The organism is Streptomyces sp. NPDC018031 (genome assembly GCF_044327625.1).
Classification (GTDB): Bacteria; Actinomycetota; Actinomycetes; order Streptomycetales; family Streptomycetaceae; genus Streptomyces.
In genome coordinates, this window is sequence record NZ_JBIRFT010000003.1 from 496,645 (window position 1) to 544,151 (window position 47,507).

At 74.9% G+C, this 47,507-nt stretch carries 4 protein-coding genes (1 of these 4 running past the window's edge); all 4 read right to left on the reverse strand.

Going from position 1 to position 47,507, the window contains the following annotated elements; genetic code table 11:
* On the reverse strand, positions 1-15,020 hold the 5' portion of the coding sequence (locus ACH4B3_RS12370) for a type I polyketide synthase (RefSeq protein WP_398462737.1). The gene continues 2,380 nt to the left of window position 1, outside the view; only the first 15,020 of its 17,400 coding nucleotides appear in the window; it begins with the start codon at positions 15,018-15,020; its stop codon lies off the left edge, out of view.
* A 116-nt stretch (positions 15,021-15,136) separates the two neighbouring features.
* Positions 15,137-26,404, reverse strand: coding sequence for an SDR family NAD(P)-dependent oxidoreductase (locus ACH4B3_RS12375; protein ID WP_398462738.1), 11,268 nt, complete (start codon positions 26,402-26,404; stop codon positions 15,137-15,139).
* 24 nt (positions 26,405-26,428) lie between these two features.
* Positions 26,429-46,327 (reverse strand): type I polyketide synthase, encoded by a 19,899-nt coding sequence (locus ACH4B3_RS12380; RefSeq protein WP_398462739.1) that lies wholly within the window; start codon positions 46,325-46,327, stop codon positions 26,429-26,431.
* A gap of 139 nt (positions 46,328-46,466) precedes the next feature.
* Positions 46,467-47,507 (reverse strand): beta-ketoacyl reductase (locus ACH4B3_RS12385; RefSeq protein ID WP_398462740.1); only part of this gene is annotated, 1,041 nt, incomplete at its 5' end.

Consider the following 47,507-nt stretch of genomic DNA (forward strand, 5'->3'; position numbering starts at 1 on the left):
GACTGGATCAGGGCGAGCGCCCGGTGGGCCAGACCGTACGCGGCGGGGATCGGTCCCGGCGCGCCGCCGGTCCCGGGGTCGGTGTCGCAGGCGGCGAACACCAGCTCCGGTGCGGTGCCGTCCGGGCCGATCGCCGCGGCGAGGGCCGCCAGGTCCGGGTAGCTCGCGACGCGCGCGCCGGAGTGCGCGAGCGCTCCCGCCAGACCACCGGTCGCCGCCCCGCCGGTGCCGCCGTCGTCACCGAGCACCGCCCAGTGCGCCGCGGCCCCGGACCGGTCGCCGCCGGTGACCGGCACATCCGCCCAGTCCAGCCGGAACAGCGACTCGTGGAAGGCCCGCGGGGCGCTGCTCAGCTGCTCCCGGGAGACCGCCCGCACCGCGAGCGAGTCCACCGAGACGACCGGCCGGCCCTCGTCGTCGACGGCCAGCACGGACACCGCGTCGTCACCCGCGGACGCCATCCGGATCCGCAGCGCGGACGCGCCGGAGGCGTGCAGGGCGACACCGCTCCAGGAGAACGGCAGCCGGACCTGGCCGGCCGGTGCGCCGTCGCCGCCGGGCCGGCGGACGAAGCTGCCCAGGCCCATGGCGTGCAGGGTGGCGTCGAGCAGCGCGGGGTGGACGCCGAACCGGCCGGCGTCGGCCCGCTGCTCCTCGGGCAGTTCGATCTCGGCGTACACCGCCCCGTCGCTCCGCCAGGCCGCCCGCAGCCCCTGGAACACCGGCCCGTAGCCCAGGCCGCTGCCCGCGAAGCGCTCGTAGAGGCCGCTCACGTCGACCGCCTCGGCGCCCCGCGGCGGCCATTCCCGGAGGGCCTGGACGGCGGGCACCGGGCCGGGGGCGGCGAGGAAGCCGGTGGCGTGCCGCACCCAGGGGGTGCCGGCGGGCTGCCCGGCGCCCGCGCCGGGCTCGTCGTACCGGGAGTACACGCTCACCGTGCGGCGGCCGGTCTCCTCCGGGCCGCCGACGACCACCTGCAGCCGTACCGCACCGCGTTCGGGCAGTACCAGCGGCGCCTCCAGGGTGAGTTCCGCCACCTGGCCGCAGCCCACCGCGTCGCCCGCCTGGACGGCGAGTTCGACGAACGCGGTGCCGGGCAGCAGCGCCATGTCGGCCACCGTGTGGTCGGCGAGCCAGGGGTGGGTGCGCAGCGAGAGCCGGCCGGTGAGGAGGAAGCCGTCGGAGTCCGGCAACGGCAGCGCGGCGCCCAGCAGCGGGTGCCCGGCGGTCTCCAGCCCGGCCGCGGTGACGTCGCCGGGCTCGCCGCCGGTGGACTCCAGCCAGTACCGCTCGCGCTGGAACGCGTAGGTGGGCAGCGCCACCCGGCGGCCCCCGGTGCCGGCGTACGCCTCCGGCCAGTCGACCCGGGCGCCGGCCGCGTGGGCCTCCGCCAGCGAGGTCAGCAGCCGTTCCCGGCCTCCCTCGCCGCGGCGCAGGGTCCCGACGGCGACCGCCCGGGCGTCGACGTCCGCGGCGGTCTCCGCGATCCCGACGGTGAGCACCGGGTGCGGGCTGACCTCGATGAACAGCCCGTGGCCGCGGGCCAGCAGGGTGCGCACCACCGGGTCGAAGCGCACGGTCTGCCGCAGGTTGCGGTACCAGTACCCGGCGTCCAGCGCCGCGGTGTCGACCTCCTCGCCGGTGACGGTGGAGTGGAACGGCACGGTGGCGGGGCGCGGGGTGATGCCCGCCAGGGCGGCGGTCATCTCGTCCCGGACCTGCTCCACCTGCGCGGAGTGCGAGGCGTAGTCGATGGGGATGCGGCGGGCCCGGACCCCGTCGGCCTCGCAGGCCGCCAGCAGTTCCTCCAGGGCCGCCGTCTCGCCGGAGACCGCGACCGAGGAGCCGCCGTTGAGCGCGCCGATCGAGAGCCGGTCGCCCCAGCGCTCCAGGCGGCGCTCGACGTCGGCCGGCGGCAGGGACACGGCGACCATGCCGCCCTGCCCGGAGATCGCCAGCAGCGCCCGCGCCCGCAGGGCGACGACCCGGGCGGCGTCCTCCAGGGACAGCGCGCCCACCACCGTGGCCGCCGCGATCTCGCCCTGCGAGTGGCCGACGACCGCCGCCGGTTCGACGCCGTGGGAGCGCCAGACCTCGGCGAGGGCGACCATCACCGCCCACAGCGCGGGCTGCACCACGTCGACCCGCTCCAGCGAGGCCGCGCCGGGGGCTCCGCGCAGCACGTCGACGAGCGACCAGTCGCCGTACCCGCTGAGCGCGACCGCGCACTCGTGGATCCGCTCGGCGAACACCGGCGAGGAGTCCAGCAGTTCACCGGCCATGCCGAGCCACTGCGAGCCCTGGCCGGGGAAGACGAACACCGGCCGGTCGGCCGCCGAGCCGGGGGCCGCGGTGCCCCGCACCAGACCGGGCGCCTCCCGGCCCTCGGCCAGGGCCCGCAGGCCCTCGGTGAAGCCGGCCCGGTCCCCGGAGATCACGACGGCGCGGCGGTCGAACGCGGCCCGGGTGGTGGCCAGCGAGTGCCCGATGTCGGCGACCGACGCCCCGGGGTGCTCGGCCAGGTGGGCCAGCAGCCGCCGGGCCTGGGCACGCAGCGCCGCCTCGGACTTGGCGGACACCGGCCAGGGCAGCGCGACGGGTCCCTGGGGGACGTCCGTCACGGGCGCTCCGGTCCCGCCGCCGGCCCGCGGCCCGGCCGCGGTCTCCGGGTCCGGGGCGGCAGCCCGCTCCGGGTCCGGGACGGCGGCCGGATGCGGCTCCGGGAGGGCGGCCGGGTCCGGGTGCCGGAGTGCGGCCGGGTCCGGCCCCTGCTCCAGGATGACGTGCGCGTTGGTGCCGCTCAGCCCGAACGACGAGACGCCCGCCCGGCGCGGACGCCCGGTCTCGGGCCAGTCGACCGCCTCGGCCAGCAGCCGCACCGCCCCGGCCGACCACTCCACGTGCGGGGAGGGCGCGTCGACGTGGAGCGACCGCGGCAGCATGCCGTGCTGCATGGCCAGCACCATCTTGATGATGCCGGCGGCGCCGGCGGCGGCCTGGGTGTGCCCGATGTTGGACTTGACGGAGCCCAGCCACAGCGGGCGGTCCTCGGGCCGGTCCTGGCCGTAGGTGGCCAGCAGCGCCTGCGCCTCGATGGGATCGCCCAGCGTGGTGCCGGTGCCGTGCGCCTCCACCGCGTCCACCTCGGACACCGCCAGCCCGGCGCCGGCCAGCGCCTCCCGGATCACCCGCTGCTGCGACGGTCCGTTGGGGGCGGTGAGGCCGTTGCTGGCGCCGTCCTGGTTGACGGCCGAGCCGCGGACCACCGCGAGCACCGGGTGGCCGTTGCGGCGGGCGTCCGACAGCCGCTCCAGCAGCACCATGGCCGCGCCCTCGCCCCAGCCGGTGCCGTCGGCGGCGGCCGCGAACGGCTTGCAGCGGCCGTCCGGGGCCAGCCCGCGCTGCCGGCTGAACTCCACGAACGTCGCGGGGGACGACATCACCGTCACGCCGCCGGCCAGCGCCAGCGAGCACTCCCCCTGGCGCAGCGCCTGCGCCGCGAGGTGGAGCGCCACCAGCGAGGAGGAGCAGGCGGTGTCGATGGTGACGGCCGGGCCCTCCAGGCCGAAGGTGTACGCCACCCGGCCGGACGCGATGCTTCCCGATCCGCCGGTGGCCAGGTAGCCCTCGACGCCGTCCGGGACGCTGCGCAGCCCGGACCCGTAGTCGTGGTACATCAGGCCCGCGAACACGCCGGTGCGGGACCCGCGCAGGCCCGCCGGGTCGACACCGGCCCGCTCGAACGCCTCCCAGGAGGTCTCCAGCAGCAGCCGCTGCTGCGGGTCCATGGCCAGCGCCTCGCGCGGCGAGATCCCGAAGAAGCCCGCGTCGAAGTCGCCGGCCCCGTACAGGAAGCCGCCTTCCCGGGCGTAGCTCTTGCCGACCGCGTCCGGGTCCGGGTCGTACATGCCGTCCACGTCCCAGCCGCGGTCCGCGGGGAACGCGGCGATGGCGTCCTCCCCCGCGGAGACCAGCCGCCACAGCTCCTCGGGCGAGCCCACGCCGCCGGGGAACCGGCAGCTCATGCCGACGATGACCACCGGGTCGTCGTCCGCCGCCGCGCCGGTGGCCGGGGCCGGGGCCCGGACGGCGGCCTCCCCGCCCGCGAACAGTTCCTGGTGCAGGTGCCTGCCCAGGGCCGCCGGGGTCGGGTGGTCGAAGACCAGGGTGGCGGTCAGTCGCAGCCCGGTGGCGGTGTTGATCCGGTTGCGCAGTTCCACCGCGGTGAGCGAGTCGAACCCGAAGTCCTTGAACGCCCGCTCGGCTTCGACCGCTTCGGGTGCGGCGTGCCCGAGCACCACGGCCACCTGCGCCCGCACCAGGTCCAGCAGCGCCCGCTCCCGCTCGGCGGCGGACAACCCCGCCAGCCGCTGCCGGAGCGCGCCGCCGGCGCCCCCGGCGCCCTGCGCCGCCGCCCGCCGTGCCGGAACCGGCACCAGCTCGCGCAGCACCGGCGGCAGCGGCCGGTCGGCCGCCCGGGCGGCGGTGCGGAGTGCGGCGGTGTCCAGGCGGACCGGTACCACGACCGGCTCGTCCCCGGCACACCCCGCGTCGAACAGGGCCAGCCCCTGGGCGGTGGACAGACCGGTGATCCCGGCCCGCCCCATCCGCCGCACATCAGCCTCGGCCAGCCCACCGGTCATCCCACCGGCCTGCTCCCACAACCCCCACGCCAACGACACCGCCGGCAGCCCCGCACCACGCCGGTAGACCGCCAGCGCGTCCAGGAACGCGTTCGCCGCCGCGTAGTTCGCCTGCCCCGCACCCCCCAGCGTCCCCGACACCGACGAGAACAACACGAACGCCGACAACGGCAGACCCGCCGTCAGCTCATGCAGGTTCACCGCCGCGTCCACCTTCGGACGCAGCACCGCATCCAGCCGCTCCGCCGTCAGCGACTCCACCACACCGTCATCCAGCACACCCGCCGCATGCACCACACCCGTCAGCGGATACTCCGCCGGCACCCCCGCGATCACCGCCGCCAGCGCACCCCGGTCCGCCACATCACACGCCGCCCAGGTCACCGACGCACCCAGCGCCTCCAACTCCCCGGACAACTCCACCGCACCCGGCGCACCCGCCCCACGACGACCCACCAGCAACAAACGCCGCACCCCACACTCGGCCACCAGATGCCGCGCCACCACACCACCCAGCGCACCACCCGCACCCGTCACCAGCACCGTCCCCTCCGACCCCCAGGGAGCGGTGCCGTCGGCCGCGGCGGACCCGACCCGGGTCAGCCTGGGCACCAGCAGCTGCCCCGCGCGCACCGCCAGCTGCGGCTCCCGCGACGCCGGCGCCGTCAGCAGCGCTTCCGCCGCGTCCGCCGTCCCGGCGGTGTGCGGCTCGTCGGTGTCCACCAGCACGAACCGGTCCGGGTGCTCGGCCTGCGCGGACCGCAGCAGCCCCCACACCGCCGCGGACGCCAGGTCGCGCACCGGCTCGTCGGCACCGGCCGCCACCGCGCCCCGGGTCAGCACGACCAGCCGGGAGCCGGCGAACCGCTCGTCGGCCAGCCAGGCCCGGACCAGCTCCAGTGCCCGCCGGGTGGCGGCCCGCACGGCGGCGGCGTCCGGCGCACCGGACGCCCGTGTCCCGTCCGGCTCCGGCAGGAACGAGGTGAACACCACGGACGGCACCGGCGTCCCCGCGTCGACCGCCCCGGACAGGGCGGCCACATCCCCGTCCCGGTACGTCCGGGCCTCCACGCCCACGGACTTCAGGGCCACCAGCAGCTCGGGCAGGTCGCCCAGGACTGCGGCACCGGCCCACTGGTCGGCAGCGGCCTCGGCGACCGGCAGCGCACGCCAGCCCAGCCGGTACAGCGAGTCGCCGGCCGAGCCGCGCGCGGCACCGATCTGTCCTGGCGAGACCGGGCGGGTGGCCAGCTCTTCGACCCGGCCGACCGGCGCCCCCGCGGGGTCGGTCAGCTCCAGCGACAGACCGTTCCCGTCCGCGCCGGTGGGGGTGAGCCGCACCCGCAGCGCGGAGGCGCCAGCGGCGTGGAACTCCACTCCCCGCCAGGAGAACGGCAGCCGGAGCTCCGGCTCGTCCGGCCGTTCCGCCCCGGGCCCGGCGTCCGCGACTCCGGCGGCGCCCACCGCGTGCAGCGCCGCGTCCAGCAGCGCCGGGTGCACCCCGAAGCCACGCAGCTCGGGTCCCGCCGGCTCCTCCGGCAGCGCCACCTCGGCGAAGATCTCCCGGCCCCGGCGCCACACCGACTCCAGGCCCTGGAACCACGGCCCGTAGTCCAGACCCGCTTCGGCGACATACGCGTAGAAACCGTCGACCGGCACCGGCTCGGCGTCCGCCGGCGGCCACTCGCCCGCGGCGCCGGAGTCCGGCCCCGGGACCGGGTCCGCGACGGCCGGTGCCACCGTGCCGGTGGCGTGCCGCACCCAGGACGCCGCTTCGTCGTCCAGCCGCGAGAAGACGCCCACCGGCCGACGGCCGGTCGGGTCGGCGTCACCGACCGACACCCGCAGCTGGACCGCGTCCTGCTCGGACAGCAGCAGCGGGGTCTCCAGGGCGAGTTCTTCCAGCCGACCGCAGCCGATCCGCTCCCCCGCGAACAGCGCGAGGTCCACGAACGCCGTCCCCGGCAGCATCGCCGTGCCCAGTACGGCGTGGTCGGCGAGCCAGGGGTGGGTCCGCAGGGACAGCCGCCCGGTGAACAACCAGCCGTCCGACTCCGGCAGCGCCACCGCCGCACCCAGCAACGGATGCCCGGCCGCACCGATCCCCACCGACGCCACATCCCCGGCCACCGGCACCGACTCCAACCAGTACCGCTCCCGCTGGAACGCATACGTCGGCAGATCCACCCGACGCCCCACCACCCCGGACGCGGTCAGCAACCGCGACCAGTCAACCCCCGCACCCCGCACGAAGATCTCCGCCAACGCCTCCGCCAGCGAACCCGCCTCCGCACGGTCCTTCCGCAGTACCGGCGCGAACACCGCCTCCGGCACCGACTCCTGGCCCATCGCCGACAACACACCGTCCGGACCCAGCTCCAGGAACGTCACCACCCCGGCCGCGTCCAACGCCTCCACACCCTGCGCGAACCGCACCGCCTCCCGCACATGCCGCACCCAGTACCCCGGCGAGCACAGCTCCTCCGCCGACGCGACCTGGCCGGTCACGTTGGATACGACCGGGATGGAGGGTTCGGCATACGTCAGGCTCTGGGCGATCTGCTCGAACTCGGCCAGCATCGGCTCCATCAACGGCGAGTGGAACGCATGTGACACCCGCAGCCGACGCGTCTTCACGCCCTGCGCCGACAGCGCCTCCGCGACCTCCACCACAGCCGCCTCGACACCGGAGAGCACCACGGACGCCGGACCGTTGACGGCCGCGATGCCGACCTCATCCTCACGGCCGGCCAGCAGCCCCCGGACCTCTTCCTCCGTGGTGTTCACCGCGATCATCGCGCCACCAGTGGGCAGGGCCTGCATCAGCCGGCCACGCGCCGCGACCAGCGCACACGCGTCATCCAGCGACCACACCCCCGCCACATGCGCCGCGGCCAGCTCACCGATGGAGTGCCCGCCCACGAAGTCCGGCACCACACCGAAGGACTCCACCAACCGGAACAACGCCACCTCGACCGCGAACAGCGCACACTGCGTGAACACCGTCTGATCCAGCAACCCCGCATCCGCAGAACCGGACTCGGCGAAGACCACCTCACGCAACGGCCGGTCCAACACAGCGGCACCATCACCGGCACTGATGGCGTCGAACCGGGCGCACACCGCGTCGAAGGCATCCGCGAACACCGGATAGGCCGCGTACAGCTCCCGGCCCATCCCGGCCCGCTGCGAGCCCTGGCCGGAGAACAGCACCGCGGACTTGCCCGGCACCACCGTGCCCAGCACCACACCCGGCACCGGCTCACCCGACACCACACCCGAAAGCCCCGACACAAACCCCTCGCGGCCATCAGCCAGCACCACGGCCCGGTGCTCCAACACCGACCGCGACGTCACCAGCGAATACGCCACATCCCCCACCGGCACACCCGCACCGGAGACGAACGACCGCAACCGCTCCGCCTGCCCCCGCAGCCCCGCCGCGGACCGCCCGGACACCACCCACGGCACCACCACACCCGCCGCAGGCGCCGCCTCAGCCGACTCGGCCTCCACCGGCACCGGCTCCACCGGCGCCTGCTCCAGCACCACATGCGCATTGGTGCCACTGATCCCGAACGACGACACACCCGCCCGACGCGGACGCTCCACCTCCGGCCATGCCTCGGCCTCGGTCAGCAGCCGCACCGCACCCGCGGACCAGTCCACGTGTCCGCTGGGCTCGTCCACATGCAGGGTCCGCGGCAGCACGCCGTGCCGCATGGCCAGCACCATCTTCATCACACCGGCCACACCGGCCGCGGCCTGCGCGTGCCCGATGTTGGACTTGATCGAGCCCAGCCACAGCGGCTCGTCGCCGGACCGCTCCTGGCCGTAGGTGGCCAGCAGCGCCTGCGCCTCGATCGGGTCACCCAGCGTGGTACCCGTGCCGTGCGCCTCGACGGCGTCCACCTCGGCCGCGGTCAGACCCGCACTCGCCAGCGCCTGCCGGATCACCCGCTGCTGCGACGGACCGTTCGGCGCCGTCAGACCATTGCTCGCGCCGTCCTGGTTGATCGCCGAACCCCGCACCACCGCCAGCACCGGGTGCCCGTTGCGGCGCGCGTCCGACAGCCGCTCTAGCAGCAGCACGCCGACGCCCTCGGAGAATCCGGTACCGTCCGCCGCGTCCGCGAACGCCTTGCAGCGCGCGTCCGGGGACAGCCCGCGCTGCCGGCTGAACTCCACGAACAGACCCGGTGAGGACATCACCGTCACACCGCCGGCCAGCGCCAGGGAGCACTCGCCCTGCCGCAGCGCCTGCGCGGCCAGGTGCAGCGCCACCAGCGACGAGGAGCACGCGGTGTCCACCGTCACCGCCGGCCCCTCGAACCCGAAGGTGTAGGAGACCCGGCCGGAGACGATGCTGCCGGCGCTGGGGTTCCCAGGGCCGCCGTCGGGGCCCTGCTGGAGCCCGTAGTCGTGGTACATGACGCCGGCGAAGACACCGGTCTGGCTGCCGCGCACGCTCTCCGGGTCGATCCCGGCCCGCTCCAGCGCCTCCCAGCTGGTCTCCAGCAGCAGCCGCTGCTGCGGATCCATCGCCACCGCCTCACGCGGCGAGATACCGAAGAACGCCGGGTCGAACTCACCCGCGTCGTAGAGGAAACCACCCTCCCGGGCGTAGCTCTTGCCGGGGACGCCGGGGGTCGGGTCGTACAGTTCGGCCTCGTCCCAGCCGCGGTCCTGGGGGAAGCCGGCGATGGCGTCGCGGCCCTCGCTGAGCAGCTGCCACAGTTCTTCGGGGGTGCGCACGCCGCCGGGGTAGCGGCAGCTCATCGCCACGATGGCGATCGGCTCGTCATGGGCGGCCGAGGTCCGGCCGGTGGCCGGTGCGGCGCCGTCCGCGGTCCGCGCCCCGACCAGGTCCCGCCGCAGCTGGAGGGCGAGCGCCGAGGGCGTCGGGTAGTCGAAGACGAGGGTGGCGGGGAGCCGCAGCCCGGTGGCCGCGTTGAGCCGGTTGCGCAGCTCGACGGCGGTCAGCGAGTCGAAGCCCAGCTCCTTGAAGGCCCGGGTGGCTTCGACGGTCTCGGTCCCGGTGTGCCCGAGGACCTCGGCCACATGGGTGCGGACGAGGTCGAGCAGCAGCTCCTGCTGTCCGGCTTCCGGCAGTCCGGCCAGCCGTCGGTCCAGCTGGGACCCGCCCGCGCCGCCGTCGGCCGCGTCGGCCGCGCGCCGCCCGGGGACGCGGACCAGGCCGCGCAGCAGGGCCGGCACGCCGCCGGACAGGGCGCGGGCGCGCAGGGCAGGGATGTCGAGGCGGACCGGCAGCAGGGTGGCCTGGCCGGCGGTGCCCGCGGCGTCGAACAGCGCCAGTCCCTCGTCGGAGGTGAGGGCGGTGATGCCGCCCTGGCGCATGCGGCGCACGTCCTCGTCGTCGAGGTGGCCGGTCATTCCGCTGCGTTCGGCCCAGAACCCCCAGCCGAGGGAGGTGGCGGGCAGGCCGGCTGCCCGGCGGTGGGCGGCGAGGGCGTCCAGGTAGGCGTTGGCGGCGGCGTAGTTGGCCTGGCCGGAGCCGCCGAAGGTGCCCGCGGCGGAGGAGAACAGCACGAACGCGGTCAGCGGCAGCCCGGCGGTGAGCTGGTGCAGGTTGATCGCCGCGTCGGTCTTGGGGCGCAGCACCGTGTCGACCCGGTCGGGGGTCAGGGATTCCACCACGCCGTCGTCCAGCACTCCGGCGGCGTGCACCACGCCGGTGAGCGGGTGCGCGGCGGGAATGGCGGCGATCAGCGCGGCGAGTGCCGCACGGTCGGAGGCGTCGCAGGCGGCGATGGTCACGGCGGCGCCGACGGCGGTGAGTTCGGTCTCCAGCTCGGCCAGTCCGGCGGCCGCCCGGCCGCGGCGTCCGGCGAGCACCAGGTGGCGCACGCCGTGCCGGGCGACCAGGTGGCGGGCGATCAGGCGGCCGAGGGTGCCGCCGGCGCCGGTGACCAGCACCGTGCCGGTGCTGTCCCAGGTGTGGCCGGCCGTGCCGCCGGTCTCGGTGCCGGCCGGCTCGTCCGGGCCGGCCGGTTGGGGGGCGGTGGCGCGGGCCAGCCGGGGGGCGAGCAGGGCGCCGTTGCGGACCGCGATCTGGGGTTCGCCGGCGAGGACGGCGGCGCGTACCGCATCCGGGAGGGCCGTCGTGGCGTCGTCGGCGCCGTCCGTGTCGATCAGGTCGATCAGGACGAAGCGGTCCGGGTGCTCCGACTGGGCCGACCGGACCAGGCCCCAGACGGCGGCCGCCGCGGGGGTGTCGAGCCGGTCGCCGTCGGCGGCGGCGACCGCGCCGCGGGTGAGGAACGCCAGCCGGGAGTGGGCGAACCGCTCGTCGGCCAGCCAGGTCTGGATCAGCTGGAGCGCGTGGTGGGTGACGGCGCGTACCGCGGCGGGCGCGCCGGCGGAGTCCGGGCCGGGGACGGCCGGGGCGAGCGGCGCCAGCACCGTGCCGGGCAGCGGGAGACCGCGGTCCACGGCCTCGCCGAGGGCCGCCAGGTCGGGGAAGTCCCCCACGTGCCCGGTGACGGCGTCGCCGACGAGGGCGGGGCCGCCGCCGATGACGGCCCACACCTCCTCCGGCTGTGCGCCGATGATCCCGGCCGGGCCGCCGGGGGCGGGGGCGATACCGCTCCACTCCACCCGGAAGAGCGATTCATGGCGGGTGCCGCGGGCGGCGCTCAGCTGCTCCGCCGAGACGGGCCGGGTGACCAGGGAGTCCACGGTGGCCACCGGGGCGCCGGTGGCGTCGGCCACCAGCAGTGCCACCGCGTCGGTGCCGGTGGGGGTCAGCCGGACCCGCAGGTTGGCGGCGCCGGTGGCGTGCAGCGACACCCCGGACCAGACGAACGGCAGGCTGGGCCGCCCGGCGGGGGCGGCGTCGGTGCCGCCGGTCCGGTGCGCGGGGCCCATGGCGTGCAGGGCGGCGTCCAGCAGCGCCGGGTGCAGGCCGAAGCGGCCCGCGTCCGGCCGCTGCTCGTCGGGGAGGACGACCTCGGCGTAGACCTCGGCGCCGCGCCGCCAGACGGCGCGCAGGCCCTGGAAGACCGGGCCGTACTCCAGTCCGGCCGCGGCCAGTCGGTCGTAGGCGTCCGCGGTGTCCACGACCTGGGCGCCGATGGGCGGCCACTGGGCGAGGTCCGCGGCCTGCGCGGCGGGGGTGGCGGTGGAGGTGGCGGTGGTGGTGAGGACGCCGTCGGCGTGCCGGGTCCACGGCTGCTCGGTGTCGCCGGCCGGGTCCTCCGGCCGGGAGTACACGCTCAGCGAGCGGCGGCCCGACGCGTCGGGCCCGCCCACTGCCAGCTGCACCTGGACGCTGCCGCGTTCGGGCAGGACCAGCGGTGCTTCCAGGGTCAGTTCCTCCACCCGGTCGCAGCCGGCCGAGTCACCGGCGCGCAGCGCCAGTTCGACGAAGGCGGTGCCGGGCAGCAGCACGGTGTCGGCCACCGCGTGGTCGGCCAGCCAGGGGTGGGTACGGAGCGACAGCCGGCCGGTGAGCAGGAAGCCCTCGGCGTCGGCGAGGGCGACCACGGCGCCCAGCAGCGGGTGGTCCATGGCGCCCAGGCCCAGGCCCGCCGCGTTCCCGGGGCCGGCGGCGGTCCCGTCGGACTCCAGCCAGTAGCGCTCGCGCTGGAACGGGTAGCCGGGCAGCGGGACCCGGCGGCCGCCGGAACCGGCCAGTACCGAGCGCCAGTTCACCCGGGCGCCGGCGTTGTGGGCTTCGGCGAGGGAGAGCCAGAAGCGTTCCAGGCCGCCCTCGTCGCGGCGGAGCGAGCCGATGACGGCCGCTTCGGTGCCGGTGTCGCCGGCGGTCTGCTCGATACCGAGGGTGAGCACCGGGTGGGCGCTGGCCTCGATGAACAGCTGGTGTCCGTCGGCCAGCAGCAGCCGCACCGTCTCGTCGAACCGGACGGTCTGCCGCAGGTTGCGGTACCAGTAGTCGGCGTCCATGACGGAGGTGTCGATCACTCCGGCGGTCACCGACGAGTAGAACGGCACGGCCGCGGGCCGCGGGGTGATGCCCGCCAGGGCGCCGATCACCTCGTCGCGGATCCGCTCCACCTGCGCGGAGTGCGACGCGTAGTCCACCGGGATGCGGCGGGCCCGGACGTCCTCGGCCTCGCAGGCCGCCAGCAGCTCCGTCAGCGCCCCGGGCTCGCCGGCGACCACCACCGACGAGGGTCCGTTGACGGCCGCGACCGACAGCCGCCCGTCCCACCGCTCCAGCCGGGCGGCGACCTCGGCCTGCGGCAGGGACACCGACACCATGCCGCCCTGACCGGACAGTGCCGGCAGTGCCCGGGCGCGCAGCGCCACGACCTTCGCCGCGTCCTGCAGGGTGAGCGCGCCCGCGACGGCCGCGGCCGCGATCTCGCCCTGCGAGTGGCCGATGACCGCCGCCGGTTCGACGCCGTAGGAGCGCCACAGCTCGGCGAGCGAGACCATCACCGCCCACAGCGCGGGCTGCACCACGTCGACCCGCTCCAGCGAGGCCGCGCCGGGGGCTCCGCGCAGCACGTCGACGAGCGACCAGTCGGTGTACGGGGCGAGGGCCGCGGCGCACTCGTCGATCCCGGCGGCGAACACCGGGGAGGAGTCCAGCAGTTCCGCGGCCATGCCGACCCACTGCGAGCCCTGGCCGGGGAAGACGAACACCGGCCGGTCGGCCGAGCCGGAAGCGGCCGTGCCCTGCACCAGGCCGGGCGCCCCCCGGCCCTCGGCGAGCGCGCCGAGGTTGTCCAGGAGCCCGGCCCGGTCGGTGGCCAGGACCACGGCGCGGTGCTCGAACGCGGCCCGGGTGGTGGCCAGGGACACCGCGATGTCGGCGTCGGTCAGCTCCGGCCGCTCGTCGATGTGGGTCAGCAGACGGGCGGCCTGGGCGCGCAGCGCGGCGGTGGACTTGGCCGACAGCAGCCAGGGCAGGGCGGGCGGGGTGGACTGCCCGGTCACCGCGGAGGGGGAGACCGCGCCGCCCGGCCCGGTGGCGGAGCCGTCGGCGCCGTCCCGGTCGTCCGCCGGGGGCTGCTCCAGGATGATGTGCGCGTTGGTGCCGCTGATGCCGAAGGACGACACGCCCGCCCGGCGCGGCTCGTCGCGGTCCGGCCAGGTCCGGGCCTCGGTGAGCAGCCGGACCCCGCCGCTGGACCAGTCGACGTGCGGGGTGGGGGCGTCCACGTTCCGGGTCTGCGGCAGCACGCCGTGGCGCATCGCCAGCACCATCTTGATGATGCCCGCGACGCCGGCGGCGGCCTGGGTGTGCCCGATGTTGGACTTGATGGAGCCCAGCCACAGCGGGCGGTCCTCGGGCCGGTCCTGGCCGTAGGTGGCCAGCAGCGCCTGCGCCTCGATCGGGTCACCCAGCGTGGTGCCCGTGCCGTGCGCCTCGACCACGTCGACCTGCTTGGCGGAGAGCCGGGCGCCGGCCAGCGCCTGCCGGATCACCCGCTGCTGCGACGGGCCGTTCGGCGCCGTCAGGCCGTTGCTGGCGCCGTCCTGGTTGATCGCCGAGCCGCGGACCACCGCGAGCACCGGGTGGCCGTTGCGGCGGGCGTCCGACAGCCGCTCCAGCAGCAGCATGCCGGCGCCCTCGCCCCAGCCGGTGCCGTCGGCGGCGGCCGCGAACGGCTTGCAGCGGCCGTCCGCCGCCAGCCCCCGCTGCCGGCTGAACTCCACGAACGTGCCGGGCGTCGCCATGACGGTGACCCCGCCGGCCAGCGCCAGGGTGCACTCGCCCCGGCGCAGCGCCTGCGCGGCCCAGTGCAGGGCCACCAGGGAGGAGGAGCAGGCGGTGTCGATGGTGACGGCCGGCCCTTCGAGGCCGAAGGTGTACGCGACCCGGCCGGAGGCGACGCTGCCGGCGGTCCCGTTGCCGAGGTAGCCCTCGACGCCGGGGGGCACCGAGGTCAGGCCGGAGCCGTAGTCGTGGTACATGACCCCGGCGAACACGCCGGTCCGGGAGCCGCGCAGCTCCGCGGGGTCGATCCCGGCCTGTTCGAACGCCTCCCAGCTGGTCTCCAGCAGCAGCCGCTGCTGGGGGTCCATGGCGAGCGCCTCGCGCGGCGAGATGCCGAAGAACGCCGGGTCGAACTCGCCCGCGCCGTGCAGGAACCCGCCCTCCCGGGCGTAGCTCTTGCCGGGCGTGCCCGGGTCCGGGTCGTACAGGCCCTCGACGTCCCAGCCGCGGTCGGTGGGGAAGCCGGAGATCGCGTCCGTGCCGCCCGCGACCATGCGCCACAGTTCCTCGGGGGTCCGCACGCCGCCCGGGTAGCGGCAGCTCATCGCCACGATGGCGATGGGCTCCCGGTCGGCGGCCTCCACTTCCTGGAGGCGTTCCCGGGTCTGGTGCAGGTCGGCGATGGCCCGCTTGAGGTAATCCCGGAGCTTGTCTTCGTTGCTACTCATCGCGCTTTCCCCCATGAGATTACGGTCGGCACTGCTCTGACGCCGGGTTCGGGAACTCCGGCGCCGGTGTCAGGGACCGTGTGACTGTGCTGTTCCGGCAGCTGTGCCGATTCCGTTCAGGCAATTCCGAGATCCTGGTCGAGCATGTCGAAGAGTTCGTCGTCGGTCGCCGAGTCGAGCTTGTCGACGAGGCTGCCGCCCTGGCCGTCGTCCGGGGCGGCCGGGCCGCCCGCCGGGTCCTCGGCGTCGCCGTACTTCGCCAGCAGGTCCCGCAGCCGGGCCACCACTCCGGTGCGCCCGATCTCCGCCCAGTCCATGCCGGCGAGTCCGGCTTCCAGCCGGTCGAGTTCGACGGAGACCGGGACCCGGGCCGTCGCGTCGTCCGTCAGCAGGGTGCCGTGCAGGTGCTGGGCGAGCGCCAGCGGGGTCGGGTAGTCGAAGACCAGGGTGGCGGTGAGCCGCAGCCCGGTGGCGGTGTTGATCCGGTTGCGCAGTTCGACCGCGGTGAGCGAGTCGAACCCGAAGTCCTTGAAGGACTTCTCCGCCTCGATCGCCCCGCCGGTGGCGTGCCCCAGGACGGCGGCCACATGGCCGCGCACCGTCTCCAGCAGCAGGCGTTCGCGGTCCGGGCCGGAGACCTCCGCCAGCCGCTTGCGCAGCGCGGCGGCCGCGTCCGCGTCGGTGCCGGGGCCGGAGTCACCGGCGGACCGGCGGACCGGGACCCGGACCAGCTCCCGGAACAGGTGCGGTACCGGCCGGCCCTGTTCCCGGGCGGCGGTGCGGAGTGCGGCGGTGTCCAGGCGGACCGGGACCACGACCGGCTCGTCCCCGGCACACCCCGCGTCGAACAGGGCCAGCCCCTGGGCGGTGGACAGACCGGTGATCCCGGCCCGCCCCATCCGCCGCACATCAGCCTCGGCCAGCCCACCGGTCATCCCACCGGCCTGCTCCCACAACCCCCACGCCAACGACACCGCCGGCAACCCCGCACCACGCCGGTAGACCGCCAGCGCGTCCAGGAACGCGTTCGCCGCCGCGTAGTTCGCCTGCCCCGCACCCCCCAGCGTCCCCGACACCGACGAGAACAACACGAACGCCGACAACGGCAGACCCGCAGTCAGCTCATGCAGGTTCACCGCCGCGTCCACCTTCGGACGCAGCACCGCATCCAGCCGCTCCGGCGTCAGCGACTCCACCACACCGTCATCCAGCACACCCGCCGCATGCACCACACCCGTCAGCGGATACTCCGCCGGCACCCCCGCGATCACCGCCGCCAGCGCACCCCGGTCCGCCACATCACACGCCGCCCAGGTCACCGACGCACCCAGCGCCTCCAACTCCCCGGACAACTCCACCGCACCCGGCGCACCCCCACCACGACGACCCACCAGCAACAGACGCCGCACCCCACACTCGGCCACCAGATGCCGCGCCACCACACCACCCAGCGCACCACCCGCACCCGTCACCAGCACCGTCCCCTCCGACCCCCAGAGGGCCGGGCGGTCCTGCGGGCCGCCGCTCCGGATCCGGTGCAGACGCGGCACCAGCACGGCGCCGGAACGCAGGGCCAGCTGCGGCTCGTCGGACGCCACGGCGGCCGGCAGTGCCGCCGGCGACGCGGGCCGGTCGTCCATGTCGACCAGCACGAACCGGTCCGGGTGCTCGGCCTGCGCGGACCGCAGCAGCCCCCACACCGCCGCGGACGCCAGGTCGCGCACCGGCTCGCCCGCACCGGCCGCCACCGCGCCCCGGGTGATGAGCACCAGCCGCGAGCCGGCGGTCCGCTCGTCCGCGAGCCACTGCCGGACCAGGCTGAGCGCCCGGCCCGTCGCGGCCCGCACGGCGGCGGCGTCGGTCCCGGCCTCAGCGGTCAGCGGGACGGCCACCAGCTCCGGCAGCGGCTGCCCGGCCGCGGCCAGCTCGGCCAGCCCCGGCGCCGAGACCACCTCCGGCGCACCGGCGCCGCGCAGCGCTTCTGCCAGTTCCGTGGCAAAGGCGGCGGCACCGTCGTCCAGTACCGCCCAACGGGCCGCGGCCACCGGCCCGGTGGCCGGCGCGCCGATCCACTCCACCCGGAACACGGACTCGTCCGCGCCGCCCCGGGCCCCGTCGATCTGCGCCCGCGACACGGGGCGCGCCACCAGCGCGTCGACCGTCACCACCGGCCGGCCGGCCTCGTCGGACACCAGCACCGCGACACCGTCGGCACCGGCCGACGACAGCCGCACCCGGACCACCGATGCCCCGGTGGCCTGCAACGACACCCCGCTCCACGCGAACGGCAGGCGGACCTGCCCGCTGCCGGAGCCGTCAGCCGCAGCGGAGGCGGCGGAGGCGGCGGACAAGTCGGAGGCGGCGGACGCGTCCGGCGCCGGGGCCACCGCGGCCTCGGAACCGGTGTCCTGCCCGGCGGCAGACCGGAAGCCCGCCGCGTGCAGCGCCGCGTCCAGCAGTGCCGGGTGCACCCCGAATCCGGCGGCGGCCCGCGGCTCATCGTCGGGCAGCGCGACCTCGGCGAACACCTCGTCGCCGCGCCGCCAGGCCGCCCGCACGCCCTGGAACACCGGCCCGTAGCCGAGGCCGCCCAGCGCGAAGCGCTCGTACATGTCCTCGGTACCGACTCGCTCGGCCCCGGCGGGCGGCCACGCGGCCAGCTCGGCCGCGCCGGCCGCCAGGGCGGGCTCGGCCGTCTCCACGGCGAGCGAGCCGGTGGCGTGCCGGATCCAGGGCTGCTCGGAGTCCTCGGCCTCCTCCCGGCGGGAGTACACGTTCACCGGCCGCCCGCCGTCCGCCTCCGGACCGCCGACAACCAGCCGCAGCTGAACGGCGCCGCTCTCCGGCAGCACGAGGGGCGCCTCCAGCACCAGTTCCTCGAGCCGTCCGCTCCCGACCCGCTCCCCCGCGAACAGCGCGAGATCCACATAGGCGGTGCCAGGCAGCACCGGTGCGTCGAGTACGGCGTGGTCGGCGAGCCAGGGGTGGGTCCGCAGGGACAGCCGCCCGGTGAACAACCAGCCGTCCGACTCCGGCAGCGCCACCGCCGCACCCAGCAACGGATGCCCGGCCGCACCGATCCCCACCGACGCCACATCCCCGGCCACCGGCACCGACTCCAACCAGTACCGCTCCCGCTGGAACGCATACGTCGGCAGATCCACCCGACGCCCCACCACCCCGGACGCGGTCAGCAACCGCGACCAGTCAAGCCCCGCACCCCGCACGAAGATCTCCGCCAACGCCTCCGCCAGCGAACCCGCCTCCGCACGGTCCTTCCGCAGTACCGGCGCGAACACCGCCTCCGGCACCGACTCCTGGCCCATCGCCGACAGCACACCGTCCGGACCCAGCTCCAGGAACGTCACCACCCCGGCCGCGTCCAGCGCCTCCACACCCTGCGCGAACCGCACCGCCTCCCGCACATGCCGCACCCAGTACCCCGGCGAGCACAGCTCCTCCGCCGACGCGACCTGGCCGGTCACGTTGGATACGACCGGGATGGAGGGTTCGGCATACGTCAGGCTCTGGGCGATCTGCTCGAACTCGGCCAGCATCGGCTCCATCAACGGCGAGTGGAACGCATGCGACACCCGCAGCCGACGCGTCTTCACCCCCCGAGCCGACAGCGCCTCCGCGACCTCCACCACAGCCGCCTCGACACCCGACAGCACCACGGACGCCGGGCCGTTGACGGCCGCGACCCCCACCAGGTCCTCACGGCCGGCCAGCAGCCCCCGGACCTCTTCCTCCGTGGTGTTCACCGCGATCATCGCGCCACCAGTGGGCAGGGCCTGCATCAGCCGGCCACGCGCCGCGACCAGCGCACACGCGTCATCCAGCGACCACACCCCCGCCACATACGCCGCCGCCAGCTCACCGATGGAATGCCCGCCCACGAAGTCCGGCACCACACCGAAGGACTCCACCAACCGGAACAACGCCACCTCGACCGCGAACAGCGCACACTGCGTGAACACCGTCTGATCCAGCAACCCCGCATCCGCAGAACCGGACTCGGACTCGGACTCGGCGAAGACCACCTCACGCAACGGCCGGTCCAACACCGCATCGAAACGGGCGCACACCGCGTCGAAAGCATCCGCGAACACCGGATAGGCCGCATACAGCTCCCGGCCCATCCCGGCCCGCTGCGAGCCCTGGCCGGAGAACAGCACCGCGGACTTGCCCGGCACCACCGAACCCAGCACCACACCCGGCACCGGCTCACCCGACACCACACCCGAAAGCCCCGACACAAACCCCTCGCGGCCATCAGCCAGCACCACGGCCCGGTGCTCCAACACCGACCGCGACGTCACCAGCGAGAAGGCCACATCCCCCACCGGCACCTGCTCACCGGAGACGAACGACCGCAACCGCTCCGCCTGCGCCCGAAGCGCCGGCCCGGTCTTCGCCGACACCACCCACGGCACCACCACACCCGCCGCAGGCGCCGCCTCAGCCGACTCGGCCTCCACCGGCACCGGCTCCACCGGCGCCTGCTCCAGCACCACATGCGCATTGGTGCCACTGGCGCCGAAGGAGGACACGCCGGCACGACGCGGGCGGCCGGTCTCCGGCCACGCGATGGATTCCTGGAGGAGCTGAACGGCCCCGGCCGACCAGTCGACATGGGTACTGGGCCGGTCGATGTGGAGGGTCTGCGGCAGTACGCCGTGCCGCATCGCCAGCACCATCTTCATCACACCGGCCACACCGGCCGCGGCCTGGGTGTGTCCGATGTTGGACTTGGCCGAGCCCAGCCACAGCGGCTCGTCGCCGGACCGCTCCTGGCCGTAGGTGGCCAGCAGCGCCTGCGCCTCGATCGGGTCGCCCAGCGTGGTACCCGTGCCGTGCGCCTCGACGGCGTCCACCTCGGCCGCCGACAGACCCGCACTGGCCAGCGCCTGCCGGATCACCCGCTGCTGCGACGGACCGTTCGGCGCCGTCAGACCATTGCTCGCGCCGTCCTGGTTGATCGCCGAACCGCGCACCACGGCCAGTACCGGGTGCCCGTTGCGGCGCGCGTCCGACAGCCGCTCCAGCAGCAGCACGCCGACGCCCTCGGAGAAGCCGGTGCCGTCCGCCGCGTCCGCGAACGCCTTGCAGCGCGCGTCCGGGGACAGCCCGCGCTGCCGGCTGAACTCCACGAACAGGCCGGGGGTGGACATGACGGTGACGCCGCCCGCCAGGGCCAGGGAGCACTCGCCCTGCCGCAGCGCCTGGGCCGCCAGGTGCAGCGCCACCAGCGACGACGAGCACGCGGTGTCCACCGTCATGGCCGGTCCCTCGAACCCGAAGGTGTAGGAGACCCGGCCGGAGGCGACACTGCCCGCTGTTCCGTTGCCGATGTATCCCTCGACGTCTTCGGGTGCGGTGTGCAGGCCAGAGGCGTAGTCGTGGTGCATGACGCCGGCGAAGACACCGGTCTGGCTGCCGCGCACGCTCTCCGGGTCGATCCCGGCCCGCTCCAGCGCCTCCCAGCTGGTCTCCAGCAGCAGCCGCTGCTGCGGATCCATCGCCACCGCCTCACGCGGCGAGATACCGAAGAACGCCGGGTCGAACTCACCCGCGTCGTAGAGGAAACCACCCTCCCGGGCGTAGGTGGTGCCCCGGTGGTCGGGGTCGGGGTGGTGCAGGGTGTCGAGGTCCCAGCCACGGTCCTCCGGGAAGCCGGACATGGCGTCGCCGCCCCGGGCGAGGAGCTGCCAGAGGTCCTCGGGGGTGCGGACGCCGCCGGGGTAGCGGCAGCTCATGCCGACGATCGCGATCGGATCGTCGCCGTGCACGACCACCGGAGCGGTTGCCGACGGACCGGGGCCCCGCTCCCCGTCCACGACGAGTTCGGCACGCAGGTGCCGGGCGAGCGCCGAGGGCGTCGGGTAGTCGAAGACGAGGGTGGCGGGAAGCCGCAGCCCGGTGGCCGCGTTGAGCCGGTTGCGCAGCTCGACGGCGGTCAGCGAGTCGAAGCCCAGCTCCTTGAAGGCCCGGGCCGGGTCGACGGTGTCGGTGCTGCCGTAGCCGAGGACGGCCGCGACCCCGGTGGTCACCAGGTCGAGGAGGGCACGCTCCCGCTCGGTCTCGGTCAGGCCCGCCAGCCGCCGCTTCAGTTCGCTGTCGGCACCGGCGTCGCCGCTCCGCGCGGTCCGGCGGGTGGCGGTGGGGACGAGCTTGCGCAGCAGGGGCGGCACCGGGCCGGTCCCGCCACGCAGCGCCGCCGGGTCCAGCTTGGCGGGTACCAGGAGGGCCCGGCCGTCCGTGGCCGCCGCGTCGAGGAGTTCCAGGCCGAGTTCGGAGGAGAGCGGCAGGACTCCGCCGCGGGACATGCGGTTCATGTCGGTGTCGCCCAGGTGCCCGGTCATCTCACTGCGCTGGGCCCAGAAACCCCACGCCAACGACACACCCGCCAGACCCCGAGCCCGCCGGTAGGACGCCAACCCGTCCAGGAACGCGTTCGCCGCCGCGTAGTTCCCCTGCCCCGCCGCACCGAACGTCGCCGCCGCCGACGAGAACAACACGAACGCCGACAGACCCAACCCCGCCGTCAACTCATGCAAGTTCACCGCCGCGTCCACCTTCGGACGCAACACCGCATCCACCCGCTCCGGCGTCAACGACTCCACCACACCGTCATCCAGCACACCCGCCGTATGCACCACACCCGCCAGCGGATACTCCGCCGGAACCCCCGCCAGCACCCCGGCCAGAGCCTCCCGGTCAGCGACGTCACACGCCGCCACCGACACCCACTCCGCACCCAGACCCAGCAGCTCCGACTCCAGCTCCACCATCCCCGCCGCAGCCCGCCCACGACGACTCACCAGCAACAACCGCCGCGCACCATGCACCACCACCAGATGCCGCGCCACCAGACCACCCAGCACCCCACTCGCACCCGTCACCAGCACCGTGCCGTTCGGGTCCGGGAGGAGGGGGCCGGGCTCCGGGGCGGCCGGTACCCGGGTCAGGCGCGGTGCGCGGATGACGCCGGCCCGCACCGCGAGCTGCGGTTCGTCGGATTCGCCGGTCGCGAGCAGCGCCGCGAGGGCGGTGGTGGAGGAGGTCTCACCGTCCACGTCGGCCAGGACGAACCGGCCCGGGTGCTCGGTCTGGGCGGAGCGCACCAGGCCCCACAGCGCGGACGACGCGGGGTCGGTCACCTGCTCGTCGGGGCCGGCCGCCACCGCTCCGCGGGTCACCAGGACCAGCCGGGAGCCGGCCGTCCGCTCGTCGGCCAGCCAGCTCTGCAGCAGGGTCAGCGCACGGTGGGCCGCCTCCCGGGTGGCGGCGGGCAGGTCGCCGTCGGCGGACGGGCCGGAGGCCGGCCCGAAGGGGGCGATGACCAGGTCCGGCACGGTCCCGGTGCCCGGTCCGGCGGGGGTGTCGGCTCCGGTCGGCGGCAGGCCGGCGGTGAGCGACGGCAGGTCCGGATGGGCGGCGACGGTGTGTCCGGCGGCCGTCAGGCCGGTGGCGAGGCCGAACGAGTCCGCGCCGGCGATCGCCCAGCGCGGGGCCGGGGCCGCGGGCGCCGGTGCGCCCCGGTCGGCGCCGGACGGCGCCGGAACGGTCACCCAGTCCAGCCCGAAGAGCGCGTCGTGGGCGGCCCGGCGGCCGGCCGGCCGCATGCTGTCGACGGGGCGCGCGACCAGTGAGTCGACGGAGACCACGGGAGCCCCCGAGCCGTCGGCGACCAGCACCGACAGGCCCTCGCTGCCGGTACGGGTCAGTCGTACGCGCAGGCGGTCGGCGCCGGTGGCGTGGAGCGTCACGCCGCTCCAGGCGAAGGGCAGCCGGGCGGCCTCCGGGGTGGCGGCCGTGGCTCCTTCGGCTCCGGCCATGTGCAGCGCGGCGTCCAGCAGGGCGGGGTGCACCCCGTAGCGTGCGGCCTCGCTCCGCTGGGCGTCCGGCAGGGCGACCTCGGCGAAGATCTCGGTACCGCGGCGCCAGGCGGCGCGCAGGCCCTGGAACACCGGCCCGTACTCCAGGCCGATCGCGGCGAGCCGGTCGTAGAGGCCCTCGATGCCGACGGGTTCGGCGCCGGCGGGCGGCCACACGGTGAGCGCCGCGGCGTCCGCGGGGACACCGGTGGCCGGGGAGCCGGTGGTCAGGGTGCCGGTGGCATGCCGGGTCCAGCTCTGGTCGGCCGGGCCGTCGGTGGCGTCGGGACGGGAGTAGACGGTCAGGGCCCGGTGGCCCGCGGCGTCCGGTCCCTCCACCACGAGCTGCACCTGGACGGCGCCCTGCTCGGGCAGTACCAGGGGCGCTTCCAGGGTGAGTTCCGCCAGCCGGTCGCAGCCCACCTGGTCACCGGCGCGGATGGCCAGCTCGACCAGGGCGGTGCCGGGCACGAAGACACTGCCCAGCACGGCGTGATCGGCGAGCCAGGGGTGGCTGCGCAGGGACAGCCGGCCGGTGAGGACGAGTCCGTCGCTGTCCGCCAGGGACACCACCGCGCCGAGCAGCGGGTGGTCGGCGGCGCCCAGTCCGGCCGAGGCGACGTCGGCCACCGCCGAGGCGGTGGGCTTGACCCAGAAACTCTGCCGCTGGAAGGGGTAGGTGGGGAGGGGCGGGAGGGCGTGGGCGGCCCGGCCGGTGCCGTCCCCGAAGACGGTCTGCCAGCTCACCGGCGCCCCGGCCGTGTGGGCCTCGGCGAGTGAGGTCAGGAACCGGTCCAGCCCGCCCTCGTCGCGGCGGAGGGTGCCGATGGCGGCGGCCGGGACGTCGGCGTCCTCGGCGGTCTGCTCGATCCCCATGGTCAGCACCGGATGGGCACTGGCCTCGACGAACATCTGGTGCCCGGAGTCGAGCAGCAGGCGGACGGTCTCGTCGAAGCGGACGGTCTGCCGCAGGTTGCGGTACCAGTAACCGGCGTCCAGCCCGGCGGTGTCGACCTCCTCGGCGGTCACCGTGGAGTAGAACGGAACATCCGACGACCGAGGAGTGATCCCGGCGAGCGCGCCGGTCACCTCCTCCTCGATCCGCTCCACATGCGCCGAATGCGAGGCGTAGTCCACCGGCACCCGCCGCGCCCGCACACCCTCGCCCTCACACTCCGCGAGCAGCTCCTCCAACGCCTCCGGATCACCGGACACCACCACCGACGACGGCCCGTTCACCGCCGCGACGGATATCCGCCCCTCCCAGCGCTCCAGCCGGGCGGTGACGTCGGACTGCGACAGGGACACCGACACCATGCCGCCCAGACCCGACAACGCCAGCAGCGCCCGGCTCCGCAGCGCCACCACCCGCGCCGCGTCCTCCAAGGACAACGCACCCGCCACCGCCGCAGCCGCGATCTCACCCTGCGAATGACCGATCACCGCAGCCGGCACCACACCATACGAACGCCACAACTCCGCCAGCGACACCATCACCGCCCACAACGCGGGCTGCACCACATCCACCCGCTCCAACGACGCCGCACCCGGCACCCCACGCAACACATCCACCAACGACCAGTCGATGAACGGCGCCAGCGCCGCAGCACACGCCTCGACCCGCTCCGCGAACACCGGCGAAGCATCCAGCAGACCCGCGGCCATCCCCACCCACTGCGAACCCTGACCGGGGAAGACGAACACGGTGCGGTGTCCGCTGCCGGGACCGGCGTCGCCGCGGACCAGGCCGGGGGCGTCCCGGCCCTCGGCGAGTGCTTGCAAGGCAGCGAGGTGGCCGTCCCGGTCGGAGGCGACGGCCGCCGCCCGGTGCTCGAAGACGGTTCGGGTCGTGGCGAGCGCGGAGCCGACGTCCTGGGCGGACAGCTCCGGATGCCGGGCCAGGTGGGCCAGCAGCCGCTCGGCCTGGGCGCGCAGCGCCGCCTCGGACCTGCCGGAGAGGATCCACGGCAGCGGCCCGGTAAGGGCCGGAGAAGCGGTTCCGGGGGCGGCGGTGGGCGAGGCGGGTCCGGCGGCCTCGGTGGTGGCCGGGGCACCGGACGCCTCGGTGCCGCCGTCGGTTTCCTCGGCGGCCGGGGCCTGTTCCAGGACCACGTGCGCGTTGGTGCCGCTGACCCCGAACGCGGACACCCCGGCCCGGCGGGGCTCGTCACGCTCCGGCCATGCCTCGGCCTCGGTGAGCAGCCGCACCGCGCCCGCCGTCCAGTCCACGTGCGGCGTCGCCGCGTCCACGTGCAGCGACTGCGGCAGCACACCGTGCTGCATGGCGAGGACCATCTTGATGACGCCGGCTACACCTGCGGCGGCCTGGGTGTGCCCGATGTTGGACTTGATGGAGCCCAGCCGCAGCGGCCGGTCCTCGGGCCGGTCCTGGCCGTAGGTGGCGAGCAGCGCCTGCGCCTCGATGGGGTCGCCCAGCGTGGTGCCGGTGCCGTGCGCCTCCACCGCGTCCACGTCACCGGCCGTCAGCCGGGCGTTGGCCAGCGCCTGGAGGATGACGCGCTGCTGGGAGAGCCCGTTGGGGACGGTCAGGCCGCTGCTCGCGCCGTCCTGGTTGACGGCCGAGCCGCGGACCACCGCGAGCACCGGGTGGCCGTTGCGGCGGGCGTCGGACAGCCGCTCCAGCAGCAGGACGCCGGCGCCCTCGCCCCAGCCGGTGCCGTCGGCGGCGGCCGCGAACGGCTTGCAGCGGCCGTCCGGCGCCAGCCCGCGCTGCCGGCTGAACTCCACGAACAGACCGGGGGTGGACATGACGGTGACACCGCCCGCCAGGGCCAGCGAGCACTCGCCCTGCCGCAGCGCCTGCACCGCCAGGTGGAGGGCGACCAGCGACGACGAGCAGGCCGTGTCCACCGTCACGGCCGGGCCCTCGAGCCCGTAGGTGTAGGAGAGCCGGCCGGAGACGACGCTGGCCGCACTGCTGGTGGCGAGGTAGCCCTCGACGCCCTCGGGCGCCTGCCGCAGGGCGACGGCGTAGTCCTGGCCGTTGGTGCCCATGAACACGCCGGCCTTGCTGCCGCGCAGCGCGGCCGGGGTGATCCCGGCCCGTTCCAGGGTTTCCCAACTGGTCTCCAGCAGCAGCCGCTGCTGCGGGTCCATGGCCAGGGCCTCGCGCGGCGAGATGCCGAAGAACGACGGGTCGAACTCGCTCGCGTCGTGGAGGAAGCCGCCCTCCCGCACATAGGAGGTGCCCGTGCTGTCGGGGTCGGCGTCGTACAGCGCGTCGAGGTCCCAGCCGCGGTCGTCCGGGAATCCGGAGACCGCGTCCGTGCCGCGCGACAGCAGGTCCCAGAGCGCTTCCGGGGACTGCGCGCCACCGGGGAAGCGGCAGCTCATCGCCACGATGGCGATGGGCTCCCGGGCCTTCTCCTCGACGTCACGCAGCCGGCGCTGGGTCTGGCGGAGATCCCCCATGACCCGCTTCAGATAATCGACAAGCTTCTCTTCGTTCGACATCAGCGCCGCCCCCTCGAAGAAACCAGACACGGAGAAACCAGACAGTTGCTCATCTCAGGCGTCCCCGAGTTCCCGGTCGATGACGTCGAAGAGCTCGTCGACTGATACCTCATCAAGATCGTAGTTGACCTCGTCGCCCGGTGCGTTGTCACCCTCGTCGAGCTTGGCCAGCAACGCCTGGAGCCGGACGGCCGCCCTGGACCGGGCGAGGTCGTCCAGCGGAGCCGCGGAGATCGCCGACTCCAGCCTGTCGATCTCCTCGTTCAGCGAACGGGCCGGCGTGTCCGCCCCGACCAGCTCCGCCTTCAGGTGACCGGCCAGCGCCGACGGCACGCCGTAGTCGAAGAGCGTGGTCGGCGGCAGCCGCAGCCCGGTGGCCGCGTTCAGCCGGTTCCGCAGTTCCACCGCGGTGAGCGAGTCGAGGCCCATCTCGAAGAAGCCCCGCTCGGCTTCGACGCCGTCGGGCGACGCATGGCCGAGCACCGTGGCGGTGTGGGTGCGCACCAGGTCCAGCAGGACCCGGTCCCGTTCGGCGTCCGCCAGTCCGGTCAGGCTGCGCACCAGCGCGGACCCGTCGGACGGCGCGGCGTCCGCGGCACCGTCCCCGGGCCCGGTACGGCGGCTCAGCTGCCGCACCTCGGGGAGTTCCGCGAAGAGCGGGCCGAGGCGCGTCGCCCCGAGCGCGGGTACGAACCGCTCCCAGTCGATGTCGGTGACGGCCACACACGCCTCGTCCTGGTCGACGGCCCGTTGCAGCGCCGCGATCGCCAGTTCGGGGTCCATCGCCGGCAGCCCGAACCGCTCCATCCGGCTGCCGGCCGCGTCCTGCGCCGCCATCCCGCCGTCCGCCCAAGGGCCCCAGGCCACAGAGGTGGCGGGCAGGCCCGCGGCGCGCCGCTGTTCGGCGAGCGCGTCCAGGTAGGCGTTGGCGGAGGCGTAGTTGGCCTGACCCGCCGCGCCGACGGTGCCGGAGAAGGACGAGAACAGCACGAACGCCGACAGGTCGAGCCCCGCGGTCAGCTCGTGCAGGTGCCGGGCGGCTTCCGCCTTGGACCGCAGCACCGTCTCGAACCGCTCCGGGGTCATCCCGTCGAGCACACCGTCGTCCAGCACACCCGCGGTGTGCACCACGCCGGTCAGCGGGAACTCGCTCGGGATCCGGGCCAGCAGTGCGGCCAGCGCCTCCCGGTCGCCCACGTCGCACGCGGCGACCGTCACCCGGGCGCCGAGCGCCGCCAGCTCCGCACGCAGTTCCTCGGCGCCCTCGGCCGCCGGGCCACGCCGGCTGGCGAGCACCAGATGGTCGGCGCCGTTACCGGCCAGCCAGCGCGCCACATGGGCGCCCAGCGCCCCCGTACCGCCGGTGACCAGCACACTGCCGGACGGCCGCCAGGCCGCCCCGACCGGCCGGGCCGGAGCACGGCCCACCCGGCGCGCGAACACCCCGGCCGGGCGCACCGCGACCTGGTCCTCGCCGGTCGCCCCGGTGAGCACGGCGGCCAGCCGCTCCACGGCCCGGCCGTCCAGCTCCACCGGAAGGTCGATCATGCCTCCCCAGCGCTGGGCGAACTCGGCCGCGGCGACCCCGCCCAGGCCCCACAGCTGCGCCTGCTCGGCGCTGTGCGGGACCTCGGAGGCGTTGACCGCCACCGCACCCCGGGTGACGCACCACAGCGGCGCGTCCAGGTCGGTGTCGTTCAGCGCCTGCACCAGCGCCACGGTCAGCGACAGCCCGGCCGGGACGGACGCGAAGCGCGGGTCCCGGCCCTCGGCGAGGCCGAGCAGCGACAACGCGCCGTCGAAGCCGGTACCGGCCTCGCTCATGGCCTTCCGCAGCCGGTCGGCCACGGTCTCCCGGTCGGCTTCGGCAGCGGTCAGCCGCACCGTCACCAGCCGCGCGCCCAGGGCGTCCAGCTGGGTCACGCACTCGGTGACCCAGGGGTCCTCGGCCGATCCGGCGGGCACCACCAGCAGCCACGGGCCGGACAGCACCGGGGCGGCCGGGTCGGTCACCGGCGACCAGTTCACCCGGTACCGCCAGGCGTCCACCCGCGACCGCTCCCGGCTCTGCCGGCGCCACGCCGTCAGTGCCGGCAGCACGGCCGCCAGCGACTCACCGGCCGTGCCGCCCGCTGCCGCGTCCGTGCCCGCGTCCAGCGCCAGGGTTTCCGCGAGCGCCGGCAGGTCGCCGCGCTCCACGGCGTCCCAGAACCCGCTGTCCGCGCCGTCGGCGCCGCGTTCGGCCCCGATCGGCCGTCCGGCCGGGGCGGGGGCAAGCCAGTACCGCTCCCGCTGGAAGGCATACGTCGGCAGATCCACCCGACGCCCCGCCACCCCGGACGCGGTCAGCAACCGCGACCAGTCCACCGGCAGGCCCCGGACATACCCCTGCGCCAGAGCCTCGGCCAACCCGTGCGCTTCGGCCCGGTCCTTGCGCAGCACCGGCGCGAACACCGCCTCCGGCACCGACTCCTGGCCCATCGCCGACAACACACCATCCGGACCCAGCTCCAGGAACGTCACCACCCCGGCCGCGTCCAGCGCCTCCACACCCTGCGCGAACCGCACCGCGTCCCGCACATGCCGCACCCAGTACCCCGGCGAGCACAACTCCTCCGCCGACCCGACCTGGCCGGTCACGTTGGATACGACCGGGATGGAGGGTTCGGCATACGTCAGGCTCTGGGCGACCTGCTCGAACTCGGCCAGCATCGGCTCCATCAACGGCGAGTGGAACGCATGCGACACCCGCAGCCGACGCGTCTTCACCCCCCGAGCCGACAGCGCCTCCGCGACCTCCACCACAGCCGCCTCGACACCCGACAGCACCACGGACGCCGGGCCGTTCACGGCCGCGACCCCCACCAGGTCCTCACGGCCGGCCAGCAGCCCCCGGACCTCTTCCTCCGTGGTGTTCACCGCGATCATCGCGCCACCAGTGGGCAGGGCCTGCATCAGCCGGCCACGCGCCGCGACCAGCGCACACGCGTCATCCAGCGACCACACCCCCGCCACATACGCCGCCGCCAGCTCACCGATGGAATGCCCGCCCACGAAGTCCGGCACCACACCGAAGGACTCCACCAACCGGAACAACGCCACCTCGACCGCGAACAGCGCACACTGCGTGAACACCGTCTGATCCAGCAACCCCGCATCCGCAGACCCCGACTCGGACTCGGGCTCGGCGAAGATCACCTCACGCAACGGCCGGTCCAACACAGCGGCACCATCACCGGCACTGATGGCGTCGAACCGGGCGCACACCGCGTCGAAAGCATCGGCGAACACCGGATAGACCGCATACAGCTCCCGGCCCATCCCGGCCCGCTGCGAGCCCTGACCCGAGAACAGCACCGCGGACTTGCCCGGCACCACCGAACCCAGCACCACACCCGGCACCGGCTCACCCGACACCACACCCGAAAGCCCCGCCACAAACCCCTCGGCACCCTCCGCCAGCACCACGGCCCGGTGCTCCAGCACCGACCGCGACGTCACCAGCGAATACGCCACATCCCCCACCGGCACCTCGGCAGCCGAGTCGGAGCGCAGGTGCGACAGGAGTCGCCCGGCCTGCGCACGAAGCGCCGGCCCGGTCTTCGCCGACACCACCCACGGCACCACCACACCCGCCGCAGGCGCCGTCTCCGCAGAGTCGGCCTGCACCGGAGCCGGCTCCACCGGCGCCTGCTCCAGCACCACATGCGCATTGGTGCCACTGATGCCGAACGACGACACACCCGCCCGACGCGGACGGCCGGTCTCCGGCCACGGGACCGCGTCGGCGAGCAGTTCCACCGCTCCCGCGGACCAGTCCATGTGCGGGGACGGCTCGTCGATGTGCAGGGACTGCGGCAGCGTTCCGTGCTGCATGGCGAGGACCATCTTCATCACACCGGCCACACCGGCCGCGGCCTGCGCGTGCCCGATGTTGGACTTGATCGAGCCCAGCCACAGCGGCTCGTCGCCGGACCGCTCCTGGCCGTAGGTGGCCAGCAGCGCCTGCGCCTCGATCGGGTCACCCAGCGACGTGCCGGTGCCGTGCGCCTCGACGGCGTCCACCTCGGCCGCCGACAGACCCGCACTCGCCAGCGCCTGCCGGATCACCCGCTGCTGCGACGGACCGTTCGGCGCCGTCAGACCATTGCTCGCGCCGTCCTGGTTGATCGCCGAACCGCGCACCACGGCCAGTACCGGGTGCCCGTTGCGGCGCGCGTCCGACAGCCGCTCCAGCAGCAGCATGCCGACGCCCTCGCCCCAGCCGGTGCCGTCCGCGGCGGCCGCGAACGGCTTGCAGCGGCCGTCCGCCGCCAGCCCCCGCTGCCGGCTGAACTCCACGAAGGCCACCGGGCTGGCCATCACGGTCGCGCCGCCGGCCAGTGCCAGGGAGCACTCGCCCTGCCGCAGCGCCTGCGCGGCCCAGTGCAGGGCCACCAGGGAGGAGGAGCAGGCGGTGTCCACGGTCACCGCCGGGCCTTCCAGGCCGAGGGTGTAGGAGATGCGGCCGGAGGCCACGCTGCCCGCGTTGCCGGTGAGCAGGAATCCCTCGGTGGCCTCCTCCGCCTGCTGCACGGCGTGGCTGTAGTCGTGGTAAGTGAGTCCGCAGAACACGCCGGTCTGGCTGCCGCGCACGCTCTCCGGGTCGATCCCGGCCCGCTCGAACGCCTCCCAGCTGGTCTCCAGCAGCAGCCGCTGCTGCGGATCCATCGCCAGCGCCTCACGCGGCGAAATACCGAAGAACGACGGGTCGAACTCGCCCGCGTCGTAGAGGAAACCGCCCTCCCGGGCATAGGTCTTCCCCGGGGCGTCCGGGTCCGGGTCGTACAGCGCTTCGACGTCCCAGCCCCGGTCGGTGGGCAAGCCGCCGATCGCGTCCCCGCCCTCGGCGAGCAGCCGCCACAGTTCCTCGGGGGTGCGCACACCGCCGGGGAAGCGGCAGCCCATGCCCACGATGGCGATGGGGTCGTCGTCGGACGGTGCCGTGACGGTGGACACCGCCGCGTTGCCGGCCACGGTCTCCGGCCCGTCGGGGTCCTCGCCCACGAGTTCGGTGTGGAGGAAGCGCGCCACCGCAGTGGGTGTCGGGTGGTCGAAGACGAGGGTGGCGGGGAGCCGCAGTCCGGTGGCCGCGTTGAGCCGGTTGCGCAGCTCGACGGCGGTCAGCGAGTCGAAGCCCAGCTCCTTGAAGGCCCGGCCGGCCTCCACCGCGTCCGGGGACTCGTGGCCGAGTACCGAGGCCACACTGCCGGAGACCAGTTCCAGCAGCGCACGGTCGCGCTCGGCCCGGGAGAGTCCGGTGAGCCGGCGGACCAGTGGCGACGTCTCGTCCGTGCCGTCCACGGCCGCCGCGCCGACCACCCGGCGTGCCGGGAGGCCGAGGAGGCCGCGGAGCAGCGCGGGCATCGGGGTGGTCCTGGCGTGTGCGCGCAGCGCGGCGATGTCGAGGTGCGTGGGCACCAGCAGCGCCTCACCGGTGGCCTGGGCCGTGTCCAGGAGGGCGAGGCCCTCCTCGGAGGTGATCGGTGTCATTCCGAAGCGGGACATGCGGTTCATGTCGGTGTCGCCCAGGTGGCCGGTCATCTCACTGCGCTGGGCCCAGAAACCCCACGCCAACGACACACCCGCCAGACCCCGCGCCCGCCGGTAGGACGCCAACCCGTCCAGGAACGCGTTCGCCGCCGCGTAGTTGCCCTGCCCCGCCGCACCGAACGTCGCCGCCGCCGACGAGAACAACACGAACGCCGACAGATCCAGCCCCGCCGTCAACTCATGCAAGTTCACCGCCGCGTCCACCTTCGGACGCAACACCGCATCCAGCCGCTCCGGCGTCAGCGACTCCACCACACCGTCATCCAGCACACCCGCCGTATGCACCACACCAGTCAGCGGATACTCGGCCGGAACCCCCGCCAGCACCCCGGCCAGAGCCTCCCGGTCAGCGACGTCACACGCCACCACCGACACCGACTCCGCACCCAGACCCAGCAGCTCCGACTCCAGCTCCACCATCCCCGCCGCAGCCCGCCCACGACGACTCACCAGCAACAACCGCCGCGCACCATGCACCACCACCAGATGCCGCGCCACCAGACCACCCAGCACCCCACTCGCACCCGTCACCAGCACCGTGCCGTCGGAGTACCGTGCCGGGTCGCCGGCGAGTGCGGCGGCCGGGTCACCGGCCGGTGCGGAGGCGCTGCGTACCCGGGCCAGCCTGGGCACGGTCACCGTGCCGGACCGGAACGCCAACTGGGGCTCGTCGGAGGCGAGTGCCCGGGCCAGCGCGTCGCCGGGGACGTGCCGGCCGTCCAGGTCGAGCAGTGTCAGCCGCCCGGGGTGCTCGGACTGGGCCGCCCGGACCAGACCCCAGACGGTGGCCGCGGCCGGGTCCGTGACGTCCTGGTCGGACCCGGCGGCCACCGCGCCGCGGGTCACCACGACCAGCCGGGAGCCGGCCGGCCGCTCGTCGGCCAGCCAGGTCTGGAGCGCCGCCAGCACCCGGTGCGCGCCCTGGTGGGCGGCGGAGACGATGGCGGCCGGCTCCGGCGACTCCGCCTCCGGCAGGCAGGGCAGGAACACGATCTGCGGCGCGGCCGGGCCTGCCTGGGCCGGCGACGCCAGGTCGGCGTGACCGCGGAGGGCCCGTCCGGCCGGGGCGGTCAGACCGGTGGCGGTCCGGAAGGCGTCGGCGTCCATGCCGATGATCGCCCACGCGGTGCCGGTGTCGCCGCCCTCGGTGACCGCGGTTCCGGTGTCACCGCCGTCGGTGTCCGCGATGCCGGAGTTGCCGGCCTGCGGGCCGGGGGTCACCCACTCCACCCGGAACAGCGACCGGTGGGTCTGCCATCCGCCGGTGAGCTGTTCCCGCGGCACCGGACGGTCGGCCAGCGCCTCCACCGAGGCCACGAGCCGTCCGGTGTCGTCGGCGGCCAGCACCGTGAGGTCACCGGTGGCGCCGGTGGTGAGCTTCACCCGCAGCGTCATGGCACCCGTCGCGTGCAGGGACACCCCGCGCCACGCGGACGGCAGGCGGATCTGGCCGTCCGTCGCGGTGGAGGCGTCCTGTGCCGCGTGCAGCGCGGCGTCGAGCAGGGCCGGGTGCAGGTGGAAGCGGGCCGCCTCCGCCGGCTGGCCGCCCGGCAGGGACACCTCGGCGAGGATGTCCGTGCCGTGCCGCCAGGCCGCGGTCAGGCCCTGGAACGCGGGCCCGTAGCCGAAGTCGCCGGCGGCCAGCGTCGCGTAGTGGCCGTCGATGTCGATCGGCTCGGCCCCGGCCGGCGGCCACTGGGCGAACTCCTCGGCCTCCGCCTGCGGATACGGCTGTCCTCCGGTGGCCAGCAGGCCGGTGGCGTGCCGGGTCCACGGCAGGTCCGCCGGGGCGTCCTCCGTGCGGGAGTGCACGGTCACCGGCCGGCGCCCGGAGTCGTCCGGGCCGCCGACCATGAGCTGTAGCTGCACGGCGCCCTGCTCGGGGAGGACCAGCGGGGCCTCCACGGTGAGTTCGTCGATCCGGTCGCACCCGACGGAGTCGCCGGCGCGCAGGGCGAGTTCGACGAACGCGGAGGCGGGTAGCAGCGCCGTGCCCGCGACCAGGTAGTCGGTGAGCCACGGGTGGGTCCGGGTCGAGAGGCGGCCGGTGAAGAGGTGGCCTTCGGTGCCGGGCAGCGCGACGGCGGCGCCCAGCAGCGGGTGGTCGGCCGGGCCGAGCCCAGCCGAGGCCACATCGCCCGCGGTCACGGTGGGCTGCACCCAGAACCGCCGGCTCTGGAAGGCGTAGGTGGGCAGCGTGATGTGCCGGACGTCGGTCCCGGCGAAGAGCTGCCGCCAGTCGACCGGGGCGCCGGCCACGTGCGCCTCGGCGAGCGAGGTGCGGAACCGGTCCAGCCCGCCTTCGTCGCGGCGGAGGGTGCCGATGGCGGCGGCCGGGACGTCAGCGTCCTCGGCGGTCTGCTCGATCCCCATGGTCAGCACCGGATGGGCACTGGCCTCGACGAACATCTGGTGCCCGGAGTCGAGCAGCAGGCGCACCGTCTCGTCGAAACGGACGGTCTGCCGCAGATTGCGGTACCAGTAACCGGCGTCCAGCCCGGCGGTGTCGACCTCCTCGGCGGTCACCGTGGAGTAGAACGGAACATCCGACGACCGAGGAGCGATCCCGGCGAGCGCGCCGGTCACCTCCTCCTCAATCCGCTCCACATGCGCCGAATGCGAGGCGTAGTCCACCGGCACCCGCCGCGCCCGCACACCCTCGCCCTCACACTCCGCGAGCAGCTCCTCCAACGCCTCCGGATCCCCGGACACCACCACCGCGGAGGGTCCATTCACCGCCGCGACGGATATCCGCCCCTCCCAGCGCTCCAGCCGTTCCGCGACCTCGGACTGCGACAGGGACACCGACACCATGCCGCCCAGACCCGACAACGCCAGCAGCGCCCGGCTCCGCAGCGCCACCACCCGCGCCGCGTCCTCCAACGACAACGCACCCGCCACCGCGGCAGCCGCGATCTCACCCTGCGAATGACCGATCACCGCAGCCGGCACCACACCATACGAACGCCACAACTCCGCGAGCGACACCATCACCGCCCACAACGCGGGCTGCACCACATCCACCCGCTCCAACGACGCCGCACCCGGCACCCCACGCAACACATCCACCAACGACCAGTCGATGAACGGCGCCAGCGCCGCAGCACACGCCTCGACCCGCTCCGCGAACACCGGCGAAGCATCCAGCAGCCCCGCCGCCATCCCCACCCACTGCGAACCCTGACCAGGGAACACGAACACCGGCCGGACACCCTCACCGGCCACACCACGCACCACACCCGGCACCTCCCGACCCTCGGCCAACGCCGAAAGCCCCGCCAGGAAACCCTCCCGCTCCCCCGCCAGCACCACCGCACGGTGCTCGAAGAGCGACCGGCCGGTGGCCAGGGACGCTCCGATCTCGAAGGGCGAGAGTCCGGGGTGCTCGCTGAGGTGGGCCAGCAGCCGCTCCGCCTGCGCGGGCAGCGCGGCGCCGGTCTTGGCGGACACCACCCACGGGACGGGCGCGGCCGGTACCGCGTTCGCCGGGGCCGTCCGGTCGCCGGGGTCGGTGGCCGGGGTCTCGTCATCGGCCGGGGCCTGTTCGAGGACCACGTGCGCGTTGGTGCCGCTGACTCCGAACGCGGAGACACCGGCCCGGCGGGGCTCGTCACGCTCCGGCCATGCCTCGGCCTCGGTGAGCAGCCGCACCGCGCCCGCGGACCAGTCCACGTGTCCGGTGGGCTCGTCCACGTGCAGCGACTGCGGGAGCACGCCGTGCTGCATGGCGAGGACCATCTTGATCACACCGGCGACGCCGGCGGCGGCCTGGGTGTGCCCGATGTTGGACTTGATGGAGCCCAGCCGCAGCGGTTCGCCGTCGGGACGCTGCCGGCCGTAGGTGGCCAGCAGCGCCTGCGCCTCGATGGGGTCGCCCAGCGTGGTGCCGGTGCCGTGCGCCTCCACCGCGTCCACGTCGCCGGTCGACAGACCGGCGCTGGCCAGCGCCTGCCGGATCACCCGCTGCTGCGAGGGACCGTTCGGCGCGGTCAGACCGTTGCTGGCGCCGTCCTGGTTCACCGCCGAACCGCGCACCACCGCCAGCACCGGGTGCCCGTTGCGGCGCGCGTCGGAGAGCCGCTCCAGCAGCACCATGCCGACGCCCTCGCCCCAGGCCGTCCCGTCGGCGGCCGCCGCGAACGGCTTGCAGCGGCCGTCCGCGGCCAGCCCGCGCTGCCGGCTGAACTCCACGAAACCGCGCGGCGAGACCATGACGGTCACACCACCCGCGAGGGCCATCGTGCACTCGCCCTGCCGCAGCGCCTGCGCCGCCAGGTGGAGCGCCACCAGCGACGAGGAGCACGCGGTGTCCACCGTGACCGCCGGGCCTTCGAGGCCATAGGTGTAGGAGATGCGGCCGGACACCACGCTGGCCGCGTTGCCGGTGGCGAGGTAGCCCTCGGCGACCTCCGGCGCCTGGTCGAGCAGCGTCACGTACTCCTGCCCGTTGGTTCCGAGGAACACCCCGGCGCGGGTGCCGTGCAGCGTCGCCGGGTCGATCCCGGCCCGCTCCCACAGCTCCCAGCTGGTCTCCAGCAGCAGCCGCTGCTGGGGGTCCATGGCCAGCGCCTCGCGCGGGGAGATGCCGAAGAACGCGGCGTCGAAACGGTCCGCACCGGTGAGGAAGGCACCCTCCCGCACATAGCTCTTGCCGAGTGCCTCCGGGTCGGTGTCGTAGAGGCCGTCGAGGTCCCAGCCGCGGTCGGCGGGGAACGGGGAGACCGCGTCCCGGCCGGACACCAGCAGCTGCCACAGGTCCTCGGGGCTGCGCACCTCACCGGGGAAGCGGCAGCTCATGGACACGATCGCGATCGGGTCGTCGTCCACGGCCGGGGCCGGGACCAGGGCGGCGGCGTGGCTGTCGTCCCGGGCGCCCAGCAGTTCGTCCCGCAGGTACTGGGCGAGCGAGGTCGGCGTCGGATAGTCGAACACCAGCGTGGCGGGCAGTTGCAGCCCGGTCGCGGCGTTCAGCCGGTTCCGCAGGCCGACCGCGGTGAGCGAGTCGAAGCCCAGCTCCTTGAACGCGCGGGCCGCACCCACCGTGTCCAGACCGGCATGCCCCAGCACGACCGCGACGTTGGCGCGCACCAGGTCGAGGAGTTCCCGCTCCTGGTCGGCGGCGGGCAGCCCCAGCAGCCGCTGGACCAGGGCGGAGGCTCCGCCGGGCTGGTCGGAGCCGTGGCCGGGGTCGCCGATGCCGGACAGCCGTCGCAGCTGCGGCAGGTCGGACAGCAGCCGGCGCAGCAGCGCCACGTCGAAGGCGCCGAGGAACCGTTCCCACTCGACGTCGAGGACCGCGAGGAAGGTGTCGTGCTGCTCCATGGCCTGCTGGAGGGCGGCGAGCGCCGCTTCGGGGGCCATGGCGGTCAGGCCGCCGCGCCGGAGGGTGCGTTCCACCTCGCTGCCGCTGGTGGCCATGCCGCCGTCGGCCCACGGGCCCCAGGCGATCGAGGTCGCGGGCAGGCCGGCGGCCCGCCGCTGCTCGGCCAGGGCGTCCAGGTACGCGTTCGCCGCGGCGTAGTTGGCCTGGCCCGCGCCGCCGATGGTGGCGGACGCGGAGGAGAACAGGACGAAGGCGGTCAGGTCCAAGTCCGCGGTCAGCTCGTGCAGATGCCGGGCCGCTTCGGCCTTGGACCGCAGCACGGGCTCGAACCGCTCCGGCGTCAACGCGTCCAGCACACCGTCGTCCAGCACACCGGCCGTGTGCACCACAGCCGTCAGCGGCACCTCCACCGGGATCCGCGCCAGCACCCCGGCCAGCGCCTCCCGGTCACCCGCGTCACACGCCTCGACCGTCACCCGCACACCCACACCGGACAGCTCCGCGACCAGCTCCCGCGCCCCGGGAGCCGCCACACCCCGCCGGCTCACCAGCACCAGATGCTCAGCCCCGTGCCGCGCCAGCCACCGCGCCACCTGCCCACCCAGCGCACCGGTACCACCGGTGACCAGCACACTCCCCGACGGACGCCACTCGGCCACCCCGGCCCGGGCCACCGCCCGCACCAGCCGCCGCGCCAGCACACCCGAAGAACGCACCGCCACCTGCGACTCGGCCACCACACCGGCCAGCACCGCCGCGAACCGCCCCGCGGCCCGCCCGTCCAGCACCTCCGGCAGATCCACCACACCGCCCCAGCGGTCCGGCAGTTCCATCGCCGCGGACTGGCCGAGGCCCCACAGCTGGGCCTGGCGCAGGCTGCGCGGCGGGTCCGCCTCACCGGTGGAGACGGCGCTCCGGGTGACGCACCACAGGGGGGCGTCGATTCCAGCATCGCCCAGCGCCTGGACCAGGGCGAGGGTCAGGGACAGTCCGGCGGGCACCGAGGGGTGGCCCGGGTCCTGGCCTTCGGTCAGGCCTAGGAGGGACACCACTCCGCTGAACGGCTCGGTCCGCTCGGCCGCGGCCTGTCGCACCAGTTCGGTCAGCGCGGCCCGGTCACCACCCGCCGCACACTCCACCACCACCGGCCGGCCACCGTGATCGGCGACCGCCGCCACACTCCACGCGACCCACTCCGCACCCGCCGCACCAGCCGGCACCACCACCAGCCAGTCACCCGGAACCACCACCGCACCGGCGTCCGGCACCGGCGACCACGCCACCCGGTAACGCCAGCCCTCCACCCGCGACCGCTCCCGGCTCTGCCGACGCCACGCCGACAACACCGGCAGCACCGCCGCCAACGACTCACCAGCCGCCGCATCACCCTCCGCGTCCAACGCCAACGCATCACTCAACGCCGGCAGATCAGCCCGCTCCACCGCATCCCAGAACGCCGCGTCCACACCCTCCCCGGACACCACATCCCCAGCCACCGGCACCGACTCCAACCAGTACCGCTCCCGCTGGAAGGCATACGTCGGCAGATCCACCCGCCGCCCCACCACACCGGACGCGGTCAGCAACCGCGACCAGTCAACCCCCGCACCCCGCACGAAGATCTCCGCCAGCGCCTCCGCCAGCGACCCCGCCTCCGCACGGTCCTTCCGCAGCACCGGCGCGAACACCGCCTCCGGCACCGACTCCTGGCCCATCGCGGACAGCACACCATCCGGGCCCAGCTCCAGGAACGAGACCACATCCCGCCCGGCAAGCGTCCGCACCCCATCGGCGAACCGCACCGCGTCGCGGACATGCCGCACCCAGTACCCCGGCGAGCACAGCTCCTCCGCCGACGCGACCTGGCCGGTCACGTTGGATACGACCGGGATGGAGGGTTCGGCATACGTCAGGCTCTGGGCGATCCGCTCGAACTCGGCCAGCATCGGCTCCATCAACGGCGAGTGGAACGCATGCGACACCCGCAGCCGACGCGTCTTCACCCCACGAGCCGACAACGCCTCCGCGACCTCCACCACAGCCGCCTCGACACCCGAGAGCACCACGGACGCCGGGCCGTTGACGGCCGCGATGCCGACCTGATCCTCACGGCCGGCCAGCAACGGCAGCACGTCCGCTTCCGGCACCGCGACCGCGATCATCGCGCCCCCGGCAGGCAGGGCCTGCATCAGCCGGCCACGCGCCGCGACCAGCGCACACGCGTCATCCAGCGACCACACCCCCGCCACATACGCCGCCGCCAGCTCACCGATGGAATGCCCGCCCACGAAGTCCGGCACCACACCGAAGGACTCCACCAACCGGAACAACGCCACCTCGACCGCGAACAGCGCACACTGCGTGAACACCGTCTGATCCAGCAACCCCGCATCCGCAGACCCCGACTCGGACTCGGGCTCGGCGAAGACCACCTCACGCAACGGCCGGTCCAACACCGCGTCGAACCGGGCGCACACCGCGTCGAAAGCATCCGCGAACACCGGATACGCGGCATACAGCTCCCGGCCCATCCCGGCCCGCTGCGAGCCCTGACCCGAGAACAGCACCGCCGACTTGCCCGGCACCACCGAACCCAGCACCACACCCGGCACCGGCTCACCCGACACCACACCCGAAAGCCCCGACACAAACCCCTCGCGGCCATCAGCCAGCACCACGGCCCGGTGCTCCAACACCGACCGCGACGTCACCAGCGAGAAGGCCACATCCCCCACCGGCACCTGCTCACCGGAGACGAACGACCGCAACCGCTCCGCCTGCCCCCGCAGACCCGCCGCGGACCGCCCGGACACCACCCACGGCACCACCACACCCGCCGCAGATGCCGCCTCCGCAGGCACACTCTCCGCAGGCTCAACGCCCGGTTCCCCGGAGCCGGCCTCCACCGGCACCGACTCCACCGGCGCCTGCTCCAGCACCACATGCGCATTGGTGCCACTGATGCCGAACGACGACACACCCGCCCGACGCGGACGCTCCACCTCCGGCCACTGGACCGCCTCGGCGAGCAGTTCCACCGCGCCCGCCGTCCAGTCCACGTGCGGCGACGGCTGCTCGACGTACAGGGTCTGCGGCAGTACGCCGTGCCGCATCGCCAGCACCATCTTGATCACACCCGCCACACCGGCGGCGGCCTGGGTGTGCCCGATGTTGGACTTCACCGAACCCAGCCAGAGCGGGCGGTCGTCGCCGCGCTCCTGGCCGTAGGTGGCCAGCAGCGCCTGCGCCTCGATCGGGTCGCCCAGCGACGTGCCGGTGCCGTGCGCCTCGACGGCGTCCACCTCGGCCGCCGACAGACCCGCACTCGCCAGCGCCTGCCGGATCACCCGCTGCTGCGACGGACCGTTCGGCGCCGTCAGACCATTCGACGCACCATCCTGGTTGATCGCCGAGCCGCGCACCACCGCCAGCACGGTGTGCCCGTTGCGCTGGGCGTCGGAGAGCCGCTCCAGCAGCAGCACGCCGACGCCCTCGGCGAGGCCCATGCCGTCCGCGTCGGCCGAGAACGCCTTGCAGCGGCCGTCGGCGGCGAGGCCGCGCTGGCGGCTGAAGCCGATGAACGAACCCGGGTTCGGCATGATCGCCACACCGCCGGCGAGCGCGAGGGAGCACTCGCCCTGCCGCAGCGCCTGCGCGGCCAGGTGGAGCGCCACCAGCGACGAGGAGCACGCGGTGTCCACCGTGACGGCGGGGCCTTCCAGGCCGAGGGCGTAGGCGATCCGTCCGGAGACCACGCTGGCGGCGCTGCCGGTCATCAGGTGGCCTTCGGAGCCCTCCGGGGCTTCGTGGATGCGCGGGCCGTACTCCTGGTAGTTGGATCCGATGAAGACGCCGGTGTCGCTGCCGCGCAGGGCGAGGGCGGCGATGCCGGCCCGCTCCAGCGCCTCCCAGCTGGTCTCCAGCAGCAGCCGCTGCTGCGGGTCCATGGCGACCGCTTCCCGTGGCGAGATGCCGAAGAAGTCGGGGTCGAAGTCGCCCGCGTCGTAGAGGAAGCCGCCCTGGCGCACATAGGTCTTGCCGGGGGTGTCGGGGTCGGGGTCGTAGATGCCGTCGAGGTCCCAGCCGCGGTTGGTGGGCAGGCCGCCGATGGCGTCACCGCCGGACATGATCAGCTGCCACAGCTCTTCGGGGGTGCGCACGCCGCCGGGGTAGCGGCAGCTCATCGCCACGATGGCGATCGGCTCGTCGTCGGCCGGGGCGGCCGGGGCGGTGGCCGGGATGCCGGGGTCCGGGGCGCCGTCGGTGCCCAGGAGTTCGCCGCGGATGTGCTCGGCCAGCGCGGTGGCGTTGGGGTAGTCGAAGGCGAGGGTGGCGGGGAGCCGCAGCCCGGTGGCCGCGTTGAGCCGGTTGCGGAGTTCCACGGCGGTGAGCGAGTCGAAGCCGAGGTCCTTGAAGGCGCGGCCGGTGTCGACCGCGTCCGGGGCGGTGTGCCCGAGTACCGCGGCGACCTGGGTCCGGACGGTCTCCAGCAGCAGGTGGCCGCCTTCGGCCGGGCTCATGCCGGTGAGCCGACGGCGCAGCCGGGCCGCGGCGTCGGAGGCGTCGTCGGACGGTCCGGTGTCGGCCGCTTCGCTGATCCGCCGGGCCGCGGGGAGTTCCGCGAAGAGCGGGCTGGGGCGGGCCGAGGTGAAGACCGGGAGGAAGCTCTCCCAGTCGATGTCGGCGATCGCCGGACAGGTCTGGTCGTGGTCGAGGGTCTGCTGGAGGGCGCTGATGCCCAGGTCGGGGTCCATGAAGCGCAGACCGCGGCGGCGCAGTTGGTCCAGGTCCAGGCCCTCGGGCAGGTCGTCGCCGGTGGCGTCCCAGACGCCCCAGGCGATGGAGGTCGCGGTGCGGCCGCGCTGCCGCCGCTGTTCGGCGAGGGCGTCCAGGTAGGCGTTGGCGGCGCCGTACGCGCCGTGGTCGCCGACGCCCCAGACGCCGGAGACGGAGGAGAACAGCACGAAGGCGTCGAGTTCGGCGTCGCCGAGCAGGGCGTCGAGGTGGGCGGCGCCGGCGACCTTGGCGCCGACGACGTCGGCGAAGTCGGCGAGGGAGGTCTCGGCGAGTCCGGCGAGGTCGATGAAGGCGGCGGCGTGGATGACCGCGGTGAGCGGGTGCTCCTCGGGGACGCCGGCGAGCAGGTCGGCGACGGCTTGCCGGTCGGCGACGTCGCAGGCGGCCACGGTGACCCGGGTGCCCCGCTCGGTGAGTTCGGCGACGAGTTCGGCCGCGCCGGGGGCGTCGGGGCCGCGGCGGCTGGTGAGCAGCAGGTGTTCGGCGCCGTTGCGGGACAGCCAGCGGGCGAGGTGGGAGCCGAGGGCGCCGGTGCCGCCGGTGATCAGCACGGTGCCGCGGGGCTGCCAGGAGCGGGCGGGGCGTTCGTCGCCGAGCGGGGCGGGCGTCAGCCGGCGGACCATGATGCCGGAGCCCCGGACCGCGATCTGGTCCTCGTCGGTGGCGCCGCCGAGGACCGCGGCGACGCGGGCCCGGGCGCGCTGGTCGAGGTCGGCGGGGAGGTCGAGCACGCCTCCCCAGCGGTCGGGGAGTTCCAGTCCGGCGACCCGGCCCATGCCCCAGGTCGCGGCCTGGGCGGGGCTGGTGAGCGGGTCGGAGCTGCCGACCGACACCGCGCCCCGGGTGGCACACCACAGGGGGGCGTCGATCCCGGCGTCCCCGAGGGCCTGCACCAGGGCGAGGTTGCCGGCCAGGCCGCGCGGGGTGGCCGGGTGGTCGGGGTGCGGGGTCTCGTCCAGGGCGAGCAGGGAGAGGACGCCGGCCGGGCTCTGGTCGGCGACGGCCGCGCGGAGGCGGGCGGCGAGGGCCGTCCGGCCGGTGTCGTCACCGTCCGGGGCGGCTTCGGTGCCGGTGCCCGGGGTGATGAGCAGCACCTGGGCGCCGTGCGTTTCGAGGGCGGCCCGGGTGCCGGTCAGCAGGTCCGGGTCGGCTCCGTGTCCGGGGGCGACGAGCAGCCAGGTGCCGGTGAGCGACGGCGCGGGCACGTCGGTCATCGGCCGCCAGCCGACGCGGTAGCGCCAGGTGTCGACGGTGGATTCGGCGCGGCGGAGCCGGCGCCACTGGGACAGGGCGGGCAGTACGGTGCCGAGTCCGGCCTGGTCCTCGGTGGAGTCCAGGTGCAGGGTGGCGGCGAGGGCGTCGGCGTCCTCGCGTTCGACGGCCGCCCAGAACTCGCCGAGCCCGGCGTCCTCGTCGGGGCCGGTCGCGGTGCGGTCGCCGGCCGGCCCGGACTCCAGCCAGTACCGCTGGTACTGGAAGGCGTAGGTGGGCAGCGCGACCCGCTGGGCGTCGCTGCCTTCGAAGACGGTGCGCCAGTCGACCGGCGCGCCCGCCGTGTGGGCTTCGGCGAGCGAGGTCCAGAACCGGTCCAGGCCGCCTTCGTCGCGGCGCAGCGAGCCGACCGCCACCGCGTCCGCGCCGGTGTCCTCGGCGGTCTGCTGGATGCCGACGGTCAGCACCGGGTGGGCGCTGGCCTCGATGAAGATCTGGTGGCCTGCGTCGAGCAGCAGGCGGACGGTCTCGTCGAACCGGACGGTCTGCCGCAGGTTACGGTACCAGTACCCGGCGTCCAGGCCGTCGGTGTCGGTCTCCTCGGCGGTGACCGTGGAGTAGAAGGGGATGGCGGAGAAGCGGGGGGTGATGCCGGCGAGGGCGCCGGTCACCTCGTCGCGGATCCGCTCGACGTGCGCCGAGTGCGAGGCGTAGTCGACGGGGACGCGCCGGGCGCGCACGCCGTCGCCCTCGCACTCGGTGAGCAGTTCCCGCAGCGCCTCCGGGTCGCCGGAGACGACGACCGAGGACGGCCCATTGACCGCGGCGACGGAGATCCGGCCGTTCCAGCGCGCGATGCGGTCCGCCACGTCCCGGTGCGGCAGCGGGACGGAGACCATGCCGCCCTGGCCGGAGAGGGCCAGCAGCGCCTTGCTCCGCAGCGCCACCACCTTCGCGGCGTCCTCCAGCGACAGCGCGCCGGCGACCGCGGCGGCGGCGATCTCGCCCTGTGAGTGGCCGATGACCGCCGCGGGTTCGACGCCGTGGGAGCGCCACAGGGCGGCGAGCGAGACCATCACCGCCCAGAGCACCGGCTGGACCACGTCGACCCGCTCCAGCGACGCCGCGCCGGGCGCCTCGCGCACCACGTCCATCAGCGACCAGTCGGTGTGCGGGGCGAGGGCCGCCGCGCACTCCGCCAGCCGCGCGGCGAACACCGGCGCGGTGTCCAGCAGTGCCGCGGCCATGCCGGGCCACTGGGAGCCCTGGCCGGGGAAGACGAAGACCGCTTCGGCGCCGGGGCGGGCGACTCCGGTGACGAGGCCGGCGGCGCTCTCCCCGGCGGCGAGTTCGCGCAGCGTGCGGGTGGCCTGGTCGAGGTCCGCGGCGAGCAGTACGGCCCGGTGCTCGAACACCGAGCGGGTGGTCACCAGGGACAGGCCGATGTCGGCCGCGGTGGCCGGGGCGGTCCCGGCGGGGTTCCCGAGCTGGGCGAGCAGGCGTTCGGCCTGGGCGCGCAGGGCGGCCTCGGACCGGCCGGAGAGCACCCAGGGCACCACCGGAAGCGGCGCGGCCGGGGCGGCCGGGGTCTCCGGCTGCCGGGCCGGGTCGGCCGGGTCGGCCGCCTCCGGCGCCGGGGCCGGGGCCGGGGCCTGTTCGATGATGGCGTGCGCGTTGGTGCCGCTGATGCCGAACGAGGAGACACCGGCGCGGCGCGGCTCCTCGCCCTCGGGCCACGCCACGGCCTCGGTCAGCAGCCGGACGGTGCCGCTGGACCAGTCCACGTGCGGGGTGGCCTCGTCGAGGTGGAGGGAGCGCGGGACCAGGCCGTGCCGCATGGCGAGCACCATCTTGATCACACCGGCGACGCCGGCGGCGGCCTGGGTGTGCCCGATGTTGGACTTGAGCGAACCGAGCCGCAGCGGCCGGTCCGCGGTGCGTTCCCGGCCGTAGGTGGCGAGCAGCGCCTGTGCCTCGATGGGGTCGCCGAGCTTGGTGCCGGTGCCGTGCGCCTCGACCACGTCGACCTGGCCGGCGGTGAGGCCGGCGTTCTCCAGCGCCTGGCGGATCACCCGCTGCTGGGACGGGCCGTTGGGGGCCGACAGGCCACTGCTGGCGCCGTCCTGGTTGGTGGCGGTGCCGCGGACCACCGCGAGCACCTGGTGCCCGTTGCGCTGGGCGTCGGAGAGCCGCTCCAGCAGCAGCATGCCGGCGCCTTCGGCCGGGCCGAAGCCGTCGGCGGAGGCGGCGAACGGCTTGCACCGGCCGTCCGGGGCCAGGCCGCGCTGCCGGCTGAAGCCGACGAAGGTGCCGGGGGTGGCCATCACGGTCACGCCGCCGGCGAGGGCGAGGTCGCACTCGCCCTGCCGCAGCGCCTGCGCGGCGAGGTGCAGCGCGACGAGGGAGGAGGAGCAGGCGGTGTCGACCGTGACCGCCGGGCCCTCCAGGCCCAGGGTGTAGGCGATGCGGCCGGAGACCACGCTGATCGCGCTGCCGGTGACCAGGTGTCCTTCGACCTCGTCGGGGGCCTGGTGGACGCGGGGGCCGTAGTCGGGGGCGACGGCGCCGACGAAGACGCCGGCCCGGCTGCCCTTGACCGACGCCGGGTCGATGCCGGCCCGCTCGATCGCCTCCCAGCTGGTCTCCAGCAGCAGTCGCTGCTGGGGGTCCATGGCGAGTGCCTCGCGCGGCGAGATGCCGAAGAACTCCGGGTCGAAGTCGCCCGCGTCGTGCAGGAAGCCGCCCTCGCGCAGGTACGAGGTGCCCGGCCGGTCGGGGTCCGGGTGGTACAGCCCGTCGAGGTCCCAGCCGCGGTCGGTGGGGAACGGGGAGATCGCGTCCCGGCCGTCCCGCACCAGGTCCCACAGGTCCTCCGGGGACCGGACGCCGCCGGGGAACCGGCAGCTCATCGCCACGATGGCGATCGGCTCCCGGCTCGCGGCCTCCATCTCCTGCAGGCGGTGCCGGGTCTGATGCAGATCAGCCGTCACCCGCTTGAGGTAACCGAGGAGCTTGTCTTGATCGGTCATCAGAACCTCGCGAGATCGTGCGTCAGGGAATTCGAGTGCTGGGGGTACGGGCCGGGGCCCCGGCGCGGGGCCGGGGCCGGTCCGTCGGTGCCGGGCCGGTGCGCGGGGCCGGGCGGGGTGCCGGGCGGGGGTGTCGGGGTCATGAGCCGCCGAACTCCGCGTCGATGAACTTGAAGAGTTCGTCCGCGGTCACCGACTCCAGTTGCTCCGCGACGTCCGCCGGGTCGGCTCCCGGCCCGGCGGCGGGCGCGGGGCCGGCGCCGGTCGCGGGCTCCGAAGCCGCCTCGGCGGCCGGACCCGCGGGCCCGGAGGCGTCCGGGCCGACGGCCGCTGCCGGGAGGTTCTCCCAGCCGGCCAGCAGGGCCTTCAGCCGGCTGGTGACCGCCTCGCGGGTGGCGTCGTCGGGCCGGGCGGAGGCGGTGAGCACCGCTTCCAGCCGGTCGAGTTCCCCGGTGAGCGAGCCGGTCCGGTCGCCGGCTTCCCCCGGTGCCGCCCGGTCCGCTCCGGTGGGTTCGTCGGTGCCGGCCGCTGCGGCGGGCGGCGCGATCTCCTCCCGCAGGTGCCCGGCGAGCACCGCGGGCGTCGGGTAGTCGAAGATCAGGGTCGGGGGCAGCCGCAGTCCGGTGGCCGCGTTGAGCCGGTTGCGCAGCTCGACGGCGGTCAGCGAGTCGAAGCCCAGCTCCAGGAAGCCCCGTTCCGGGTCGACGGCGTTGGCGGTGCCGTGTCCGAGGACGGTGGCCGCGTGGTCCCGGACCATGCGCAGCACGACGCGCTGCTGCTCGGCCGGGGTCAGGCCGGTGAGCCGCCGGCGCAGCGCGTCCGCCGCGTCCTGCGGTTCGGCGGCGGTCTGCGCGGTGCGCCGGGCCACCGCCGGTGCGGCGGCCGCGGACTGCTCGACCAGGCCGGTCAGCAGGGCGGGCACGGCGCCGGGGCGCTGGGCGAGGGCGGCGGGGTCCAGCTGGACGGGGACCACCAGGGGTTCGCCGGAGGTCCGTGCGGCGTCGAAGAGCGCCAGCCCGTCCGCGGAGGACAGCGGCCGGATCCCGTCCCGGGCCAGCCGGGCGAGGTCGGCTGCCGCGAGGTTGCCGGTCATGTCGCTGCGTTCGGCCCACAGGCCCCACGCGTAGGACACCGCGGGCAGCCCCAGCGCACGCCGGTGCGCCGCCAGCGCGTCCAGATA

Excerpts from the sequence above, each read along its gene's own strand:
- ACH4B3_RS12380 (WP_398462739.1), bottom strand. The coding sequence starts at position 46,327 with ATGACCGATCAAGACAAGCTCCTCGGTTACCTCAAGCGGGTGACGGCT.